Here is a 55,550-nt window from a genome sequence, read left to right on the forward strand (position 1 = left end):
AAACACCACACGGAGCTTCTGGCGCCCTTCGGGCTCGATGCCACCGACCCTGCGTTCTGGGACAAGGGGCTCTCGATGATCTCCGGCATGATCGACGAACTGGAGGCGATGGAGGCGTAAGTCCGCCTCCGTCAGATCCCGCAGGCAGCGCCCATTTCGCGGCGGAACGCTCCCGTTCCCCGCATCGGCGCGGAGAATACCTGTTCCCCGCCGGCGCTCTGGAGCGTCAGGGTGCTGCCTTGCGCGAAGTCGCGGAGCATCCGGTCGCTTGCGGTCAGCCGGCCGACGAAGGTTCCCTCCGCCTCCACGAAGAACCCGTCCACCGGGTACTCGCCGGCTGAGCTGCCCGAAACGGAAATGCGCATCGTAAGACTGTCGGCCACGCCGTCTTCGTTTTTCATACCAGCGTGCGGCCCACCGCTGAGCACGAAAGACAGTGCAGATCCGGTATCTTCGGCGCATCCGATCGCCAGGGTCTTCTCATCTACCGTAATCAGCCCGCCCGCCCGTTGACCGTTCTCGACCACGGCGGAACTCCATTGTTGGGCGAGGGCCGGTGCCGCGCCGAGCAGAAGGATGGAGAGGCCCAATCGAAGGGGGGAGAGGCGTCGCATGGTATGGTCCGGTCCGAGTTGAGAATTCAGGTGCTCTGCTGTCCGTAACGTGCCGTCGGCTCCGTGTCGCTCGAAAAACGCAGGTGTTTCTGACACCAGACGGTGTGGGTGACGGTCATGCCGTCCCTCGGGAAGTGCGGCTTCGGGTAATACGTCGCCTCAGTCCAACTCCGTCCATGGCCACGGTTTCACTTCGCTGGCGGCGGTCTGATAGCGCGCTGCCTTTGCAATCCACACGCCCAGATCCGTCCCGAAATCGGCGAGACGCTCGTTCGGCTGGCGTTTATTCAGCAGCATGATGACGAACTGGACCACAGTTGCGAAGCCGAGGATCGTCTGCGCGATCCCGATCATGAAGTAGATCAGCACCATGTAGACCAGCCGCAGGAGCATCGGTTCCTCCGGGCCGGGGTCCGGCTGTGGGCCGTGGAGGCGCCCGTCGATGTCGTCGTTTTCCATTTTAGGCTCCGTCCCCTCTTTGCCGCGAGCTTAACGCCTGCGGCGGAACCTTCAACAGCATGCGCATGGCTGGTCGGAGGGAGACGGGCTCAGGCGAGAACCAGATCGTCGGCAAGGAGCCACCGGTCGCCCACGTCCTTCACCACCAGCACGTCATCGCCGAAATCGAAGACCACGTCGCCGTCCGCCTGCACAGTCGCGAAGGCGCGCACGACGCCTCGTGCGCCGAGGTCGCGAGTCCACAGCGCAGTGTCGAGTTCGATCCGGTCGACGTCGTCGGTGAAATCCGTCACCCGGTCGCGGCCGCTGCCTGACTGGAACACGAAGGTATCGCGGCCCTTGCCGCCCCTCAGCAGATCCGCGTGCTTCCCGCCGTTCAGCGTATCGTCGCCGGAATTGCCGTAGAGCCTGTCCTTTCCCCAACGGCCGGAGAGGGAGTCGTCGTCCGCTCTTCCCCATAGGGTGTTGTCGGCGCCATTGCCCACCAGCCGGTCTTGACCGCCGCCGCTACGTGCGTTCTCGATCTCCGTCCCTGGTGCGATGGCGAGGTTATTGCGGCCGCCGTCGACGCTGGAGAAGCTTCCCGCGCCAAGACGGATCACTTGCCGCGCATCGCTCATGGACATGTCCAGCGTGTCTTCGCCTCCACTGTCCACGAGGGTGAGCGACCATGTGGCGTCAAATTTCTCGAGCTGCCACCGCCCGGCTTTCAGGTTCGTGCCGACCCCATAGGTCGTGTCACCCTGCCGCACGTCGGAGGGCGCGCCATAGATGCTTTGGACGGCGAGAATATCGGCCAGTTGCGGCGTCAGGACCGTTTCGAACTTCGCCGCGACGTTCGGGTTCTGCCACGGTTCGAAATAGGACATGATCGAAACCTGGACGCTGTCACAATCAAAGATCGCGTCCTTCGCGAAGGTGGCCCAGTTGTTGTAGTCGCCCGCGTGGCCCAGCCCGAGCGCATGCCCAATCTCGTGGATGTAGGTCTGGAAGCTGTAGTCGTCGTATCCCGTTCCGTAGCTGCGTAGCCATTGCTGCGATATATTGATGTCGACCCCGATTGTGGAGCCCGAGGAAATCAGGAAGCGGTAGCTCGTCCAGGCGCCAGTTTCCCGGTCGTCAAACAAGATCATGGGCGTGCCGGACCTGTTCTCGACGAAGCGGACATCGGCAACGTTCTCCCAAGCGTGCAGAGCGGCCACCGCCAGCTTTTGCCCGGCGCTGGTCAGGTCACTGATGTCGTAGGTGATCGTCCGCCGGCCAGAGGACGCATCGCCAAAATCGTGCGGAACGGAGCCGCTGTCGATCCAGAATCCGGTTACGAGATACTGGGACAGGTCGGAATAATACGGTTTCATGTCACTGATTGACGGGGCCGCCGACGCCGCCCCGACTCGCCTTTTATGGTGTCAACGCCTGCAGTATGTCGCACGCGTCTGGCATCAGTGTGGCGAAATGGCCTATGGCGCGGGATCCGCAGCGAAGACGATGTCCATCGCGGCCTGCGTGCCACGGCTGAATTCCAGCGGGCAGGGGTAGGGGGTGCCGTTGCGAAGGCTGTCGCCGAAGGCCTCCACCTGAAGGACGTACTGGTTCAGGCCCGGCCAGCGTTCGGTGGTGATGGTGTCCCCGCGGTGAAGTTCGAGCTGCGCCTCGCCGCGCACGTTCGCATTGTAGGGATAGCCCAGCCGCAGCACGCCCTTTTCGCCATGAAAGACGATCTCCTGATAGGGTTCCAGGCGGATAGAGACGAGCATCGACATGGTAAAGGAGGGGAAGGTCAGCAGGCTCCGGGACGTCGTGTCGAACCCGCTCTCCCAGGTTGTCTGCGCGATTGCGGAGGTCGGTTCCTCCCCGGTCACGAAGCGCGTGCTTCCCAAGGGATAGACGCCGATGTCCCGCAACGCGCCGCCCCCGGTGCCGGCCTGGTTGCGGATGTTGCCCGGGTCGGAGTTGTTGAAGGAAAAGGCGCTTCGCACGTCGCGGAGCCGTCCGACGGCGCCGTCCGCGATCAACTCGCGGGTGCGTTGAAATTGCGGATGGTGGACAACCATATAGCCCTCCGCCGCGAGCAGCCCCGCCGCGTCGCGGGCGGCAATCAGCCGGTCGAAATCGGCGTCTTCAAGGGCGATCGGCTTTTCGCAGAGCACGGGTTTGCCGGCCTGCAGCGCCTTGATCGTCCATTCCACGTGGAGGTGGTTCGGAAGGGGAACGTAGACGGCGTCGATCTCCGGATCGGCAAGCAGGGCGTCGTAGCTGTCGTGCACACGAATGCCGGGAAACCGCTCTGCGAACCCGGCGGCCTTCTCAGGCGAGGATGTGGCAAGCGCGGTCAGCGCGGCCCCGCGGGCGGCATGTATTGCGGGTCCCATATGCTGTTTTGCGAAATTGGCTGCGCCAAGAATGCCCCACCGTACCGTTTCCATCACCGGTCTCCCTTTATGACTGCACGCAATTGCGACCGAGGCAGAGCCAACGGCGCGCAACACCATCAGGCAGCCCGGAGGTGTTGTCAAAGTGTGCCGCAAAGATTTCCTTCGCCCGTTTTTCTAAGGCTTCATCTGGCCACCGTGGCGTCCTGCACTGCCGAGGATTCGCAAGAAAATTCGATGAACCGAATATGTGCAATTGAGATTCATCAAATAATTATCTTCTGGTACCATGTTAGACTGCGTCGAACCGTCTGCACCGCAGCGATGGACGTGTGCGGCCGGTGGAAGCAGGCGGGGTTTCCCTCCGCCGGTCGTCCCGTGTCGGGAGGAGAGCAGAATGACGAAACCGACCAGAGAGAGCGCGCCGCGGACGGCGCCGGTCGCGACCACGCTGAAGGTCGTCTCCGACCCCCCGCGCAAACCCCGAGGCAAGGCCGGAGCGCGCACGCACGCCGCGCCGCCGAAGGTCGGTCGGCGGCGCTACGAGAACCTGGACCGGTCGATCCGTGCGAAAAACGCGGAGATGACGAACGGCATGTCGTTCTTTGCCTCCCAGGCGGCCTGGACCGACTGGAGCAAGCACTTGGCGATGGCGCCGGGGCGGCAGCAGGAACTGGCCGAACACGCGGCGGACAACCTGCGAAAGATGTGGCTAGGGATGATGGGGCTCCGCGGCGGGTTCGACGCCAGGCCCGGCGACAGCCGATTTGCACACACCGGGTGGGACTCGCCACCGTTCTCGTTCTGGAAACAAAGTTATTTGGCAGTAGAGGATTGGTGGGAGGCCGCAACGACCGAGGTCCGTGGGATGCGGCACAAGTCGAGCGAACGCGTTGCATTTCAGTCGCGGCAGATGCTCGACGCCTTCTCGCCGTCAAATTACCCGCTCACCAACCCCGAAGTGATTGCGAAAACGCTGGAGACCGGAGGAAAGAACCTGCTCGCCGGGGCGCGGAGTTTCGCGGAGGACGTGGCACAGGAGGTGTCCGGGGAGAAGCCGCCTATGCCCGAGGGGTTCGAGGTGGGCGGGAATATTGCCTGCACCCCGGGCGAGGTCGTATTTCGCAACGACCTGATGGAGTTGATCCAGTACACGCCCACCACCAAGACGGTTCAGGCTGAGCCGATCCTGATCGTGCCGGCCTGGATCATGAAATACTACATTCTCGATCTGAGCCCGCACAATTCGATGATCCGTTTCCTGGTCTCGCAGGGCTTCACCGTTTTCACGATTTCCTGGGTCAACCCGGACGCGAGCTACGCCGAATACGGGCTCGACGACTATCGCAGGCTCGGTGTGATGGCGGCGCTCGATGCCGTCTCGACCATCGTTCCGGGCCGGCAGGTGCACGCGTGCGGTTATTGCCTCGGTGGCACGATGCTTGCCATTGCGGCGGCGACAATGGCCCGAAACGGTGACGACCGGCTCGCAACTGTGACGCTCCTTGCAGCGCAGACCGACTTCACCGAGGCCGGGGAAATGATGATGTTCCTGGACGAAAGCCAGATTGCCTATCTCGAAGACATGATGTGGGATCAGGGCTATCTCGATCAGGACCAGATGGCCGGCGCGTTCCGGGCGCTACGGGCGGAGGAGTTGATCTGGTCGAAAAACGTTCGCCGATACCTGCTGGGTGAGCAAGAAGATGTGTTCGACATCAAGGTCTGGAATGCAGACGCGACGCGGATGCCATACCGGATGCATTCGGAATACCTGCGGGGCCTGTTCCTCGAGAACCGCCTGACTGGTGGCCGTTTCGCGGTGGAGGGGCGGCCGGTGGCACTGTCCGACATCAAGGCGCCGTTCTTCGTGGTCGGAACGGAAAAGGATCACATCGCGCCGTGGAAGTCGGTGTACAAGATCCGGCTGTTCAACGATGCCGAGCAGACCTTTGTGCTGACGGTTGGCGGGCACAATTCCGGCGTCGTCAGCGAACCCGGCCATCGGGGGCGGAGTTTTCGGATCGGCACCCGGGAACCCGACGCGTTCTACCAGGACCCGGATACCTGGCTTGCCGGTGCCGACAGCCGGGACGGCTCGTGGTGGCTCGCCTGGGCGGATTTCCTCCGCGCGAAGGGCACCGGGCAGGCGATGTCTCCGCCCGCGATGGGGGCACCCGACGAAGGATTGAAACCTCTCTGCGCCGCGCCGGGATCCTACGTTTACCAACGGTGACTCGAAGTGTTCAGGCGTCAGCGCACTGCCGGCGCCGCTCTTCGAGCGTCAGCCGCCCGAGCGCCAACCCCGGTTTGGCCGCGTGGGGAGGGCCGCTTCGGAAGACCAGTGGTCTCGCTTGAAATAGGAATTACCGTCCACCACCCAACTTGCAGGCGGCCATGCGAGGATCGCGACGAGGGCGACCAGTGCTACCGCTGCGAGCGCAAGGAGCGCTTCCCTACGGTGCCCTGTCGGATGGATCGGCGTTCCGGCCAGAAGGGTCCGGTAAACCCGCAGATGAAGCAGGAAATGCCAGGCGACGACCGCGACGAAGACGACCGCTGTCGCGATGTGCACTGCCTCCCACCCGGGGCGGCCCAGGCCGAGCAACGTCCAACCCACCTCGTACGCCATCCGTCCATTCGGCGCGACGTAGAGCATGATGCCGCTTACCAGCATCAGGACGAAGGTCAGGCTGACGCCGAAAGCGGCGAAGGCCCGTCCGGACAGCGGCGCATGTCGGCTGTGATCCGACGATGCGGTGTGAGCTGCCGTCTGCGTGATCGTACCCATGGTTCTCCCTCCCGATGGCGGGGGCGGCCGAAGGGGCTGGCGACCCCGTCCGCTGGTAGAACGCGCGCACGCTCGCGTTCCGTCGCCGTGAGGGGAAAATAGTCACCCGCTGCACCCTGCGTGCCGTTGAAGGTGACGGCCATGGAAAAAGCCCCGCGCCGGGAGGGCGCGGGGCTCGAATCTCATGCATGCGACTGCATTCAGGCTGCGGGAAGGACGCCCTTTTCGCGAGCAAGGTCCTTCATCCGCTTCTGCAGCTTCTCGAAGGCGCGTACCTCGATCTGGCGGATTCGCTCGCGGCTGACGTCGTAGACACCGCTCAATTCCTCCAGTGTCACCGCCGGCTCCGCCAGACGGCGTTGGGTGAGGATATCCTTTTCGCGGTCATTCAGCGCGTCCATCGCCTCCAGCAGCAAGTCGCGGCGCACCGACATCTCGTTGCTTTCGGCATATTGCTCCGCCTGGTCGGCACTTTCGTCCTCCAGCCAGTCCTGCCACTGCGTGGTGGTGTCGCCGTCGCTACCGACGGTGGCGTTAAGGGAGGCGTCGCCCCCCGATAGCCGCCGGTTCATCGAGATCACCTCGTCCTCCGTCACACCGAGATCGGTGGCGATCTTCGTGACGTTCTCCGGCCGCATGTCGCCCTCTTCCAGCGCGCCAATGCGGGATTTCGCCTTCCGCAGGTTGAAGAACAGCTTCTTCTGCGCCGAGGTCGTGCCAAGTTTCACAAGGCTCCAGGACCGCAGGATATACTCCTGGATCGCGGCCCTGATCCACCACATGGCATAGGTCGCCAACCGGAACCCCTTCTCCGGATCGAAGCGCTTCACCGCCTGCATCAGGCCAACGTTGGCCTCCGAGATGACTTCGGCTTGCGGCAGTCCGTAGCCCCGGTAGCCCATGGCGATCTTCGCGGCGAGGCGCAGGTGGCTCGTCACCATCTTGTGCGCAGCTTCCGCATCGCCGTGGTCCACCCACCGCTTAGCCAGCATGTATTCTTCTTCCGGCTCCAGCATTGGAAACTTGCGAATCTCCTGCAGGTACCGATTCAGCCCCTGTTCAGGAGACGGTGCGGGAAGCGTGGTATAGTTGCGCATACGGTCCCTCCGTGCCTGTCAGTATCTGTTACGCCTTCGGGCGCACATGTTCGATATGACATATATAAACTGAACTGTTCGGTTCAAGTACTGACGTGTCCGTGAGCGGCGCCGCACTCAGTGTAGTCACATGCCGGACCGCGCAAAAGCTCTCAAATCCCGCGCAATTTAGCGATTAGGGCATCCATGTCTTCGGGCAGCGGGCTTTCGAATGCGAGGCGCTCTCCGCTGACCGGATGGTCAAATCCGAGCGTGGCAGCATGCAGGGCTTGCCTGGGAAAGGCGTCCGCTTCTGAGGCGGCGGCAATCCCCAGGCTGCGGGTGGAGAGTTTGCGCCGCCCGCCGTAGACCGGATCGCCTATCAGCCCGTGCCCGGTATACGCCATGTGCACCCGGATCTGATGCGTGCGCCCGGTCTGCAATCGGCACTCCACCAGTGCGGCGCCCGGCGGATGGCCGAAGGGTTCCGCAACGCGCACACGAGTTACCGCGTGCCGCCCACCGGACCAGACAACCGCCTGCCGCTGCCGGTCATGGCGGTGTCGGTCAAGCGCGGTTTCAATCTTCAGCACCTCGGCGCTTTCCCAACTGACGCCCCGGAGGCCACGCAAGCGCGGGTCCGCCGGGTCTGGGCAACCGTGAACGACCGCAAGGTACCGTCGGTCGGCGGTGTGTGCCTCGAACTGTGAGGCCAGCCCGTGATGCGCGGCGTCGGTCTTGGCCACCACCAGCAGGCCGGAGGTATCTTTGTCGATCCGGTGGACGATCCCCGGCCGACGCGCCCCGCCGATGCCGGAGAGCGAGTCTCCGCAATGGTGGAGGAGTGCGTTGACCAGTGTGCCGGACGGACTGCCGGGAGCAGGGTGAACCACCATCCCGGCGGGTTTGTCGATCACGATCAGCGCTTCGTCTTCGTAAACCACTGCGAGCGGAATGGCTTCCGCCTGCGTTTCCACCTCCACCGCTTCGGGGACGAGGATTTCCACCATGTCGCCTGGGCAAACCTTCTGCTTGGCATCCTGCGCCGGGACGCCGGCAACGCGGACGTGGCCGTCTGCGATCAGTCGGGCTAGCCGCGACCGGCTCAGCGCCTCCTGTTCGGGGACGTCCCGCGCAAGCGCCTTGTCGAGGCGTTCGGGCCCCGCGGCGGTTATCTCGATCCGGAGCGTCCGGAGCGGCTCGGTCATGGTGGTGTTCCGGTGGTGCGACGTGTCCCGCCGGATACGCCGTCCATACCCATGACGCAAGCGCGGCACGACGGGCGCGATTGTGCCCTTCCACCACACGGCCGCGTGCCATATCAGCAATGCCAGAAGCTGGAGGCCCCATGGAACAGCCAGACCCGAGCTCCGCCGACGTCCGCAGCCTTCGCCTTTTGCGAGTGCTGGTCCTGATCCTGACCGGCAGCATGATCGTCGGCATGATCACCCTGATCGTGCTCTTCATCACACGTTTTCCGAATCTGGACAGCGAAGTGCCGGCGCCATTCCAAACGCTGCGCCTCCCTGAAAGCATAGCCCTGCCCGAAGGGGCCTCGCCGCTGGCGATCACCCAGGGGCCGGGGTGGTGGGCTGTGGTGACGGACGGCAACGACATCCTGATCTTCGATGCAGCCGACGGGACCTTGCGCCAGACTGTCGAGGTGGAGTGAACTACTGGCGATGTGGCCATAATTCCTGAGGAAAAGCCCTCGGGGCGGCTGCTTGACATGTTTTGATCACCTGATACCGCCAGATTGGCCGTGTCAGGAGCGCCAAACATGGCGTCGGAAAGGATGGAGTCGCAGTATGAACGACAGCAGTCACGAGGACGAACGCGGGGGGGCGCACGCGCCACTGGACGAGATGCACGGCGACTGGCTGGAGGCCGAACTCGAAGAGACGCTCGACGAGACCTTCGAGATGGAATTCAGCGAGCCGATGCTCAGTCAGGAGATCCGCAAGATCTACCGGACCGCGCATCCGGATTCGCTCGACCGCCGGGTGTATTTCCGAAACCTTCTCCGGCTGCAGGCGGAACTCATCAAGGTGCAGGACTGGGTAGAGCATACCGGTGCCAAGATCTGCATTCTGTTCGAAGGGCGGGATTCGGCCGGCAAGGGCGGGGTGATCAAGCGCATCACGCAACGCCTGAACCCGCGGGTTTGCCGTGTGGTGGCGCTCCCGGCGCCGAACCGCCGCCAGCAGAGCCAGTGGTATTTCCAGCGCTATGTCGAACATCTGCCGGCCGGCGGCGAGATCGTGCTGTTCGATAGGTCCTGGTACAACCGGGCAGGCGTGGAGCGGGTGATGGGCTTCGCCAATGAGGATCAAGTGGAGCAGTTCTTCCGGGACGTGCCGGAGTTCGAGCGGATGCTTGTGCGGAACGGGATCATCCTTCTGAAATACTGGTTCTCGATCACCGATGCCGAACAGCAGCTTCGCTTCCAGGTGCGCATCCACGACCCCATGAAGCAGTGGAAGCTTTCGCCGATGGACCTGCAGAGCCGCGTGCGGTGGGAGCAATACACCAAGGCGAAGGAAGACATGTTCGCGCGCACCAACATTCCCGAGGCGCCGTGGTACATCGTCGAGGGCAACGACAAGAAGCGCGAACGGCTGAACTGTATGGAGCACATCCTGACCAAGATCCCCTACGAGCCGGTGGAGAGCGAGAAGGTGGAGTTGCCGGAGCGCGTCTACAATCCGAACTACGAGCGCAAGGTTCTGCCGGACGAGTTGTACGTGCCGAAGATCTACTGACGCCGTGAGCGATGGGAACGCGCCCGGTGGGCGCGTGCCTCCGGCGGGGATATTTTTCGACACAAGAAGCGGTTGTATGTCGCCATGGATCGGTGAGGTCTTTTCATCGGCACGAGGGCCTGCAAGTCTCGCGCCGTTTCGTCCACCGACTCAGAGAGGCAATGCATGAGTCCGTTCGACCCGGGGCTTCCACTCATCCGTGACTGCGAAGAGCGCGACATGCCGGCGATACAGGCGATTTATTCCGATGCGGTGCTTACCGGTCAGGCGTCCTTCGAGCTGGAACCGCCATCGGTGGACGAGATGCGCAGTCGCTGGCAGGCCCGTGCAACCGTTGGGTATCCGTTCCTGGTGGCGGAGGCCGACGGGCAGATTTCAGGGTATGCGTATGCCGGGGCGTATCACGGACGTCCGGCCTATGCCTGGACCGTGGAGAACTCCATCTACATTCATCGCGATCATCGTGGCCGGCGGGTTGGGAAATTGTTGATGGAAGAGGTTATTCGACGCTGCGAAGGGGCCGGATATCGTCAGATGGTGGCGGTCATCGGCGATTCCGGTAATGCGGGTTCGATCGCGCTGCACCGGAGCCTCGGGTTCGTCCATGCGGGGACGTTGCGGTCGGTCGGGTGGAAGCACGGGCGCTGGCTGGATTCAGTACTCATGCAGCGCCCGCTGGGACCGGGCGACGCGACCGCGCCAACGGGGTAGGGTAACGCCGCACCGGGCGTGTCGGAACAGGGCGCGCCGGGTGCGGGCGGTCCGTCCGCCCGCATAAGTTGCGCTGCTTCAGAACGGTATTTCGTCGTCCATGTCGCTGCCGCCACCGCTAGAGGCGCCACCGCCGTAGCCGCCCTGCTGGCCCCCGCCATAGCCGCCGCGGTCCTCATAGCCGCCGCCCCCGCCACCGCTGTAGCCGCCGCCCTCGCCGCCGCCGCGACCGTCGAGCAGGGTCAGTTCGCCGCGGTAGGGGCGAAGAACCACTTCCGTCGTGTAGCGGTCCTGTCCGGACTGGTCTTGCCATTTGCGGGTTTCGAGTTGGCCCTCGATGTAGACCTTGGAGCCCTTGCGCAGGTACTGTTCGGCGATCCGGGCCAACGGTTCGGAGAAGATGGCGACCGAATGCCATTCGGTCCGCTCGCGCCGCTCGCCGGTGTTGCGGTCCTTCCAGTTTTCCGACGTCGCGATGCGCAGGTTGCACACCTTGCCGCCGTTCTGGAAGGTGCGCACCTCGGGGTCACGGCCGAGATTGCCCACCAGGATCACCTTGTTCACCGATCCCGCCATGCGCTGCTCCTTGTGTCTGCACGTATTGCCTGTTGCCGAACCGCACCGATTCCGGTGCGAAGCCAGACGCTACACCACCTTCGGTTCGTGAAAAACTGCCTAATTCCGCCGCAGGCCCCATCCCGCTCTGGCAAAAGCGGACGAGCTTCCTATACTGCCCGCCGAAGGAACGAGGGACAAAAGGCACAGCCGAATGGCCAAGCTGTACGGTGCGATTGGAATCGCGGCCATCCTTGCGGTGGGCATGACGGCAGCCGCTGGTGCGCCTGCCTTTGCGGAATCGACGGTTTCGTCGAAGTCGAGGGCCCGGCTCTTTTCATCGCAGACCAAACTCCTCGATAGCCGCGCCGCCACCCAGTATTCCAATTCCATCCGGTACCAGCCGCCGAGTGCCAAGAAAGGTGCCAGTGCCGCGAATGTGCCGGGATACCGAGGCCGTTACGCGGGCGAATACCTTGCCGTCGCCAAGTCCGCCGCGCGCAAGCATGGTGTGCCGGAAGATCTGTTCCTGCGGCTGGTCCAGCAGGAGAGCAACTGGCGGGTCAGCGCCAAGTCCCACAAGGGGGCGATCGGGCTGGCGCAGTTGATGCCGGGGACCGCGGCGAAGCTGGGGGTCAATCCCCATGATCCGCGTCAGAACCTCGAGGGCGGCGCACGATACTTGCGGATGATGTACGATCGGTACGGAAACTGGCGCCTCGCGCTGGCGGCCTACAACGCGGGGCCGGGGGCAGTGGACAAGTATGGCGGCATTCCGCCCTACCAGGAAACTGCCCATTACGTCAGCAAGATCTGGGGCAGTTGATCCTGCGGCAGTGTGTCCGATAAAAAGACTCGGAAATTCACGGTACGCATTTCCTGACATGTTCGCGTGACATTGGGCGATCAGGATGCGCGCGACCGAAGGATGCCCGGAGACTCAGACCTTGCCGCTCGCGTACCTTACCCGCATTGCCGTCGGCAGTTTGGCCGGAATGGCGGCCGCCGCGATTGCCCATGCCGAGCCTCTCTATCCGACGCCCGAAGACCTCGGTGAGGCGCTCTTCTTCGACAGTAGCCTGTCGATGAACCGAACGCAGGCTTGCGCGACCTGCCACGATCCCGCCCACGCTTTTGTCGACCCGCGCGAAACGGAAGCGGGTCGTTCGGCATCGCTGGGCGATGATGGCGTATCCCTCGGGGACCGGAACACGCCCACGGCGGCCTATGCGATGTTCTCGCCGGAGTTTCACCACGATCCGGAGACGGGCTTGTGGAAGGGCGGGCAGTTTTTGGACGGGCGCGAGATTTCGCTGGAGGGCCAGGCCGGTGGGCCGCCGCTCAATCCGATCGAGATGGGGATGCCGGATGCTGACAGCGTGGTGCGGCGACTTCAGGAAAATCCAGACTACGTGGCCGCCATGAAGGCCTTCTACGGCGACGGTGTCTTCGATCAGCCGCTGGTGGCCTACGAGGCGATGGCCCGCGCCATTGCGGCCTTCGAACGGACGGACGTCTTCGCGCCCTTCGACAGCAAGTACGACCGGTACCTGCGGGGGGAGTACACGATGACCGAGGAGGAGGAGTTGGGGCGCGTGCTGTTCTTTTCGGAGCAGTTCACCAACTGCAACCGCTGCCACCAGCTTCGCCGCAGCCCCATTGATCCGAAGGAAACATTTTCAAATTATGCCTTCCACAATATCGGTGTGCCGCGGAATGCCCGGCTGCGCGGTGTGAACGGCGTGGGGGACGACGGCCAAGACACCGGCTTGCTCCTGAACCCCGGCGTGGATGACCCGGCTCAGGCCGGCAGGTTCAAGGTGCCGACGTTGCGCAATGTTGCCGTGACCGGTCCCTACATGCACAACGGCGTCTTCGAGGATCTGCGCACGGCGGTTCTGTTCTACGACAAGTACAACTCGCGGAACCCGGCGCGTCAGATCAACCCCGAAACCGGGCAGCCTTGGGGACCGCCGGAGGTGGACGGAACCTTGTCGATGGAAGAGCTCGAGGCCTCCCCGGCGCTGGACGATCAGCGCATAGATGCCATCGTCGCCTTTCTGAAGACGCTGACCGATGCACGGTATGAACATCTGCTGGACGAGTAGGCGCAGAGTGAAGTCCCGGACGCGGGCTTAGCCAGAGTCCATCGCGATTGAGTGCCACGCTTTCATGCGCGCCCGGAACCAGGTGCGCTGGCGTTTCGCGTATTGACGCGTGGCGATCTTCGCTGCCTCCCGAGCGTCCTCAAGGGTAAGTTCGCCGCGCAAGTGGGCCATCAGCTCTGGCGCGCCAATGGCGCGGGAGGAGGGCAGGGTGGGATCCCAGCCTTCGAGATTGGCCGCAGCTTCATCCAGGGCGCCAGCCGCCAGCATCCTGTCGAACCGCCGCGCGATCCGCGGCGACAGCCAGTCCTTCGGCGCATCCAGCACGAACGCCTGCGTCTCGTCGAGCGGCAACAGCGGCGGCGGTGTCCTGTCCTGCCAGTCGGCCAGCCCGCGACCCGTCGCCGCCAGAACCTCCCATGCGCGCTGAACGCGGGCGGGGTTGGCGGTGTCGATCCGGGCGCGGGTGGGGGCATCGAGCGCGGCGAGCCGCGTCGCATGGTCCTGCGCATCCGCATCCCGGCGAATCTCCGCCGGTATCGGCGGGATCTCAACCAGACCCTCCGTCAGCGCTGTGAAATAGAGCCCCGTCCCGCCGACGACGATTGGGCGCTCACTGCCCGACAGCAAGCCCGCGACGTCCCGCAGCCAGTGCCCGACGGAATAGCACACCTCCCGCCCGACATGCCCGTAGAGCATGTGGGGCGCCTGCATTTCTTCCTCGGGTGTCGGTCGCGCGGTGAGCACCCGCCAGTTGGAATAAACCTGTAGGGCATCGGCGTTGACGATCACACCGCCCTGCGCCGACGCGATCTCCAGCGCGAGTGCCGATTTGCCGCTGGCCGTGGGGCCGGCGATCAGGACTGGGCGGTCCCGGTCGATGTCGGGCAGGGCTGCCACCACCGCTCTCCGTCTTAGCTGTTGATGCCGGCGCCGTTTTCCGACAGGAAGGCGCCGAACGAGATCAGGGGGATTGTGATATGTTGCAAGCGACCGAGGATCAACCGACGCCGGCCTATCGCCGTGTCCTCCTGAAAATCTCCGGCGAGGCGTTGATGGGCGACCAAGGCTACGGCCTGCACCCGCCCACCGTCCAACGCATCGCCCAGGAGGTCAAATCCGTTCAGGACATGGGCGTCGAGATCTGCATGGTGATCGGCGGCGGCAACATCTTCCGGGGGCTGCAAGGCTCCGCACAAGGGATGGAACGGACGACCGCCGACTACATGGGCATGCTCGCCACGGTCATGAACGCCCTAGCGATGCAGTCCGCGCTCGAAGGCATCGGCGTCTATACCCGGGTGATATCGGCGATCCGGATGGACGAGGTCTGCGAGCCCTACATCCGCCGCCGCGCCGTCCGCCACCTGGAAAAGGGACGTGTCTGCATCTTCGCCGCCGGCACGGGAAATCCGTATTTCACGACGGATACGGCCGCGACACTGAGGGCCAATGAAATGGCCTGCGAGGCGATCTTCAAGGGAACGAAGGTGGATGGTGTTTACGACAAGGACCCGGTGAAATTTGCCGACGCCGTCCGCTACGACACCGTCACCTACGACGACTGCCTCGCCAAACACCTGAAGGTCATGGACGCATCGGCGATTGCCCTGGCGCGTGACAACAACCTTCCGATTATCGTTTTCTCTCTCGACGAGCCCGGCGGCTTCCGCGGCGTCCTCGCCGGCCAGGGCACCTATACCCGCGTTCACCACTGAGAGGCCGAGGGCCACGTGGCCGGCCATCATATTGCCCGACAATGTTCGCGCTTTCTGCACGATCGGCGGTTATCCAAGGTATTGTCCGCAAGCCTGCCGGAGGTTGCCGACGGGGTAGTCGCTGCCGGAATGGCCGCTATACATTCGACTGCCCCGAGGGTAGAACCGAGCAGAACGAACGAGATGCTTGCAAGGGAACAGGCACATGTCAGCAGACTACGAAGACCCGGACATTGACGATCTCAAGCACCGCATGGCCGGCGCCTTGAAGGCTTTGAAAAACGAATTTCTGTCGCTTCGCACGGGGCGCGCGTCCGCCTCCATGCTCGATCCGATCCAGGTCGACGCCTATGGCGCGATGACGCCCATCAACCAGATCGGCACCGTGAACGTTCCCGAGCCGCGCATGATCACCCTGAATATCTGGGACAAGTCGATGGTATCGAAGGCCGAGAAGGCGCTTCGCGAAAGCGGTCTGGGGATCAACCCGGTCGTAGACGGCACGATCATCCGCCTGCCCATTCCCGAACTGAACGAGGAACGGCGGCGCGAGTTGACCAAGGTCGCCGCGCATTATGCCGAAAACGCGCGTGTCGCTATCCGCAACGTCCGCCAGGACGGGATGCATCAGCTCAAGAAGGCCAAGGGCGATGGCATGCCGGAAGACGATCAGAAGATCTGGCAGGACGAAATCCAGGAGCTGACCGACAAGCACATCAAGATCGTCGATGCGGCTTTGGAGCACAAACAGGAAGAGATCATGCAGGTTTGACCTGCCCCGCCGCGCCCCTATGGACCCAACACACGGAACCCGCCACCCATGACCCCAGCCCAACGACGCCCGGCCCCGGACCACGTGGCGATCATCATGGATGGCAACGGCCGATGGGCGACCGCGCGAGGGCGGCCACGGCTTTTTGGTCACCAGGCCGGCGCGCGGCGGGTGAGCGAAATCGTGGAGGCGTGTCCCGACCTGGGCGTGCAATACCTGACGATCTTTGCCTTCTCGACCGAGAATTGGAGGCGCACGCAGGCCGAGGTATCCGGCCTGATGACGCTGTTCCGCCGTTACATCATCAAGGAGGCGCAGCGCCTTCTGGCGAAAGGCGTTCGGGTGCGGTTCATCGGTGACCGGGACATGCTCGACCCGAAACTCGTTCAATTGATGGATGACCTCGAGGCGCTGACCGTCGCCAACGACAACGTGCACCTGACCATCGCGCTGAACTACGGTGGGCGCGATGAGGTAACGCGCGCGACCCGGCGCCTCGCCAAGGAAGTCGCTGCAGGCCGGATCGATCCCGAACAGGTCGATGCCGAAACGCTCGGGCGGTTCCTCGACACCCACACGCTGCCCGATCCGGACCTCGTGATTCGGACCAGCGGCGAGGCGCGGATCTCCAACTTCCTGCTCTGGCAGTCGGCCTATGCCGAATACGAGTTCGTGGACACGCTCTGGCCCGACTTCGGCGCCGAAGACTTTGCGCGGATCCTGGCGAAGTTCGGACAGCGGGAGCGGCGGTTCGGAGCAGTCCTTGCCTGAAGACCCCGAAAGCCCGCAAACGCCTGTTACCCCTCGTTGGCAGGATCTGAGTACCCGGACGTGGACCGGCCTTGCCATGGTATCGGTCGGAATCGTGGCGATTGCTCTGGGCGGTGTTTGGTTCCAGATGCTGGCCGTTTTCGTGACGGCGGTGATGATCTGGGAACTTGCGCGCATGATCCAACCGGCGTGGGACGTGGGGGCAATGTTGCTCGCGGCCTTCTCGGCATCGGTCATTTCGGGACTTTTGGCTTTAAATCCAGACTGGCATCTGGCGCTGCTTCTGGCCCCCGCGGCCGTTGGGGCGGCGATGATGCAGCGGGAGCGGCTCACCTTTTTCCTCTTTGCACTCGCGATTGCGGTGGCGGGTTGGGGGCTGGTTGTGGCGCGGGAAAACTACGGAGTGACTTGGCTGTTCTGGCTGGTGATCGTCGTGGTCGTCACCGACGTTGCGGGATACTTCGCGGGACGCCGGCTTGGCGGGCCGAAATTCTGGCCGCGTGTCAGCCCCAAGAAAACGTGGTCCGGCACGGTGGCGGGCTGGCTTGGGGCAGGGGTGGTCGGCGCGCTCTTCCTGACTTTCACCGACTCGGGGTGGGACCTGATCTGGATTTCAATGATCCTGTCGATGGCCTCGCAGATGGGTGATATCGCCGAAAGTGCGCTGAAGCGTCGGATGGGGGTAAAGGACAGCTCCGCCCTGATCCCCGGCCATGGAGGGCTGTTCGACAGGTTCGACGGGCTGTTAGGCGCGTCGCTTTTTACCCTCCTCTTGGCGCTGATTGTCGATGTTCCGGAGATAGGGTTATGAAAAGGGTCTCAATCCTCGGGGCAACCGGATCGATTGGCGAGAATACCGTCGACCTGATCGCGCGGGCTCCGGAGGAGCACAAGGTGGTGGCCCTGACGGGAGGCCGCAATGTCGTCCGGCTCGCCGAGCAGGCGATCGCGCTGAACGCGGAACTCGCCGTGACATGTTATCCCGAGTTGAAACAGCAACTTGCGGACCGTCTTTCAGGCACTGGCATAGAGGTTGCCGCGGGCAGCGAGGCGCTGCTGGACGCTGCGGCGCGGCCGGCGGACTGGGTGATGTCTGCCATCGTGGGGGCCGCAGGTTTGCCGCCAGGGCTTGTGGCTTTGAAACAGGGCGCAACCCTTGCGTTGGCCAACAAGGAGTCGCTCGTCTGCGCCGGCGCCCTGCTGAAGGAAACGGCAGCGGCCCATGGCGCGACCCTCCTGCCGGTGGACAGCGAGCACAGCGCCGTCGCACAAGCGCTTGTCGGAGAAGACATTTCCGCCGTTGAGCGCGTCATCATCACGGCCTCGGGCGGGGCGTTTCGAGACTGGCCGCTTGAGCGGCTCGCGGAGGCGACGCCGGAGCAGGCTAGCAAGCACCCGAATTGGGACATGGGACAGCGGATCACGGTGGATTCCGCATCGATGTTCAACAAGGCGTTGGAAGTCATTGAAACACATGAATACTTCGGGTTCTCTCCGTCCCAGATCGAAGTGATCGTCCATCCCCAGTCTTTGATCCACGCCCTCGTTGGCTTCCATGACGGCGCGCTGATGGCGCACGTCGGTCCGCCAGATATGCGTCACGCCATTGGCTATGCGCTATACTACCCGGAGCGGCGCGCGCTGCCCGTTGAACGGCTTGACCTGGTGAAGATCGGGCAATTGGACTTTCGGGCCCCATGCGAGCGCCGCTGGCCGGCGTTGCGGCTTGCCCGCGAGGTGATGGCGATGGGCGGATTGGCTGGTGCGGCCTTCAATGCGGCCAAGGAACAGGCGTTGGACGCGTTTCTGGCACGACAGATCCGATTCACGGACATGGCCACCGTCGTCGAGGAGACTTTGGAGGCCCTAGAGCGCGATGGCGCCCTGAAATGTGACCGGATGCGCCTTGATGATGTCATGGAAACAGACCATCTGGCACGCAAGCGCGCGGTCGAAGCCGCGTCACTGATCGCAACGGACGCCTGAGGTTTCATGGATATTGCTACGCTGATGCCCCAGTTCGGGGGCGCCCTCTGGACCCTTGCCGCGTTCGTCATTGCCCTGAGCGTCATTGTTTTCGTTCACGAATACGGCCACTACATTGTCGGCCGCTGGACGGGCATTCGCTCCGAAGTCTTTTCCATCGGCTTCGGCCCCGTGCTGTTTTCCCGCACGGACCGGCATGGGACGAGGTGGCAGGTCGCCGCCCTCCCGTTCGGCGGATACGTGAAATTCCTGGGCGATGCCTCGGCGGCCAGCGACAAGGCGTCAGATACCTACGAGGCTCTCGACGAGGAAACCAAACGCCACACGATGCACGGCGCCCCCCTCTGGGCCCGTGCGGCCACGGTTGCGGCGGGGCCAGTGTTCAATTTCGTCCTGTCCATCCTCGTCTTTGCCATTGTTATGTCCTGGCAGGGCATTCCCAAGGAGCCGGTCGAGGTGGGAGTTCTCAAGCCCACGCCCGCAACTGCGGGCACGCTGGAGCCCGGAGACCGTATCCTTGCCGTCGACGGCTCGGAGACGCCAAATTACGAGAGTTTTTACACCGCGATCCGGGAGATGCCTCTGTCCGCAACGGTCAGCTATCGGATCGAACGGAGTGGCGAGCCACAGACAGTCGACGGCCCGTACCCGTTTCCGCCGCTCGTGGAGAGCCTTCAGCCCGGTTCGGCCGCGATGGACGTGGGGCTGGAGCGCGGAGATGTTATTACTGCGATTGACGGCACGCCCGTAACGGCGTTTCGCGAGTTGCAGGACGTCGTTGCCAAGTCAGATGGGCGCCCGCTCGCGGTGGACGTCTGGCGGGACGGCGAGACCCATGAGTTCGTCCTCGCGCCGCGCCGGGTGGATCTTCCGGTGGATGGTGGATTCGAGACGCGATGGTTGATCGGAATGACCGGTGGCCTGATCTTCGAACCTGCCACGCGTACGCCCGGGCCGTTCGAGGCAGTGAGCAGTGGCGTCCGGCAAGTGATCTTCATCATCGAAAGCTCGCTGTCGGGTCTTTGGCATATGATCACCGGCGCCATATCCTCCTGCAACCTCAGCGGTCCGATCGGCATCGCGGAGACCAGTGGCGCTGCCGCCAGTCAGGGCGTCGAAAGCTTCATCTGGTTCATCGCTGTGCTCAGCACCGCAGTGGGGATGCTCAACCTGTTTCCCATCCCTGTGCTGGACGGGGGGCATCTTGTGTTTCACGCCTTTGAGGCGCTGACCGGGCGCCCGCCGAGCGACCGCGCGTTGCGCGTTCTGATGGGCATGGGGTTGGCGGCGATGCTGGCCCTCATGGCCTTCGCTCTGACCAACGATCTGTTCTGTCCCTGAGGGTGGAGCCGGCCGACAAACGGCACGCTTCCGCCCCAATCTAGTCACAATCGGCGCCTAGGTTCAGTCTCAAAGGTCGCCCGCAGTGGGCGGCATCAGACAGGATAGATAGATGCACACCGTTAGCGATGGATATCAAAGTCTCAGCCTGCTCTTTCGCCTCAATTGGGATCGGCTGCTCTACACGGCTGCGATCCTTGGTGCGTTGACCGGCGCGGCGGCGCTCGCGTCCGCGTTGAGCTGAATTTTCCCCCGGATTTCCCTCGAGGGGCGGTGCGAAAGCGCCGCCCTTTGTCATTTTGACAAGTGACACTATCGGCGGTAGCAAAGGGACAATAATTTTCAACATACGCCGGGGGACGTCGGCATGAGCAAAAAAGAAACGGGCGGCGCGAGCAGGCACGCCCGGCAAGGCGGCAAAGACGGGCTCTCCATCGTCAGGAAATCGATCATCGTCGGCTTGTTGCCTGTAATGACAGGCATTTTCCCGATGTCGTCGGAGGCGCAGAGCTACCGCTTCAGCAACGTCAACATCCAGGGCAACGAGCGTGTCGACCCCGCCACAATCCTCACCTACGCGGGAATCGGCGCGGGTGAAGAGGTGAGCGCGGCCGAGTTGAACGATGCTTATCAGAATATCGCGGCGACGGGACTGTTCGAGACGATCGAACTGGTGCCTTCGGGCAACACTCTGGTGATCAGGGTCAACGAGTATCCGACGATCAATGTCATTGCCTTTGAGGGCAACCGCAGGCTCAACGACGAGGCCCTCGCAAGCCTCGTGAGTTCGCAATCACGGCGGGTCTATTCCCCGGCCACTGCCGAAGCCGACGCGGCCGAAATCGCGGAGGCGTACCGCCAGGGCGGACGGCTCGCCGCGAGTGTGACGCCCAAGGTCATTCGCCGGTCCGGGAACCGGGTGGACCTGGTGTTCGAAATCACCGAGGGGCGGGTGAGCGAGATCGAGCGGCTTTCGTTCGTCGGCAACCGCACCTATTCCGACGGGCGCCTCCGCCGCGTTTTGGCCACCAAGCAGGCCGGCCTGATACGCCAACTGATCCAGCGTGATACCTTGGTGGAGGACCGGCTGGAATTCGACAAGCAGCTCCTGACCGATTTCTACAACTCCCGCGGATTTATCGACTTCCGGATTCTCAGCGTCACGACAGAACTGGATCGGAACCGTCGCGGGTTCTTGCTGACGTTCAACGTCCAGGAGGGGCAGCGGTATCGGATCGGGCGGGTCAGCGTCAGTTCGCAAGTGGCCGGGATCGATATCGACAAGTACCTCCGGGCGACGCGGATGCGCAGCGGGGCGGTCTATTCTCCGGTACCTATCGACACCGACGTGGCGCGCCTTGAGCGCCTGGCTGTCGAGCAAAGCCTGAACTTCATCCGGATCGAGCCGCGTCTTGTCCGCAACGAGCGCAACCAGACGATCGACGTCGAATACGTCATCACCCGCGGGCCTCGCGTCTTCGTGGAACGCATCGATATCGAGGGCAACACGACCACGCTCGACCGCGTGGTGCGGCGCCAGTTCAAGACGGTCGAGGGTGACCCGTTCAATCCTCGCGAAATTCGCGCTGGTGCCGAACGCATCCGGGCGCTCGGCTTCTTTGCGGATGCCGACGTCTCCACGCGGGAGGGCTCGCGGCCCGATCAGGTGATTGTCGACGTGAATGTCGAGGAACAGCCGACCGGCTCCCTTGGATTCGGTGCCGCCTATTCGACCAACTCGGGCCTGGGGTTCAACTTCTCCTTCAACGAGACGAACTTCCTGGGTCGCGGGCAGTCCCTCGGGGCGAGCCTTGGCTTTACGGACTCCTCGCAGGTCTTCAGCTTCAACTTCGTCGAACCGGCGTTTCTCGGGCGCGATGTCGCTTTCGGGCTAAGCGCCTCCTACCGCGAAACCGAACAGGACAACTCGGACTACGACACCACCAAGGGCCTGTTCCGGCCGTCCTTCACGTTCCCGATCGGCGAACGCACGCGCCTCGGCCTGCGTGGGGCCTATGAATACGGATCCGTGACCGGTATCGACCAGGGCGAGTCCTCCAACATCCTTTATGAAGAACAGGAAATGGGCGGGTTGGCGGCCGTATCTGCGGGCTACACCCTGGCCTACAGCACCCTGTCGACCGGGCTGGACCCGACAAGTGGCTTGCTGTTTCAGTTCAGCCAGGATTTTGGCGTCCGCGACGACAACGCCAGCTTCGTCACAACGGAAGCATTACTCCGCGCCCGCAAGGCCATCTGGAACGAAGAGATCAACTTGCGCGCGGAAATCGAGGGCGGCAGCGTCGTGTTCTCCGGCGGGGATAGCCGGATCATGGAACGCTACTCCCTGTCCAACAAGATCCGCGGCTTCGAGCCGAACGGGGTCGGTCCGCGCGATTTGGCTGTCGAGAACGAAGACGTGCTCGGCGGAAACTATTTCGCCGTCGCCCGGATGGAGGCGGACTTCCCGCTGGGCCTGCCCGAGGAATACGGCATCCTCGGCGGCGTTTTCCTTGACGTCGGTACGGTCTGGGGGCTCGACAACACCGCTGGTGGGCCGGCGGGCGATGACGAAGTGGACGATGATCTCTACTGGCGGTCGGCGGCCGGCGTTTCGCTGTTCTGGGACACGCCACTGGGGCCGTTGCGGTTCAATTTCTCGCGTCCGATCATGAAGAAGGTCTACGACGAGGAACAGAACTTCGAGTTCACTGTCTCCACGCGGTTCTGAGCATGGCGGTGAGGGCCGTTCGCGGCGTGCTGACCGGCCTTGTGTTGACGGCGGCAGGGGTGGTGGCGCCGCCCCTCCCGGCGCAGGACGCCGACGGGATGGCGGCTGCGCAAATCCTCATTCTGGACCAGGAGAGGCTGTTTTCGGACAGCAAGTACGGCCTTCGGGTGCAGGCGGAGTTGGAAAAGATCTCCAACGACCTGGCCGAACGCAACCAGTTGATCTCTGCGGAGCTCCGGGCGGAGGAGCAGGAGTTGACGGAACGGCGCAGCTCTCTCTCGCCAGAGGAGTTCCGGCCGTTGGCTGATGCGTTTGATACGAAAGTCGTGCGCCTGCGCGAGGAGCAGGATGCACGTATTCGCGAACTCCAGCGCCGGCGGGATCAGGAAAGGCGGGTGTTCACCCAGCGTGTGCTTCCGGTTCTGTCGAACCTCGCGGGGGAGGCCGGGGCAGTGGCAATTCTGGACGAACGAGCAGTGATCCTCTCCGCCGATCGGATCGACGTCACCGACCAGGCGATTCAACGGGTGGATGAACTGCTGGGCGATGGCGGCGAGCTTGCGGCGCCTGAGCCCGGAGAGGACCTTCCTCCGGCGGACAACGCGCCCGATCCGGAGGCCGTCGACCAACTGCCGGGATCACCGTCGCCCGGTGTCGTGGTTCCGCTGGACGCGCGGGACCAGTAGCTCTCCCGCCCCTTCGAAGCGGCCGTTCGGCCGCCCCGAAGCGTTGGGCCGGGCGCCCTTCGGGCGCGGGAGCGCAGGGATGGCCGACGGGGCGCCGAGGGGCCCCGGGCGCTCGCTTGCCGTGGCCGGAGTTGACGTGTAGGAGCGGTGGAACGGCGGGCACGGCCGCCGTGCGAAAGGACAATGGCAAGGCGCGAAGTACATGAGCGAAGATACGAGCCCGCTGCTTGAGGCAGACCACGATACGATCCGGAAGATCCTTCCCCATCGCTACCCGTTCCTGATGATTGACAAGGTGCGGGACATCGTTCCGGGGCAAAGTGCCGTCGGCATCAAGAATGTCACCGTGAACGAACCTCATTTTCAGGGGCATTTCCCCGGTCATCCGGTCATGCCGGGCGTGCTGATGATCGAGGCGATGGCCCAGACGGGGGCGGTTCTGATCGGGGCATCCCGGGGGATCGAGACGGAGCTGATGATCTATTTCACCACCGTCGATAAGGCCAAGTTCCGCCGCCCGGTTGTACCCGGCGACGTTCTGGAATTGCACGTGACGGTCAAGCGGGCCGGCTCGCGCATCGGGAAGTTCGAGGGACGGGCCATGGTGAACGGGGAAGTTGCGGCGGAAGCGGAGTTCTCCGCGATGGTGCAGTTGCCGAAAGAGCCGCAGGCGGAGGGCTGAGCCCATGACGATCGACGCAATGGCCCGGATTCACCCGACCGCCGTGATCGAGGACGGCGCGGAGATTGCTGCCGGCGTATCCATCGGCCCGTTCTCGGTGATCGGTGCGAAGGTGTCGCTGGCCGAGGGCGTGGAAATCAAGTCCCACGTCGTGGTGACGGGCAACACCTCCATCGGGCCGGACACAGTCATCTTCTCGTTTTCGGTGGTTGGCGAAATTCCCCAGGATCTCAAGTATCACGGCGAGGACACGCGTCTGGAAATCGGCGCCCGCAACCGGATCCGCGAGCATGTGACGATCAACCCGGGCACCGAGGGCGGCGGTGGCATCACCAGTATCGGAGACGACTGCCTGTTGATGGCTGGCGTTCATGTGGCGCACGATTGCCGTGTCGGCAATCGGGTGATCCTCGTCAACAACGTCGGGCTGGCCGGGCACGTGCAGGTTGACGACGACGTCATCATCGGCGGTATCTCCGGCGTGCACCAGTGGGTCCGGATCGGCAAAGGGGCGATCATCGGCGGTCTGTCGAAAGTCGAAAAAGACGTGATCCCCTATGGCATGGTGCAGGGCAAGGCCGGGTCGTTGGTTGGGCTGAACCTGATCGGGCTGAAGCGGCGCGGTCTTGACCGTACCGACATTAACGCGCTTCGCGAGGCCTACGTCCGGCTCGCGAACGAGGGCGGGACGTTCCGGGAGCGGGCGGAGGCATTGTCTCAGGAGGCGGCAAACGAGTACGTCTCGGCGATCGCGGCCTTTATCCTGAGTGACAGCGACCGCAGCTTCCTGACTCCGGAGTGAGCGGGGTGGCGGTCCCACCGCCTGTTGCGCTGATCGCGGGGCAGGGGCGCTTGCCCGAGGTTCTGGCCCGCGGGCTCAAAGCCGAGGGGCGGACGGTCATTTATTGCGCCTATCACGACACGCCCCCGGGAACCGTGGTTCCCGATCTGACATTCCGCCTCGAGACCCTGGGCACGCTCCTGAAGACGTTGCGAAAGCGCGGCGCGGGCGAGGTCTGTTTCGCAGGCGGGGTGCGGCGCCCGAAGTTCGATCCGAAGAAGCTCGATCTGGCGACTGCGTCACTCGTGCCCCGATTCATGGCCGCTTTGGGTCATGGGGACGATGCCGCTCTGCGGGTCGTTCTGGACCTGTTCGAAAGCCGGGGAATGGCGGTACGCGGGGCGCACGAGATCCTGCCGGAGTTGTTGCCCGAGGTGGGGGTGTTGGGGGCGATCCAACCCAATGACGAAGACCGCCGCGACGCCGAACGCGGGGCAGAGGTCGTCTCGGCCCTCGGCGCGGCGGACGTAGGCCAGGCCTGTGTGATCGCCCGGCGCCAGGCGCTGGCGGTGGAGGCGATGCCGGGGACGGACTGGATGCTTGCCTCTCTGGCCGGCCGTCGCGACGGGTTGCCCGAGGGAGGGGTGCTCTACAAGGGGCCGAAGCCGCAACAGGACCGTCGGGTGGACTTGCCCACGATCGGTCCGGAAACACTGCGGGCCGCTGCATCCGCAGGGCTGAACGGGGTCGTGATCGAGGCCGGGGGCGTGATGGTTCTGGACCGCGAACAAACGGTCGCAGCGGCCGACGCGGCGGAGCTCTTCCTATGGGTCCGCCCGAAGGAGCAGGGGTGATGCGGGTTTTCCTGGTGGCTGGCGAGCCGTCCGGCGACAAGCTGGGCGCAGCGCTCATGGCGGGGCTGAAGGCACTCGTGCCAGATGTCGCGTTTGCCGGCGTCGGCGGGCCGCTGATGGAGGCGGAGGGGATGGAGAGCCAGTTCCCGATGTCAGAACTGTCACTGGCCGGGCCGTCGGAGATTCTTCCGAAGTACTTCGACCTGAAGAAACGGCTGGAGCAGACCGCCGACGAGGTGGTGCGGATGCGTCCGGATGCGCTCGTCACGATCGACGTGCCGGAATTTAGCCTGCGGCTGGCGCATCGGGTGCGCAAGGCCGCGCCTGAACAGCATACAGTGCATTACGTGGCACCGACGGTATGGGCCTGGCGGCCGAAGCGGGCGCAACGGATGGCGCCGGACATTGATCAAGTGCTGGCGCTCCTGCCGTTCGAGCCGCCCTACATGGAAGCCGCCGGGATGCGCTGCGATTTCGTGGGGCATCCGGTCGTGGCGGAGCCTCAGGCTAGCCGCGAGGAGGCAAGCGCCTTTCGCGCCGCGCACGGGATCGCGCCCGAGGCTCCCCTGATCCTGGCGTTACCGGGGTCGCGCAGGGGCGAGATCACCCGTCTCGCACCGGTTTTCGGCCAGACGCTCCGGCGGGTGCTGTCGGTGCATCCAGAGGCGCGGATCGTCGTGCCGACGGTCGGCGCGCGCGCGGAACTGATGGCGGAACAACTTGCCGAGTGGCCCGGCGATCCAATCTTGCTGGACCCGCGCGGGCGGGTGGAGGCGGAAGCACGGGCGGAGAAGCGGGCGGCGTTCCGCGCGGCGGATGCGGCGTTGGCTGCCTCGGGAACGGTATCGCTTGAACTGGCCGCTGCGGATACGCCCATGGTGATCGGCTATGACGGGTCATGGCTGACGCGCGCCTACGTAAGTCGACTGCTCCTGGTCGATACGGTGACGCTGGTGAACCTCGTGTCGGAGACACGGGCGGTGCCTGAGTTTATCGGAAAGCAGTGCCGGGCAGAGGCGATGGCACCCGCGCTTCTGGAGGTGCTCGCCGATGGCGGCGCGCAGCACAAGGCGATGGACCTGACCATGGAGAGTCTGGGGCGCAGTGACGAGGCGCCAGGCCTCCGCGCCGCCCGCGCGGTGCTGAACGGACTGCCGGCCACGCGGGGCTGACTCTGATGCACTTCGGAGCAGGCTCCCGTCTCCTGCGCCGATTGTCCATCACGCGAGCCCGAACTGCCGACGATATTTCGGGATGAGCAGGGTGCGGCCCTTGAGCAGTCGCGTGGTCGTGGGGCCTCGCACGCCGGCGGGCGGGACGGATGACGCCCCCATTTGCGGCCCGAGCGGCAAGATGATCGGTGGTTTGCGCCAGGGAGCATAGGGAAGGATGCGCTCCAGACGTCCACCGCGAAGCAGGGTGCGAACCGCGTTTTCCAACCAGGGCAGTTGCCGCAGCGTCCCAACGATGGACATGGCGTCGCCGGTGTCCACCGCATCGCCTGCGGCCAGGACGTTGGGATAGTCCGACGGGCGCAGGTATCGGTCGACGAGGACCCGGCCGTTCGCCCCGATGCGGGCGCCGGGCAGGTCGCGAAGCAGTGCGTTTTGGGGCCGTGCGCCGAGTGCGGGAAAGACGAGATCCACCTGCAGGGTTTCGCCGTTCTCCAGCTTGAGCGGACCGCGGAAGGGCGCGCTCGGGTCCGCAACGACCTCGGCACGTTCGGCGAAACGGACCTCAACACCAAGGACGCCAAGTTGGCGCGTGAGTTCCGCCCCGAGCCGCGGCGGGTGTTCTGGCAGCAGCGTGGGCGTCTCCGACACCAGCGTAACGCTCCGGTCGGGCATCGCGGCCCGGATCTCGCCCGCCAGTTCGATTCCCACGGCGCCCGCTCCCACGATGGCGATGGAGCCGGCGGCCCTGAGCGCGTCATGCGCGTCGGCGTTTGCCTGCCGGAACGCAGGAATACTGTCACCTGCGGGTTTGAAGGGGGCGGCGTAGGCGGAGCCTGTGGCGACAACGATGACGTCCGCCTCAAGGGTGGTGCCGTCCTCCAGGGTGACGCTGTCGGCACCGACGTCCGAAACTCGTGCTTGAACGACCCGGCCGTTTCGAAGGAGGGAGTGATAGGGCAGCAGGGCGCGGTCGAGCAGGTCCGGTTTCAGAACGGCGCGGATCATCGCCGCAGAATGGACAAACGCGTCGCGCGGCTCGACGAGCGTCACGTCGGCAGATCTGTCGAGCCGAGATGCCAGGTCCGCCCCGACATAGCCGCCGCCAACAATGATAACCCGTTTTTCCATGCCACTCCCTCGCGTTTGCGCTGGCGTGGACTCTGGCGCGCCCGGCCGTGAGGTCAAGCGTGCGAGGGATCTTACGCGGTCTCGGATGCCGGGGGCGGCGGGCGATTACCCGCGCCAGATCCATCCGCCGCCGAAAATGCGCGTGCCGTCCAGTTCGTAGAACACGCAGGCCTGTCCTGGAGACACACCTTCCTCCGGCGTCAGCAATTCAACTTCCGCGGTATCGGGGCCGGTCGGGCGCAAGATTGCCTCGCGCGGCGGCCGCGTCGAGCGGACCTTCACCGAAAGCTGCCATTCGGGCCGAGACATCAGAGGCGCATCGCCCAGCCAGTTGATCTCGCGCACTGGCACGATCCGGGTAGAAAGTGCTTCTTTCGGGCCAACGATCACGCGGCGGGTGTTCGGGTCCAGCCTCACCACGTAGAGCGGTTCGTCAAGTCCGCCGATGCCGAGGCCCCGCCGTTGACCGATGGTATAATGGATCACGCCGTCATGGCGGCCCAAGACGCGGCCCTCAAGGTCGACGATCTCCCCTGGCTCTCCCGCGCCCGGACGCAGTTTCTCGATCACCGAGGCGTAATTCCCCGCTGGAACGAAGCAAATGTCCTGGCTGTCCGGCTTGTCGGCCACCGGCAGCCCATGTTTGGCCGCGAGCGCTCGGGTCTCTGCTTTGCTCGTAAGATGCCCGAGCGGAAATCTCAGGAAGTCAAGCTGTTCGGGTGTGGTCGAAAACAGGAAATAGGACTGATCGCGCCGCGGATCACCCGCGGTGTGCAATTCGGCGCCATTTGCGCCCATTTTGCGCTGAATATAGTGTCCAGTTGCCATACAATCCGCGTCCAGATCACGGGCTGTTTCCAAAAGGTCCTTGAATTTGACACGTTCGTTGCAACGAATGCAGGGAACGGGAGTCGCTCCGGCAAGATAGCTGTCGGCGAATTCGTCGATGACGGCATCGCGAAAAATGTTCTCGTAATCGAGGACGTAATGCGGAAAGCCCATCTCCTCGGCCACCCGCCGAGCGTCGTGGATGTCGATGCCGGCGCAACATGCACCCTTCTTGGCCAGCGCGGCGCCATGGTCGTAGAGCTGCAGAGTGACGCCGACGACGTCGTAGCCCTCGGAGGCGAGTTCTGCGGCCACGACCGACGAATCGACCCCGCCCGACATCGCCACAACGACTCGGGTTTCGCTCGGTGCTTTCGCAAAGCCGAGGGAATTCAAAGGCCTGTCTTGATCGAGCGGCATGTCTGGCTCCAGTGCGCAAGGTGCGCGGGACTATAGGAAAATTCGAAATACTCTCAAGGCCGCGTTTCACCAGTCCTTAAACCGGACGGCGCAAGGGTGCGGCCAGGTGGTGAGATGGGAGTGCACTCGATGTTTATCAAGAAGATAGACGGCCCGCGGACGATAACCCTGCCCGATGGAACGGTCATGACGCGCGCCGACCTGCCGCCGAAGACCACGCAACGGTGGGTCGCGAGCCGAAAGGCTGCAGTGGTCCGGGCGGTAGCGGGAGGGTTGATCTCTTTGAACGAGGCAAAGGAGCGCTACGGCCTTTCCGACGAGGAATTCGAAGCCTGGCACCGTGCTATCGATCTGTTCGGCGAAGGCGCGTTGAAGGCGACCCGAGTTCAGCAGTTTCGGGCTCCCCAGAATTAGCGAGGTTAACCTTTGGTAGAATCGTGCAACTGTAAGTTTAGATCGATTGGACCTGGTATCGGTAATTACGGATTAACCAATTCGGACGATGCTGGCTTCAAGAGGGGATCGAAGCGGAGAAAGAGTTATGCGAATCCTGCTCGTCGAAGACGACGCGGCGACTGCCAAGAGCATCGAAATGATGCTCACCCACGCCAACCTGAACGTGTACTGCACGGATCTTGGCGAGGAGGCGATCGACCTGGCAAAATTGTACGATTACGACCTGATCCTCCTGGATCTCGGCCTGCCCGACATGACAGGTCACGAGGTGCTGCGGCAACTGCGACTGGCACGGGTTGAAACCCCGACGCTCATCCTGTCCGGCGCCGACGATACGGACAACAAGATCAAGGGGTTCGGCTTCGGCGCCGACGACTATCTGACAAAACCATTCCATCGTGAGGAACTGGTCGCTCGTATCCACGCGATCATCCGCCGATCCAAGGGCCATGCGCAATCGGTCATCCGAACCGGCAAGGTCACGGTCAACCTGGACGCGAAGACGGTCGACGTGGACGGCAAGGGCGTGCATCTGACCGGCAAGGAATACCAGATGCTGGAGCTCTTGAGCCTTCGCAAAGGCACGACGCTGACGAAGGAGATGTTCCTCAACCATCTCTACGGCGGCATGGACGAACCGGAACTGAAAATCATCGACGTGTTCATCTGCAAGTTGCGCAAGAAGCTCAGCGTTGCGACCGGCGGCGAGAACTACATCGAGACTGTGTGGGGCCGCGGCTACGTCTTGCGGGACCCGGAACCGGCACAAATGAAGTCGCGCTACGCAATGGGCGCATGACGGTACAGGAATAAACCACCACCACCACCACCCACGACAACAAACCACCACCACCCACGGTAACAAACCACCACCTCCACCCACGGTTTTCGGTCGGTCGACGGGGCTGGCGCTCAGCCGAAACACAATTTCCCTCCACGGCGGTGTACCTCGGGCGCGTCCATGGCAACATGGCGCGCCCAACTTTCTTGTGTGGAAGCGTTAGCTAAAGCGCGATGCCGGCGTCGGGAATACCGTCGCCCGTTGGGAGCGGTCTCGCGAGGAATGCGTCTGTCTGTCGGGGCGGCCGAAGACCGACGTGCTTCTTGAAGCGCCGCAGCCGCCGACCGAGGGCGCGATACGTCCCTTACTCGATCAGGATTTGCCGCATTGCGCGCCGGGAAATTTGCGCCGGTCTGCTCAGATCATTTTGCTGCAAGACACTGTCGCTAGGACCTGGGCTGTGGTCTGCCGTCCCGACGGTCTTTGACCGTTGTGACAATTCAGCGATGCGGGTGCAAACGGACGGTACGAATAGTCGGGGCCGTGCGTTGCGTCCGGCCATGTGGCCGCGGCGCTTGCGTCTGGGCACGCGGCAGAAACCGGCGAATAAGAGATCCGCGCGGCAGACTTGTCGACGCTGGATCAACTGGACCAGATGCGGCGGCGCGCATATCTCTGGGAGCGCGAAGCAGGCGGAGTGAACATGATTGAGGCAACGGACGTGTCGGCGCTGAGCCGGGAGCAGGCGCTGGTAGAGCTGGAACGGCTCGCCACGCTGTTGAGCGAAGCGAACCGCGCTTACCACACCGAGGACGCGCCCGTGATGTCCGATGCGGAGTTCGATGCTCTCAGGCGTCGAAACGCCGAGATCGAGGCGCGGTTTCCCGACCTGATTCGCGAGGACAGCCCGTCGGCCCAGGTCGGTGCCGAGCCGGCGGAGGGCTTTGCCAAGGTCACACATGCTGTCCGCATGTACTCGCTGGGCAATGCGTTCGAGGAAGCGGACCTGCGGGAATTCGACCGGTCGGTCCGCAGCTACCTCGGCCTGCCGACCGATGCGCCGCTTGCCTACACCGCAGAACCCAAGATCGACGGCCTTTCGCTGTCCTTGCGCTACGAGGGCGGGCGCCTGGTGCAGGCCGCGACGCGGGGCGACGGCACCACCGGCGAAAACGTCACCGCAAATGCGCGTACAGTGGACGATATCCCGCAGGAGATCACGGGCGCGCCTGATGTGCTGGAGGTTCGCGGCGAAGTCTACATGAGCCACGCCGACTTTGCCGCGCTGAATGCCCGCCAGGCGGAGAAAGGCGGCAAGGTCTTCGCCAACCCGCGAAACGCCGCGGCTGGCTCGCTGCGCCAGCTCGATGCCGAAATCACCCGTACCCGGCCGCTGCGCTATTTTGCCTATGCCTGGGGTGAGACATCAGAACCGCTGGCCGAGACCCAGATGGGATCCATCGAGCGGTTGGCCCACCTCGGATTTCAGACCAATCCGCTGACCCGTGTGTGCGAGACCCCCGAAGAGATGCTGGCGCATTATCGCGCGGTCGAGGCGCAGCGGGCGAGCTTGGGGTATGACATTGACGGGGTGGTCTACAAGGTCGACGACCTGGGGTATCAACGCCGGCTCGGCTTCCGCTCCACCACGCCCCGGTGGGCGATTGCGCACAAGTTTCCTGCCGAAATGGCGTGGACGTGGCTTGAGGCGATCGACATTCAGGTTGGCCGAACGGGCGCCCTTAGCCCCGTGGCGCGCCTCACCCCCGTTACAGTCGGCGGCGTGGTGGTGTCGAACGCGACGCTGCACAACGAGGACTACATCGCTGGCCGGGACAGTTCCGGCGCGCCGATCCGGGAGGGGCGCGACATTCGTATTGGGGACCGGGTGCAGGTGTACCGCGCTGGCGACGTCATTCCCAAGGTCTCGGACGTGGATCTATCCGCCCGACCGGCCGACGCGGAACCCTACCAGTTCCCGACGCACTGCCCGGTATGCGGGTCCGAGGCAATCCGGGAGGAGGGGGACTCCGTGCGCCGCTGTTCGGGCGGGATGATCTGTGCCGCGCAAGTGGTTGAAAAGCTCAAGCACCTTGTCTCCCGGTCCGCGTTCGACATCGAAGGCCTCGGGTCCAAACAGGTCGAACAGTTCCATGACGACGGGTGGATCAAGGAGCCCGCCGACATCTTCACCTTGGAGAAGCGGTATGGCGAGGCGCTGACGGCGCGCGATGGCTGGGGCGAGAAATCTGCGGCCAACCTCTTCCGCGCCATCGACGAACGGCGGCGAATCCCGCTCGACCGGTTCCTGTTCGGCCTCGGTATACGGCATCTGGGAGAGGTCGCTGGCAAGACTCTGGCACGCCACTTCCAGAGCTGGGCGGCGCTGCGGGACACGGTCGACAGCGCGGGCGCGGAGCCGGCCGCGGACGCGGAGGACGCCCGGGCCCGTCGCGCGGTGCTGGCCGATAGCCCCGCCTGGAGTGAACTGATCTCGGTTGACGGAATTGGGGACGCATTGGTGCAGGCCCTCGTCACGGCGATGCGGCAGCCGGCGGAGCGCGAGGTGATCGACCGCCTGGCGGCGCAGCTCGACATCGAGGATGTTGCCGCCCCCAGCACCGAGGGGTCGCCGGTGGCTGGCAAGACCGTCGTCTTTACCGGGACGCTGGAGCGCATGACCCGGGCAGAGGCAAAGGCGCGGGCCGAGGCGCTTGGGGCAAAGGTCTCCGGCTCGGTCTCCAGCAAAACCGACCTCCTGGTGGCCGGGCCCGGAGCGGGGTCCAAGGCGAAGAAGGCGGCGGAACTGGGCATCGAGACGCTGGACGAGGACGGCTGGCTGGAACTGATCGGGCAGGCATGAGCGGCCGGCCGACCATCCTGTTTCCGCTTTTCGCGGATCTCGAGTCGCTCGATGGTGTCGGCCCGAAGACGGCGAAGCATTTGGGGCAGATCGACGTCGCGCGACCGCGAGACCTGCTGTTTACCCTGCCGCATTCCCGGGTGGACCGGCGCAAGGTGGCATCGGTGCGGTCGCTGGACCTGCCCGCCACGGGAACGGTGGAGGTGACGATCGGTCTGCATCGGAAACCCTCGTCCCGCGGCCGACCCTACCGGGTGGAGGTCGAGGATGCGGAGACCTCGTTCCAACTCGTCTTCTTTCACGCCAACGGCGACTACCTGCAGCGGCAGTTGCCAACCGGTCAGCGGCGGGTGGTGTCCGGTCGGATCGAACTCTTCGATGGGGTCGCGCAGATGGTTCACCCGGACCACATCCTGCGCCCCGAGGAGGCGGACGGGATTCCGGCCTATGAGCCAGTCTATCCCCTTACGTCCGGCGTGACGCTCAAGACCATGACCAAGGCCGTGCGCTCGGCCTTGGCGCGCGCCCCGGACCTCGCGGAATGGTGCGACCCGACCCTCATGGAGCGGGAGGGGTGGCCGGACTGGCACGCCGCTCTGGTCGAGGCCCATTCGCCCGAGACCTCACGCGACCTGTCGCCGGACGCCCCGGCGCGCCGGAGGCTGGCTTACGACGAATTGCTTGCCCATCAGGTGACGCTCGCCTTGGCACGCAGCGTGGAACGGCGCGGCAAGGGGCGCGCGTCGGTCGCAACGGGGCGGCTACAGGGCAAGGTGCTGGCCGCGCTGCCCTACCGGCCGACCGGTGCACAGGAGCGCGCCATCCGCGAGATCTCGGATGACATGGCCGGCCCGAGACGCATGGCGCGGCTGCTGCAGGGGGACGTTGGGTCCGGCAAGACACTCGTCGCCGTAATGGCGCTGCTTGTGGCGGTGGAGGCTGGCGGGCAGGGGGTCATGATGGCGCCCACCGAGATCCTTGCCCGTCAGCATCTGGACTCGATCCGACCGCTGGCCGAGAGCGCTGGCGTCGTTCTGGAGATCCTCACCGGTCGCGACAAGGGAGCGGAGCGCCAGGCCAAGCTCTCCGCGCTCGCCCGGGGCGACATTCAGGTGCTGGTGGGCACTCATGCGGTGTTCCAGAAGGACGTGGAATTCCACGACCTCCGGCTTGCCGTAATCGACGAGCAGCACCGTTTCGGCGTGTCGCAACGGATGGAACTGGGCGCGAAGGGCCGCGCGGTCGACGTGCTGATTATGACCGCCACGCCAATCCCGCGCAGTCTGGCGTTGGCGCAGTATGGCGACATGGACCTTTCGGTGCTGGACGAGAAACCACCCGGGCGGACACCGGTGCAGACCGCGCTGGTCTCCGCCGCGCGCATGTCCGAGGTGGTGGAGCACCTACGCCGGGCGGTGGCCGAGGGGAAACAGGCCTATTGGGTGTGCCCGCTGGTGGAGGAAAGCGAAAGCGTCGAGATGGCGGCCGCTGAGGAGCGCTTCCGCCACCTCCGCGCGGCGCTTCGCGAAGGGCGGGTCGGGCTTGTCCACGGTCAGATGCCACCGGCCGAGAAAGACGCGGCGATGGCGCGTTTCGTGGCGGGCGAGACGGCTGTGCTGGTGGCGACCACTGTAATCGAGGTTGGGGTGAACGTGCCCAATGCCTCGATCATGGTGATCGAGCAGGCCGAAAGCTTCGGACTCGCCCAGTTACACCAGTTGCGTGGGCGGGTTGGTCGCGGGGCGGCGGCCTCAACCTGCCTGCTGATGTACCAGGGGCCGCTGGGGGAAACCGCGCGGCGTCGGCTGGAGATTCTGCGGGAGACGGAGGACGGGTTTCGCATTGCCGAGGAAGACCTGGCCATGCGCGGGGCGGGGGATCTGATCGGCACGGCCCAATCCGGCTTGCCGCGGTTCCGGATCGCCGACATCGAACGACAGGCCGGGCTGATGCAGGTGGCACAGCAGGACGCGCGCCGGATTCTGGGCGACGATCCCACGCTTACGTCCGAGCGCGGAGAGGCGGTGCGGGTGCTTTTGTGGCTCATGGAGCAGGACAAGGCGATCCGCCTGATTTCCGTGGGATAGGGCACTTTCCGTCGTCAATGTTCCACGACGTTCGCAAATGTTCTTAAAAAGTTCTTTACTTCTCTCCTGGGGTGTGAGAACAAAGGTGAAACAAACGTTAACGCCCGAGAATGAGAGGACACCGCCCATGTTCGCAGAATTCAAAGCGCTGATCGTCCGGTCCGAGCCCACGCTGCTGGAAGACGCGATCGGCGTCGCCTCTCTGGGCGTCCTTCTGGTGGCCGCATTGCACCTGCCCACACTGATCTGAGGAATTTGCCTGCCTGCGACCTGCTGCCCGGCGGCGCGCATCACCGTCCCCAAATCGATGCGTTGCCTGATTTCTGCCTGTCCCAATGGCTCCGGACCCGCCTCTGCGCCCGAGCCGACCGGTTCAGCACTGTCGCCACTTCGCCGCCGCCGTCCCAACCGGGATGCGCGGCGGCTTTTTCATGGGGCAGGGGACTCAGTCGTCCGTCTCGACGAACTCGGCCAACTCGCCGCCACAGGCTCGGCGCAGCCGGTCCGGTGCGACGCCGAAAACATGGCGCGGCGTGCCAGCGGCAGCCCAGACGGTCTCGAAATCGGTGAGCCGTGGGTCGAAGAAGGCGCGAACAGGGGTCAAGTGGCCCACCGGGGCGACACCGCCGATGGCGAATCCGGTGACGTCGCGAATCCGGGCCCCCCGCGCCGGATGGGCCGCTTCGCCCAGCAGTGCGGCGACCGCTTCGGTCGACACCCGGTTGCCTCCGGCGGTCACGAAAAGCACCAGCGCTTCGCTCTCCTCCGTCTCCAGGATGATCGACTTCGCGATCTGGTCGATCTCGCAGCCCACAGCCTCCGCCGCATCCTTGGCGGTGCGGGTGCTCTCGGACATCTCGCGCAAGGTGTAGGTCACGCCGGCGGATTCCAGTGCGTCCGTCACACGGGTCAGGCTGTTGCTCATGTCACTGCTCCCTTTTTGCCGGCTCCTCTATCTGGGCCCATACGCCCGAATGCAAGATGCACCCGGCGTCCACCGACCTGTGGATTGACCGTCGCGGGTTCGCGGGCCATCAGTTGTCCATGACGTTTTCCGCCGCGATAACCCGTTCGCCCATTCCCTACGACACCGATGCCGCGCGGGATGCTACCGCGCGATTCGAGGACCTTTCGCCAGACGTTCGCGACGTCTTGGCAGGTGCGGCGGGGTGCAGTTCGTACTTGCGCGGGTTGATGGAGCGGGAGGCGGACTGGCTGCGGGAGGCCTTGGCGGCGGATCCCGCAACCGTTCTGCCGGCAGAATACGAGGCACTGCGTCCCATGGGCGTCGCGGAGCTGAAGACGGGCCTGCGCCGCGCCAAGGGCCGGGTGGCACTTTTTGCGGGGCTGGCCGATCTCGCGGGCGTCTGGCGGTTGGAGGAGGTGACAGGCGCGCTGACCGACTTCGCCGACCTATCGGTCGACCTGGCGATGAAGGGCGTTCTTACGCGCGATTTCGAGCGCGGCAAGTTCCCGGGCCAGACCGAGACCGACCTGCCATCCGCCGGTGGCATGGTGGCGCTCGCCATGGGCAAGATGGGGGCGGGGGAGTTGAATTATTCCTCCGACATCGACCTGATCATGCTGTTCGACGAAAGCCGCTATCCCGAGGCTGACTTCCATGAGGCGCGGTCGAATTTCGTGAAGGCCACGCGGCGGATGACGGCGCTTCTAAGCGACATGACCGGCGACGGTTACGTCTGGCGGACGGACCTGCGCTTGCGGCCCGACCCCTCCGTCACGCCGGTCTGCCTGTCGATGGAGGCGGCGGAGCGCTATTACGAATCCGTCGGCCGGACCTGGGAAAGGGCAGCGCACATCAAGGCGCGGCCCTGCGCGGGCGACGTGGCGGCGGGCGAACGGTATCTGGAACGTCTGCGGCCCTTCATCTGGCGCCGCCATCTGGACTTCGCAGCGATCCAGGACGCCCACGACATGCGCCTGAAAATCAAGGAGCACAAAGGGCACCATGGCACCCGCTCTCTGGAAGGGCGGGACCTGAAACTCGGGCCCGGCGGAATTCGCGAGATCGAGTTCTTCACCCAGACCCGCCAGATCATTGCCGGCGGCAGGGATCCGAGCCTCCGCCTCCGCGGTACCGTTCCTGCACTGGCTCAATTGGCGAAAACGGGTTGGATTCCCATGGAGTTGGCCGAAGAACTTACAACGCACTACCGGGACCTGCGGGAACTGGAGCACCGGGTGCAGATGGTGGCCGATGCTCGAACCCACGCGCTACCCACCACGCCGGAGGGGTTCGACCGGATTGCACGGATGTGCGGCGAGGGGGATACCGCAGCCTTCCGGCAGTCCATCGCCGACCGGCTCGATGCGGTCCGGGCTGCTGCCGAACGGTTCTTCGTCCCGCGCGTCGCCGGGGCGGAGACTCCGGCGGCCGACGTGGAGGAGCCGGAGATCGTCCGGCGCTGGCGGCTCTATCCGGCGCTGCGCTCTGCGCGGGCGCAGGAAATCTTCGAGCGGCTAAAGCCGGACCTGCTGGCACGCCTGAATGCGGCCCCGCGCCCGGAGGAGGCGCTGCAGGCGTTCGACGGCTTCCTCTCCGGCCTGCCGGCGGGGGTTCAACTCTTTTCTCTGTTCCAGGCGAACCCGAACCTCCGGGCGCTGATCGTCGACATCGCGTCCACGGCGCCTGCGCTCGCCAGCTACCTGTCCCGCAATTCACAGGTGCTGGACGCGGTGATCGGGGGCAGTTTCTTTTCCCAATGGCCCGGCAAGGTGGAGCTGGCGCGGGACCTGTCGCAGCGGCTCGAAGCGACGGGCGATTACGAAGGCCAGCTCGACGTAGCGCGGCGGTGGCAGAAGGAGTGGCATTTCCGGGTGGGGGTACATCACCTGCGCGGGTTGGTGGACGCCGCTGAGGCCGGGAGACAGTTCGCGGATGTGGCCGAGGCGGTGCTTGTGGCCTTGCTGCCGGCGATCCAGGAGACGTTTGCCGAGCGGCACGGGCCGATGCCGGGGCGCGGTGGCGTGGCCGTCGGTATGGGCTCCCTCGGCGCCGGCTGGATCAACGCCAGCTCGGACCTCGACCTGATCATGATCTACGACGCCGAGAAGACGGACATGTCGAACGGCCCACGCCCGCTGCCGGCGCCGACCTATTATGCCCGGCTCACCAAGGCGATCCTGACCGCGTTGTCCGCGCCCACGGCCGAGGGGCGTCTATACGAAGTGGACATGCGGTTGCGTCCGTCGGGAAAACAGGGACCTGTCGCGACGTCGCTGTCCTCCTTCGACACCTATCAGCACGAGGAAGCATGGACGTGGGAGCATCTGGCTCTGACCCGTTCACGCGCGATCGCTGGCAATTCCAAGGTGGCGGAGGGTGTGGAGCGTGTGCGCCTGTCCGTGCTTTCCGCCCCTCGGGACGCGGAAAAGGTGCTCGCGGACGTGCGCGATATGCGCCGAAGGCTGGCGGAGGCAAAGGCACAAGAGGGACCGCTGGACGTCAAGCGCGGTTCGGGCGGAATGCAGGACATCGAGCTGGTGGCCCAGACGGGCGCGCTGCTGGCCTCGGCACAGGCGCGGCGGACCGCTCCGCAGCTTCACGCGGCGGCTCGCTTTGGCTGGCTGACACACTCCGAAGCCGAACAGCTTACCTCCACGTACCGGCTGGCGCGGTCGGTGCAGAGCGTCGGGCGTCTCATCGTGGACGGCCCGCTTGAAGTCGACGCATTGGGGCAGGGCGCGCGCGAGGTTCTGGCTAGGGAAACCGGGCAAACGGACATCCAGGTGCTGATCGAGGAACTGGCCGCGCGCCGTGCCGAGTCCGCCGCGATCATTGACGCTGTTCTGGAGCGAATGCCCCCGCGTGCAAAGGCGGGGGCGGCATGAGTCGCGATTGGGCCGACCCCAAGGCCTTGATTGCGGAAGCGTATAGGATCGAGGGACTGGCCGAGCCGGAATGCCGTTCAATTTTTCTGGACTGGGCGCTCTCGCTTGGCGATGAAACCGACCAGAAAGCGGCGCTCAGCGCCCTGGTGGATCGCCATGCCGCCGAGTTCCCCGCGCACCCGATGAGCCTCGTCCTGCGCGAGGGACTAGCAGACGGCGCAACGCCCGCGCGGCGCGGCGGCTGGCGTGGCCGTCGGCGCGGGTCGCCACAAGCGTGAGCCAGCGGCCTGCGTTCTTCAGGCCGTGAGCGATGCGGCCTCCCGGGCCAGTGCCTCGATCGCCGTCCAGTCACCCGCCGCCACGCGATCCTTCGGCGCGACCCAGCTCCCGCCCACGCAGACGACATTGGGGAGGGATAGGTACGACGGGGCATTCTGAACGGAGACCCCGCCGGTCGGACAGAAGCTGATCTGCGGGATCGGCGCCCCGATCCCCTTGAGCGCAGGTGCGCCCCCGGCGGCTTCGGCAGGGAAGAATTTCAGCATCGAATAGCCCCGCTCGTAGAGCCGCATCGCTTCGCTGGCGGTCGCCGCGCCGGGCAGCAGCGGCAGATCGGCATCTTCGCAGGCCTGCAGCAGCGTATCGGTCGCGCCGGGAGAGACACCGAAGCGCGCTCCTGCGGCCTTCGCAGCGGCAACATCCTCGGGGGTCAGCAGCGTGCCGGCACCCACGACGCCGCCGTCCACCTGCGCCATGGCGCGGATCGCGTCGAGCGCGGCGGGGGTTCGCAGGGTGACTTCGAGCACCGGCAAGCCGCCTGCGACCAATGCCTGGGCAAGCGGTCGGGCGGTGGAGGCATCTTCGATCACCAGCACCGGCACCACGGGGGCCATGCGGCAGATCTCGGCGGTTTTCTTGCTCGCATCCTGTGGGGTCATTGTCGTGTCCTCTGATGGGCCGGTTCTCCGGCGCGAAAGCCCGGTGGCCGGCCGTCAGAGCCAGACTACGGGCGCAAAGTCCGGCGGGCGTCGCGATGATGCGTAGCCCCCCGGCAGGTCAGGCTCGGCCTCAATTGAGGTACGGTGTCGGATCGACGGCTTCGACCCCCTCGCGCACCTCGAAGTGCAGGTAGGGCGAGCTGGACGACCGCACTGTCGCCACGGCTTGCCCCCGGTCCACCCGATCGCCCTTGCGGACCTTGAGGTTGTCCACGTTGGCATAGACGGTCAATAGCCCGCCATCATGGCGCAGCACGAGGATCGGGACGTTGTCGGTGTCCTCAGTAATCGCCGCGACAACGCCCCCGGCGGCGGCCCGGACGGTTTCGCCGGACGAGGCCGCGATGTCGATCCCGTCGTTCTTGCCCTTGTTGAAGTCGCGGATGATGCTGCCGCCGACCGGCGCGCCCATCCGGGATTTCGATACCGAGGTCGCCTGTTTTCCAAGGTCCGGCGATTTCGGCGTTTCCGGCGTCTCTTTCGCGGCGGCGGGGGGCGTGTTTTTTGGCAGCGGCGTTGCGGCGCTCGGCGGCGTAGGAGTGGGGCTGCCCTGGCCGGGAGCCGTTGTGGCAGTTTCGATCTGCGGTCGCGCCGCGGGGCTGTCTGACAGGACAGGGATCAGCAGGTACTGTCCGGACCGAACGTTCAAGCCTGCGTCCAACCCGTTCCATTCGGCCAGCGCCGCAGGCGTCACGCCATAGCGGCGGGCGATGGAGTAGGCCGTTTCGCCGGGTTGCACCTGGTGGCGTACCGGCTCCCTGCCGGTCTGTATGGCGGAAGCCCCCGATGTTCCGGCGCCGGCGCGGTCGATCGCTCCGCCCGCGAGCGTCTCAACATCCACCGATCCCGCCGGCCGGATCGGACCCGTGCCGATGGCGCCTGTTGCGGGCGACGGTTCGGAGACGCGGCGCGGCAGGGCCAGCACTTCGCCCTGGTTGAGCCGCGCGTTCACCGGGACGCCGTTGTAGCGCGCAAGCTCCTCTGCCGGCACCGTGCCCAGCCGGGCCGCGACATCGGCCACCGTGTCATTGCGGCGTGCTATTGCCACCTGGTAGTTCGGATAGGAGATCACACCACGATTGTCCGGTTGCGGCCGGCTCGTCGTGGCCCCCGCGACGGCATCGGTGGTATCGAACCCACTGCCGATGCCCCGGAAGTCGAGGTCGAAATTGCTGAGGCTTCCTGTCGAACAGGCGCTCAGGACAAGCATGCTGGCACACAGGCTCAGGGTCGGGCGCATCGGCTCTCACTCCTCAATCGCGGCGCCCTCTTTGCGAGGCGTCCGGGTCGCTTCTCGGCGGCCCGGGCATCTCGGCCCCCGGAGCCGCCACTCACAGCTATCAGTCTCACGTATCTCATTCCCGCCCAAGACCTTCCAGCAACGGCACGAACCGGACCGGGCAAAGCTCGTCGTAGTCGTACCCTTCCGCCGTCCGCCGCACGCGGATCAGCGTCTGTACCGCATCGGACTGGCCCACGGGCAGCACCATGATACCGCCGATGCGCAACTGCGCCAAGAGCGGCCCCGGCGGGTCTTCCGCCGCTGCCGTGACGATGATGCGGTCGAACGGCGCGTGATCGGGCAGGCCGTGACTGCCATCGGCGAGGAAGGTGGTGATATTGGTCAGGCCGAGGGCGTCGAACACCGCCTGCGACTGGTCCACCAGCCGCTTGAACCGCTCGACCGTATAGACGCGCCGAACCAGTTGCGACAGCACCGCGGCCTGGTAGCCCGAGCCCGTGCCGAGTTCCAGCACCTTGTCCCGAGGGGTCACCTGGAGCGCCTGCGTCATCAGCCCGACGATGGAGGGCTGGCTGATCGTCTGCCCGCAGGCAATGGGCAAGGGGGTGTCATCATAGGCCCGGTCCGAAAAGAGCCCCTGCTGCACGAAGAGGCCCCGGTCGATCTGTTCCATTGCCGTCAGGACGCGCTTGTCCGTCACCCCCTTGGACCTCAGCGCGAAGACAAGGCGCATCTTCTGTTCGGGCGTCCAACTCATTCGAGCGCGGTCCGGAGTGGTGCGATGTGGTCATGCGCGGTCAGATCGGCCCGCATCGGCGTGATTGAGATGTAGCCGTCGAGGTTCGCCTGAACGTCGGTCCCGTCGCCGGTCGGTACATCCTGCCGACCACCCTTGATCCAGACGAACCGCCGACCGGATGGGGCATGGATGGGTTCGACCGTGAAATGCACGTCGGGCCGAACGCCCTGAACCGTCACGCGGCGCCCCTTGACGCTGTCGGCCGGGCAGGCGGGAAAATTCACGTTATAGAACGTGCGATAGCCGCCGTTGCTGTCCCACCGGCCCCGATCCAGCAAATCGCGGATCAACGCTGCGGCATGGCCCGCGGCAGCCTCGAACGGGTCGTCAAGTTGCGCATTTTCGGGGCCGAAGAACTGCGACAGGGCGATGGCGGGCAAGCCCTGGATTGCCGCTTCGAGCGCGCCGCCGACGGTGCCGGAGTAGAGCGTGTTCTCGCCTGCGTTGTTGCCGCGATTGACGCCGGAGAGCACCAGGTCCGGGCGAGCGTCCTTCATCACGTCGTGCACGCCCGCGAGCACGCAATCGGCAGGGCTGCCCTCCGCTGCGAAGCGCCGCTCGCCCATCTTTGCGATCATCGTCGGGTGCGTGTAACTGATGCAATGGGCGACGCCGGACTGCTCGAAGGCGGGGGCCACGGTCCACACTTCGCCGGAGGGGCCGGCGACGGTTTCCGCGACACGTTGGAGAACCTCGAGGCCAGGTGCGTTTATCCCGTCGTCATTGGTGATGAGAATGCGCATACCCGGCCCTTTTCTTCCACGCCCTGCTTAGACTCAGCCCGCAGGGGGAGCAAGCACCGCGCGCCATCGCTTGGCCCGATGGTGTAGTTTGGCGAGGAGACCGACGTGCATGTGGCGGCCCGCGGCGTGGGCGGCTCCCGCCCCTCGGACACCCCATCGAAGATGGGGCGCCGCCGGTTGGGCCAGGCCGCGCGCTCCGCGCGCGGGCGATCTTTCGGCCGAAGGATCGTGCTCGCTTGTGGCTGGGCGGGCGTGAATCTGTCCGGCGGACCGCCATATGACCCACCGGGCGCCAGCGCCCGGTTCAGCCGAGCGCCGCTACAAGGCGGGCCCCCTCGGCGCGAACGTCGGCCAGCGCGTCATGATCCTCTCCCGGGAAGAAACGGGCGCGCAGGGCGGTTGGCACCGGTTCGGGCATTAGAATGCGAACCGACGGGCCGACCCGCTGCGTCTCGGCGGCCCAGGACCGCACGAGCGCCATCTGGGCAGCCTTCGTGGCGCCGTAGGACCCGAAGAACGGCTGTCCGGCGCGGTCGTCGTCCAGAAACACCGCCCGAGCGCCCTCGCGGGCGCGGAGTAGCGGTGCGACGAAGGTGATAAGCCGGCGGGTCGCCTCCACGTTGGTGGCGAGGGATCGGTCCCAGTCCTTGCCTTCCACCTGGTCGGTCGGGGTCAGCGGCGCGGCGTGGATGGCTGTGTGAACCCACAGGTCCACCCCGCCCCAGCGGTCGTGAATGGATCGGCAGAGATGCTGCATCGCACCGTCGTCGGTGATGTCGAGCAGTGCAAGCGTCGCCTGGCCACCGCGGGCCTGGATGCGATCGTCGAGGTCCTCCAGCCCGCCAACCGTGCGCGCGACCGCAAGCACGGTATAGGTCGGAGCGAGTTCTTCGGCCATGGCGGCGCCAAGGCCGCGGGAGGCGCCGGTAACAAGGGCGAGTCGGGTCATGCCGGGTCAGTGCACCGGCGCGGCGACCGAGGTCAAGCCGCAGTCGCTCAACCGGCCGGCATTTCCAGCCGGCGCGTGCCTCGCCCGGAGCGCAACAGCAGCGCGTTTCCGTCGATCGCGATCACCTGTCGGCCATTCAACCGCTCGCCGGGCCGGACCCTTTCGATTCGTCCCGAGGCGTGGCGGACGAGCGCGCGGCGGTCGTTGGACGTGCCGAAGACACCGATCAGGGCGAGATCACGGAGCGGCAACTTGTTCTTTTCCGTGGCGACGGCGGCAGCTTGGGTCGTGTTGGGCATGGTGTCTTCCGAAGTCATACACTGAAACCGGCCTGCAACCGCCGAAGAGGCGGTGCCGGTGGTGTCGTGAGCGAGGTGAAACGTTCCGATCGGTCCGACAGGTCATCCACCCATCCCGATCAAGCGAGGCGGCCGGATATCACCGGCTCTGGTGGAGGAAAAGGGGGATCGAAAAGTTGTGATGACGGTCGGTCGCTTCCCGCTGATCGGCGGGTCGCGTCAGGTCAAGGACAGCCCTTGCCGCCCGGCGAGGTCGAGAAAGAACTGCCAGGCCACGCGCCCGGACCGCGCGCCCCGCGTTGCTTGCCATTCGATTGCCTCGGCCCTGAGCGTGTCAGGGGCGATGGAGAGGCCGTATGCCTCGCAATACCCGTCAATCATGGCGAGATATTCGTCCTGGCTGCAGGGATGAAAGCCCAGCCAGAGGCCGAAGCGGTCGCTGAGCGAGACCTTTTCCTCGACCGCCTCCGAAGGGTTGATCGCTGACGAGCGTTCGTTCTCGATCATGTCCCGGGGCATCAGGTGCCGCCGGTTGGACGTCGCGTAGAACAGCACATTGTCCGGCCGACCCTCCACGCCGCCATCCAGCACTGCCTTCAAAGACTTGTAGTGCTGGTCATCGTGGCCGAAGCTCAAGTCGTCGCAGAACAGCAGAAAGCGATGGGTCGCCGCGCCCCTGAGGAGTGTGAGAAGCCGAGGGAGCGACGGCAGGTCCTCCCGCTGCAGTTCCACAATTTTCAGATCTTCTCCCTTTTTGCGAACGTCGGCGTGTACAGCCTTCACGAGGCTGGATTTTCCCATCCCGCGTGCGCCCCAGAGCAGGGCATTGTTCGCGGGCAAACCGCGCGCGAACTGGAGCGTGTTGGCCAGAAGGATCTCCCGCGCTCGGTCGATGCCGACGAGCAGCGACAGCGCGACGCGATTGACCTTTTTCACCGGGACGAGCCGATCCGGTTCCGTGTGCCAGACAAAGGCTTCTGCCGCATCGAAGGCAGGGGCCTCCGCCGGCGCAGGGGCTATGCGCTCCAACGCCGCGGCGATCCGGTCCAGCTCCTCGACGGTGAAGTCCATCAGCTGCCCTTTGCCGCTTCGCGTGCGTCGTCGTCCACCTCGTCCTCGTCGTCAAGAATGCCCATGGCGCGCAATTCTTCGTTCCGTTTCCGCTCGACGCGGCCCACCAGGAGGATGGAGATTTCGTAGAGCGAATAGACGACCGTGAACAAAATCACCTGGGTGATGACGTCCGGCGGCGTCACCAGAGCGGCAAGCGTGAGGATGCCGACGATGGCGTATTTACGCACGTGCTTGAGCCCGTCGACGGAAACCAGCCCGGCCTTCCCCATTAACGTAAGAAGAACGGGGAGTTGGAAGCAGATGCCGAACGCGAGAATGAACTTCAACGTCAGGTCAAGGCTCTCGCGGACCGAGCCGAGGAAGATCGTCCGCAGTTCCTGGTCCTGGACGTCCATCGGAACCTCCGCGCCGGTCAATATCGCGGCAAGCGTCGGGATCGCATCGGAGAAGCCGATGAAGAAGTTCATCGCCAGCGGCGTGACCACGAAATGCGCAAACGACGCACCGGCGAGGAACAGGAGCGGAGAAGCGACCAGGAAGGGCAGAAAGGCGTTCTTTTCCGAGCGATAGAGCCCCGGGGCGACGAAGCGCCAAAGCTGGTAGCCGATATACGGGAAGGAGAGCGCAAGCCCGAAGATCAGGGAGATCCGGATCAGGACAAAGAATTTCTCTTGTGGGGCGGTAAAGATCAACTGCGGGTTCTCGCCGCGCGCCCGCAGGATGTCCGCGATCGGCTGGACCATGAAGTTCAGGATCGGTTCGGCTACGAAGAAACACAGGACCATGGCGATGAAAAAGGCCAGGACCGAGCGGATCAGCCGGGTGCGCAGTTCCGCCAGGTGTTCGATCAACGGGGCGGAGCTGTCTTCGATCTCGTCGTCAGTGGGGTCGCTCATTCGGGTCAGCTCGTGCCTTCCTGTGGGCCTTGCGCCGTTCTCGTGGCAGCATCGGGCGCCGCAGAGTCCCCCGGGGCGGTCTGCACCTCCGCCTCGGAATCCAGCCGGGCCTGGGCTTTGGCGGCTGCGCTTTCGCGGATCTTGCGCGCCGCGTCCGCACGCTCTTCGGTCATCGGAGCAGTTTTGGGGCCCTTTTTGGCGGGGCGGGCCGAGGCCTCGTCGGCCATCTCGTCATCTTCGCCGAAGGGGTCGAAATCGTCGAACGTCGTCGCTTTTCTCAAGGCGTCCGCGCCCATGGCTCTTGGGCTTGTCATGGTCCGAAAGTCCTTGGCGACGTCGCGTACGCCGGATTCGTCCGCGGCGTCTTCCATGGCGCGCGTGAACTCGCGGGCCATCCCGCGCATCCGAGCGGTGAATTTGCCGAGGGTGCGGAACATCACGGGCAGGTCCTTGGGGCCCACCACGATCAGCGCCACAATGCCGATCAGCATCAATTCGGTCCATCCGAGGTCAAACATGTCGCGTCAGCCTTCCATCGGCCCCCGACGGGGGCGGGGCGTCAGACCTTGTCCTTCTCGGTGGTGTTCTCGGGGGTTACGTCGCGGGCGGAGGAGGCAGACTTGTCCTCCAGCTCATCCTTGTTGCCTTCGGCCACGCCCTTTTTGAAGGCGGTGATCCCTTTGCCGACCTCGCCCATCAGCGACGAGACCTTGCCGCGCCCGAACAGTACGAGAACGACGACCGCGATCAGGATAAGGCCGGGAACGCCGATATTTCCGATACCCATCTGTCTCTCCCTTGTGGGACGGGCCCTTTCCGGCCCGTACCCGTGGTTTCTGAAGGTCGTCACTACTTATGAGTTTCGTGCAGCACTTCAAAGCCCCAAATGGTCACGGCGCGGGAATTTGACCATCGGTCCAAAGGTCCAGGAAGAACGCCATGGTGGTTTGCGAGAGGTCCACTGGTGCGCTCTGTCTGATCCGGGCGCGATTTTTCGGAGGAAAAATCGCAGCCGCGCGTCGTGCGCGCGGCTCGGCCCAACGGGAGGAGTGGCATCTACAGATGCCATGACGACGGGCGGGAGAGCGCCGGTCCCGCCGGCATCAGCTTGGGAAGACGAAGCAGCGGTCCCGCCGAAGCGTCAGCCAAAGCGGCGTGCCGGGTCGCGGCAGGAAGACCGCCGGTACTGTCGCCTTGAGAATGGTAGAATCGTAGTCCATCCGAAACTCCACGAGGCTTTCGCGCCCCATGAAGCGGGCACGCTCGACGACGGCTCGGGCCGCCACCCCGTCCGTCGGTGTCGGGTTGGGTCCGCGGCCTTCCCGGTCGAAGTCGATCCGCAGGTGCTGCGGGCGAATCACGATCTCCACCGGTGTGCCGTCTGCGTGTCCTGGGGTCAGGAACTGACCGAAGGGCGTCTCCGTCAGCGCACCATGAGAAACGCCCCGCACAATATTGATATCGCTGAAGAACGCGGCGGCAGCGCGGTCGACGGGATTGTTGTATATATGGTAGGGCGCGCCCCTCTGGACGATCTTCCCCGCCCGCATCAGCGCGATCTCGTCGGCCATGCGCATGGCCTCATCCGGCTCGTGCGTGACCAGGAGAACGGCGGTGTTCTCCTCCTTTAGCACTGCAAGTGTGCGATCCCGGATGTCGTCGCGCAGCCGATTGTCGAGGCCGGAGAATGGCTCGTCCATCAGCATGATCGCAGGTTTTGGGGCCAGCGCCCGCACCAACGCCACGCGCTGCTGCTCGCCGCCGGAGAGTTGGTGTGGGTAGGCGTCGATGAACGAACCCAGGTCGACCCGTTCCAGCAGGTCGCCCACCCGCTCACGGTTCCGGCGTAGCCCGCCGTCAAGGGCGAAGGCCACGTTCTCACCGACGCTCAGATGCGGAAACAGCGCGAAATCCTGGAACATCAGCCCGATGCCGCGCCGTTCCGGCGGCAGGTGGCGCTCGTCGTCGGAGACGCAGTCGCCGTCCACGATGATCCGCCCGGAATCCTGCCGGTCGACGCCGGCCACGATGCGCAGTGTCGTCGACTTGCCGCAGCCCGACGGACCCAGCAGGCACGTCACCTGGCCGGGCGCGACGCTCAACGAAACGCCAGTGACCACATCGCGCCCGTCGAACCGGCGGGTAATGGCGTCAACCTTTAGGCGGGGCGGCGTTTGCGGCACTGTTTTGGTCGATTGTTTCGGTCAGGTTTTCGGAAGGGGTAGCAGCGCCCGCCTCTGTGAGCAAGGGCGGGAGGCGTCTGCGTACGTTTGGCTGGGCGGCTGGCGTTTCCCCTTTGCGGGTCATAGGCTGCGCGACAGCGGCAGCGAAAGGCGACCAATGGCAGACGCGACAGAGCACGTGGAACGGCAGCGCGGGTTGAGAGTACTGCGCGACGTTGCCCCGTACCTCTGGCCGGAGGGCGAGCCGGGCGTCAAATTGCGCGTGGTCGGCGCAATGGCGGTGCTCGTCCTCGCCAAGCTGATCGCGGTGACGACGCCGATGCTCTACAAGGGCGCCGTTGACGCGCTTGCCGGCGACACCCCGGACGGCACGACGATGCTTGCGCTTGGCGCAGTGGGGCTGACCGTGGCCTATGGGACCGTCCGACTTACCAACATCGGCTTCCAACAACTTCGTGACGTGATCTTTGCCCGTGTGGCGCAGGGTGCGTTGCGCAAGCTGGCGCTCCGGACCTTCCGCCATATTCACGCACTTTCCCTGCGTTACCATATCAGCCGCAAGACCGGAGCCTTGAGCCGCATCATGGAACGGGGCGTGAAGGGCGTGTCGTTCCTGCTGCGATTCCTGCTGTTTTCCATCGGCCCTTTGGTGCTGGAGCTGGTGATGGTCTGCGGTATCCTCGTGGCGGTCTTCGACTGGCGGTTCCTCGTGGTGCTGGTCGTCACTATCGTGCTCTATGTCTGGTTCACCTTCGCCATTACCGAGTGGCGTGTGCGTATCCGGCGCCAGATGAACGATCAGGATAACGAGGCGAACCAGCGGGCTATCGACTCGTTGCTGAACTACGAGACGGTGAAGTATTTCGGCGCCGACCGGCGGGAGGCGGCGCGTTATGATGAGGCGATGGCGGGCTACGAGACTTCCGCGTTGAAGACTGCCTATTCACTCGCGCTCATCAACTTCGGACAGGGGCTGGTGATCAATGTCGGGCTCGTCGCAGTGATGGTCATGGCGGCGCGGGGCGTGTCCTCCGGTGACTTTACGGTTGGCGATTTCGTGATGGTCAACGCCTATATGATCCAGATTATCATGCCTCTGAACTTTCTCGGCACGGTCTATCGGGAGATCCGCCAGAGCCTTGTCGACATGGGACAGATGTTCGACCTGTTGGAGCAGCCGGCGGAGGTCGTGGACAAGCCTGACGCGCCGGCCTTGACAGTCACCGGCGGCGAGGTGGTCTTCGACGACGTGCACTTTTCCTACGAGTCCGACCGGCCGATCCTGAAGGGCGTTTCCCTCACGGTCCCGGCCGGCCGGTCGCTCGCTATCGTGGGGCCGACGGGGTCCGGCAAGTCGACCATCGGCCGGCTGCTCTTCCGTTTCTACGACGTGGACGGCGGGAGCCTGCTGATCGACGGTCAGGACGTGCGGGACGTGACCCAACATTCCCTGCACGAGGCCATCGGCGTGGTGCCGCAGGATACGGTGCTGTTCAACGACACGATCTGGTACAACATCGCCTATGGCCGGCCCGAGGCAAGCCGCGAGGAGGTGGAGGATGCCGCCCGCGCGGCTGAGATCCATGACTTCATCCAGACACTGCCGCGTGGCTACGACACGATGGTGGGGGAGCGGGGATTGAAGCTGTCGGGAGGCGAGAAACAGCGGGTCGGGATCGCGCGAACGATCCTGAAGAACCCGCCGATCCTGCTGCTGGACGAGGCGACCTCAGCGCTCGACACCCGGACGGAGCAGGGCATTCAGGCCTCGCTGCGGCGCATGGGGCGGGGCCGGACGGTTATCACTATCGCGCATAGGCTCTCGACCATCGTGGACGCTGACGAGATCGTCGTGCTGGAAGAGGGTCGGGTGGTAGAACGCGGAAGCCACGCCGCACTGCTGGCGCAGCATGGCCGCTACGCGAGCATGTGGGCCACGCAACGGGCCGAGGATGAGGGCGCGGACGCAGCGTAGGCCGGAATGACTCCGTCTCTTTCCTCCGTGGGCCGCTCAGGGGCGCACATTGCGCTGGCTGGGCCAATCGACAGGAGCGCCTCATTTCGGGCCGCTTGGGGTCAAAGTTTCGCTTCAATCCGAACCAAATGATTAAAATTGCATCAACACTCGGGAGGTGTCCCATGGTGAGTGATTTGAGTGCAATGTCGGGCCATCGGTACGCGCCCCAGTTCGAGCCCAACTGGTTGGACAAGCTCGATACCCTGCTCTCTACCAGAGTCGGTGATCTATTCGGTTCGGTGGCGGACGCACAGACGCAAGTCCTGGCGATCGGCCTCGCGATTGGCTGCATCTCTGTCATCTTTGCCATGGGTTTTGCGCGTCGGCGGGCGGCGGCCCGGTCACGCGCGGCGCGCAACAATCCCGCTCCGAGGTTCCTGCGTCGGGCGGACGCGCAGGCGCGGCTTGCCGCGTTGCGGGACACGTCGACCCAACTGGAGGTGACCGGCGCGGCCGGCCATTATTCAACCCATCGCGCCATGCAAGGCCCGAACGCCTGAGGACGCCACGCCGGGTGGGCCGTGTCTCATAGCATAATGTCGCTGCCCGCAGTCGGAACCAGCGAACCCTCTGCCGCCGCCGTCACTCAGCCGCCTGTATGGACCCGTCGCCGCCGTCTTTGCCGCCGTCCTTGTCGGAGGTATCGGGCACCGGGCTTTCCGGGCTGGGGTCTTTCGCCGAGTCGTCTCGGGTGGTCTCACTAGACGGTTCGGGCGGGCCGAGGCGGCGTGGTGGCTCCTCGGCTGGAATGGAGGGTACGGGAATCCAGACCAGTTCGGGCACCTTGAGCCGACTGGCCGTCCGGGTAAGGCCGAGATCCTGCGCCGCCTGGCTCTTGCGGCCGCCCGCGACCGCCTGCGCACGGTGAAGCCCTCCATACGCCCCTTTCCAGAACCACACCCGCGCCGCCAGCATCGCCGGGGTGAAGACGAGCGTGAGCACGGTCGCAATTCCGAGCCCGAAAACGACCGCAGTTGCGAGTTGCTTCCACCAGAGCGCGGTCGGACTGTCGATGGTGTAACCGCCGTTGATGAAGTCGAGCGACAGGCCGAACATCATCGGCATCAGGCCCGCCATGGTGGTCGACGTGGTCAGCAGGACGGGCCGCAACCGCTGCTCCGCTGTCCGCGCGATGGCCTCCAGCCGCGGCATGTACTGGCTGAACTCCTGATAGGTGTCGATCAGCACGATATTGTTGTTCACCACGATTCCGGCGAGCGCAACGATGCCCGTGCCGGTCATGATGATCGAAAACGGCTGGCCCATCACGATCATGCCGATGAGGACACCGGTGGTGGAAAGCACCACGGCCAGCAGCACCAGAACGGCATTGTAGAGGCTGTTAAACTGCGTCAGCAGGATCACGAACATCAGACCAAGGGCACCTGCGAAGGCGCTCATGAGAAACGCCTGGCTTTCCTCCTGCTCCTCCTGATCGCCCGTCCATTGCCAGCCGATCCCCTCGGGCAGCGGTTCCTCGGAGGTCAACCACCCCGTCAGCAGGCCGATTCTCTCCGTTGCATTGATCGGCACAACGGACAGGTTATCGCGCTCGATCATCTCGGCGACGGAGGGGCGGGTGTCAGGGTCCGAGGCGTGGACGACTTCCACGGTCTCGCCAGCACCGTTAACGAGTTTCACAAGGTTTGGCGCGACGTCGGCCTTCAGGTCGTAGGTGCGCCGCCCGTCCACCCGGTCGATCCGGGCCAGCTTGGGCACCGGCTGGCGGGTGATGAAGTTCGCAAGCGGCACCAGGCCGTCTGCAGTGCGCACCTTGAGCGTGTCCAAAGTAGAGAGCAGCCGGTCCTCCTCGGGCAGGCGGACCCGGATGTCAATTTCTTCGTCGGATGTGTCCACCCGCATCGTGTCGAGAAGGATGCCGCGGGTGACGAGCTGCACCATCGCGCCGACGGTGGCGACGTCCGCGCCGTAGCGGCCCGCCTTCTCGACATCCACGTCGATCTGCCAGTCGATACCGGGAAGCGGCAGGGTGTCCTCGACATCTATCAGTCCCGGCACGGACTCGAACTTCGCGCGGGTTATTGCCACCGCCTCGCGCAGGCTATCCCAGTCGTCGCCCGACAGTTGCAAATGGATCGGTTTGCCCGAGCCCGGACCCATGGAAAGGTTGAGCGTCTCCGTGTAAATTCCCGGGATCTCAGATAATTTCTCCTGAATGCGTGCGAGAACCAGATCGCCGTCCAGATCCGGGCGATCCTTTCGATCGTCCCAACGAACCAGCTCGATTTGAACTTGCCCAATGGTGTCGCGCGGGCTGGAGGCCCCCCCGGTGTTGGCGTTCAGCCCGCCATCGCCGGCAAAAGCGAAAACGCTGTCCACGCCCGGTTCTTGGAGAACGATTTGTTCCACCTGGTGAACCAGTTCGTCCTTCTCGTCGATCCCCAGATTTCCGCGGGCGCGTACGTAGACAATTGCCTGCTCCGGCTCGGATTCGACGAAGAACTCTGTGCCCCGATTGTTCTGGCCGTAGTATTGAAACGTCGCCATGACGACGAAGGCCACGCCGGCAATCACGACGACGGGCATGATCGGGTTGCCGGTCAGGAACCGGATCAGCCAGCCGAAAGCAGTCCGCTGGTACCCGGCCTGAACGCGTTGCTTGCGCCACTGCACCTTGGCGGCGTCCATGGTGATGGAGGAGGCGAAGGCACCCAGGACCAGCACGACCGCCCCGAAAAGCCGTCCGGCCGTTGCGCGTGTGGCGTCGGGCAGAAGGTAGTGCGGGTTGAGCACCTGCATGGCGCCCAGGAAGATGAGGTAGAGCGCGACTGGCACCAGCGCAGCACGCACAGCCCATGGCCAGCGACGCAGGCGCTCTGCGAGATGGTGGAACGTGCGCGCCAGCCGGCCGGAGACGCCACCCACCACCGGCAGAAAGATGAGCGCCACAATCAGCGAGGCCGACAGCACGAAGATAAGCGTGATCGGGAGCATCTTCATGAATTCGCCGGAGACGCCCGGCCAGAACAGCATAGGCAGGAAGGCGCAAAGTGTGGTCGCGGTGGAGCTTACGATGGGCCAGAACATCCGCTTCGACGCCTCGACATAGGCGTGCATCGGCCCCGTGCCGCTCTTGATGCGGGTGTCTGCGTATTCGACCACCACGATGGCTCCGTCCACCAGCATCCCCACGGCGAGGATCAGGCCGAACATCACCATGTTGGAAATCGCCACGTCCATGATTGCGAGGAAGCCGAAGCAGAGGAGAAATGATGTCGGGATCGCAAAGCCCACCAACAGCGACGGGCGCGGGCCGAGGGCGGCCAGGATCACAATCATGACCAGGCCGATGGCGGTCAGCACGGACCCCTCTAGCTGGCGCACCATGGATTCCACCTGTACCGACTGATCGTTGGAGGTGCTGACGACGATGGCGTCCTGCAGCTCCGGCGGCCACGTGGCCTTTTCCGCGGCGACGGTCTCACGCACGAGCGCGGCCATGTCGATCACGTTGTAGCCCTTGCGCTTGACCACCTGCAGCGCGACGGATTTCTCGCCGTCGAAGCGCGCGGTGCCCTGACGGTCTTCGAAGGTAAGCGAGATTGTGGCCAGATCGCCGAGCGTGATGACGGAGTCGCCGTTCACCTTGACCGGAAGATCGTAGATGTCCGCGGTGGTCTCGAAGGATGAGGGGATCTTGACCGAGAAGGCGCCACCCTCCGTCTCAACCTCGCCGGCGGCGATGAGCTGGTTGTTGTTGACCACTGCATTGATCAGCTCACCGGCGGTGACGTTGTAGGATTCCAGCTTCAGCGGGTCGATCGTGACCTCGACCATCTCGTCCCGGTGCCCGGCCAGTGCGGCCTCCAGAACCGGCTCCAACCCTTCAAGACGGTCCTGCAAGCCGTTGGCAAGTTTCAGCAATGTTCGCTCGGGCAGGGGACCCGACAGGGTGACGATGATAATCGGGAATTCGGAGAAGTTGAACTCGTCGACGGTGTAGTTCTCGGCACCTTCGGGAAAGTTCGCTTCGGCCTTGTTCATCGCCGCCCGGACGTCGGCCAGCGTGGCCGACTTGTCCCAGCCGAATTCGAATTCCAGCACCAGGTTGGCATAGCCCTCCACGGCGGTGCCGGTCATCGTCTCCAGCCCGTCGAGATCCGACATTTCGGTCTCCATGGGCTTGATCGGCAGCTTCTCGGCATCCTCGGCGGAGATGCCGGGGAAGGGGACGGAGATGAACACCGCCGGGATCTCGATGTCCGGCTCGCCTTCCTTTGGCAGGTTGATGTAGGTGATCGCCCCGGCAACGACCGAGAGCAGGATGATGCCGATGATCATCCGCGTATGGTGCGAGGCCCAGTCGACGATGCCTGTCATGGCGGCGCAGTCCCTTTCGGTGCGGCTACTGGCTTACGGTTTCCCTGTAAGTTACGTCCAGCGGAACGCCTTCGGTCACATATTCTTGCCCGACGATGATGATCTCTGCCCGCTCCGGCAGGCCAGCGATCCAGATGCCCTCCGGTGTGTCGCGGAGGAAGTCGACCGGCGCGAAGGCGGCCACCGGCCCGGTGCCGTCCTGTGCCTCCTCGACAATGCGCAGGCCCAGCTTACCCGAATCATCCAGGGTCAGCGCGGAGCCGGGCACCAGATGCGCCTTGGCCCCATCGGCCTCGATGGCGATGTCGGCGGTCTGACCGTCGCGAATGCGCAGGTCCGGGTTGGGCACCTGAACCTCGACGCGGAACGTCCGCGTCTGCTCGTCGGCTGACCGCGACAGGAAGGTCACCGTGCCGGCGACCGTATCTCCCGAGATCAGCCGCGCCGTCGCGGGTGCGCCCACCTCGACGTGGCCGACCTGGGTTTCGGAAACGAATCCGACCAGCTTCATCGGATCGAGCTGGATCACGGTGGCGCAGGCCGAGCCGGGCTGCATCAGCGCGCCGAGTTCGGCGGTGTCGGTCTCAAGCAGGCCGTCGAAAGGGGCCTCGATGGTCAACCGGTCGATTTCCTTCTCGGCCAGCGCGACGG

The 55,550-nt window shown here is 64.7% G+C and carries 54 protein-coding genes (2 of these 54 only partly in view); 29 read left to right on the forward strand and 25 right to left on the reverse strand.

The window, feature by feature from the left end:
• A protein-coding gene (locus tag BM075_RS11705) for a M3 family oligoendopeptidase (RefSeq protein ID WP_093360871.1) crosses the window boundary here: on the forward strand, window positions 1-120 show its 3' end. Its footprint begins 1,704 nt before the window's first position; 120 of the gene's 1,824 nt are visible here — the last part of the coding sequence; its start codon lies beyond the left edge, outside the window; the stop codon is at window positions 118-120.
• 11 nt (window positions 121-131) lie between these two features.
• On the opposite strand, the gene BM075_RS11710 is transcribed toward BM075_RS11705, so the two are convergent.
• From BM075_RS11710 to BM075_RS11725, 4 genes are all read right to left on the reverse strand, one after another.
• On the reverse strand, window positions 132-614 hold the full coding sequence (locus BM075_RS11710; RefSeq protein ID WP_143089865.1) for a hypothetical protein: 483 nt from the start codon (window positions 612-614) through the stop codon (window positions 132-134).
• Between the two features lie 159 nt (window positions 615-773).
• On the reverse strand, window positions 774-1,073 hold the full coding sequence (locus BM075_RS11715; protein WP_093360873.1) for a DUF4389 domain-containing protein: 300 nt from the start codon (window positions 1,071-1,073) through the stop codon (window positions 774-776).
• Window positions 1,074-1,162: 89 nt separating this feature from the next.
• Entirely contained in the window at window positions 1,163-2,431 is a 1,269-nt protein-coding gene (locus BM075_RS11720) for a M10 family metallopeptidase (RefSeq protein WP_093360874.1), read from the reverse strand.
• A gap of 102 nt (window positions 2,432-2,533) precedes the next feature.
• The gene (locus BM075_RS11725) at window positions 2,534-3,499 is read right to left on the reverse strand and encodes a Gfo/Idh/MocA family protein (RefSeq protein ID WP_177208321.1); all 966 of its coding nucleotides are present in this window, start codon (window positions 3,497-3,499) and stop codon (window positions 2,534-2,536) included.
• Between the two features lie 343 nt (window positions 3,500-3,842).
• On the opposite strand from BM075_RS11725, the gene BM075_RS11730 reads away from it, so the two are divergent.
• Window positions 3,843-5,681: a PHA/PHB synthase family protein gene (locus BM075_RS11730; RefSeq protein WP_177208322.1), complete on the forward strand. Its 1,839-nt coding sequence runs from the start codon at window positions 3,843-3,845 to the stop codon at window positions 5,679-5,681.
• 48 nt (window positions 5,682-5,729) lie between these two features.
• On the opposite strand, the gene BM075_RS11735 is transcribed toward BM075_RS11730, so the two are convergent.
• The 3 genes from BM075_RS11735 to BM075_RS11745 form a co-directional block, all read right to left on the reverse strand.
• On the reverse strand, window positions 5,730-6,236 hold the full coding sequence (locus BM075_RS11735) for a DUF4405 domain-containing protein (protein WP_093360877.1): 507 nt from the start codon (window positions 6,234-6,236) through the stop codon (window positions 5,730-5,732).
• Between the two features lie 200 nt (window positions 6,237-6,436).
• Complete coding sequence (gene rpoH, locus BM075_RS11740) at window positions 6,437-7,333, reverse strand: RNA polymerase sigma factor RpoH (RefSeq protein WP_093360878.1); 897 nt, start codon at window positions 7,331-7,333, stop codon at window positions 6,437-6,439.
• A 152-nt stretch (window positions 7,334-7,485) separates the two neighbouring features.
• The gene (locus BM075_RS11745) at window positions 7,486-8,520 is read right to left on the reverse strand and encodes an RluA family pseudouridine synthase (protein ID WP_093360879.1); all 1,035 of its coding nucleotides are present in this window, start codon (window positions 8,518-8,520) and stop codon (window positions 7,486-7,488) included.
• Window positions 8,521-8,660: 140 nt separating this feature from the next.
• Here BM075_RS11745 and BM075_RS11750 point away from each other — a divergent pair, with 140 nt between their 5' ends.
• The 3 genes from BM075_RS11750 to BM075_RS11760 all read left to right on the forward strand — a co-directional run bounded on the left by BM075_RS11750 (window position 8,661) and on the right by BM075_RS11760 (window position 10,785).
• The gene (locus tag BM075_RS11750; protein ID WP_093360880.1) at window positions 8,661-8,984 is read left to right on the forward strand and encodes a DUF6476 family protein; all 324 of its coding nucleotides are present in this window, start codon (window positions 8,661-8,663) and stop codon (window positions 8,982-8,984) included.
• 193 nt (window positions 8,985-9,177) lie between these two features.
• Entirely contained in the window at window positions 9,178-10,074 is an 897-nt protein-coding gene (gene ppk2 / locus BM075_RS11755) for a polyphosphate kinase 2 (protein ID WP_093361003.1), read from the forward strand.
• A gap of 165 nt (window positions 10,075-10,239) precedes the next feature.
• Window positions 10,240-10,785: a GNAT family N-acetyltransferase gene (locus BM075_RS11760; protein ID WP_093360881.1), complete on the forward strand. Its 546-nt coding sequence runs from the start codon at window positions 10,240-10,242 to the stop codon at window positions 10,783-10,785.
• A 78-nt stretch (window positions 10,786-10,863) separates the two neighbouring features.
• Here the strand turns inward: BM075_RS11760 and ssb are convergent, their stop codons facing one another.
• A complete protein-coding gene (ssb, locus tag BM075_RS11765) occupies window positions 10,864-11,361 on the reverse strand; it encodes a single-stranded DNA-binding protein (protein ID WP_093360882.1) in 498 nt (165 codons plus the stop codon).
• Between the two features lie 193 nt (window positions 11,362-11,554).
• Here ssb and BM075_RS11770 point away from each other — a divergent pair, with 193 nt between their 5' ends.
• Window positions 11,555-12,166, forward strand: a complete 612-nt coding sequence (locus tag BM075_RS11770) for a lytic transglycosylase domain-containing protein (protein ID WP_093360883.1) — start codon at window positions 11,555-11,557, stop codon at window positions 12,164-12,166.
• A gap of 85 nt (window positions 12,167-12,251) precedes the next feature.
• Window positions 12,252-13,448: a cytochrome-c peroxidase gene (locus tag BM075_RS11775; RefSeq protein WP_245758827.1), complete on the forward strand. Its 1,197-nt coding sequence runs from the start codon at window positions 12,252-12,254 to the stop codon at window positions 13,446-13,448.
• A 27-nt stretch (window positions 13,449-13,475) separates the two neighbouring features.
• Here the strand turns inward: BM075_RS11775 and miaA are convergent, their stop codons facing one another.
• Window positions 13,476-14,345 (reverse strand): tRNA (adenosine(37)-N6)-dimethylallyltransferase MiaA, encoded by an 870-nt coding sequence (gene miaA / locus BM075_RS11780; protein WP_093360884.1) that lies wholly within the window; start codon window positions 14,343-14,345, stop codon window positions 13,476-13,478.
• Window positions 14,346-14,425: 80 nt separating this feature from the next.
• On the opposite strand from miaA, the gene pyrH reads away from it, so the two are divergent.
• The 13 genes from pyrH to lpxB all read left to right on the forward strand — a co-directional run bounded on the left by pyrH (window position 14,426) and on the right by lpxB (window position 26,939).
• Window positions 14,426-15,163, forward strand: a complete 738-nt coding sequence (pyrH, locus tag BM075_RS11785; protein ID WP_093360885.1) for a UMP kinase — start codon at window positions 14,426-14,428, stop codon at window positions 15,161-15,163.
• Window positions 15,164-15,368: 205 nt separating this feature from the next.
• Window positions 15,369-15,935, forward strand: coding sequence for a ribosome recycling factor (frr, locus tag BM075_RS11790; protein ID WP_093360886.1), 567 nt, complete (start codon window positions 15,369-15,371; stop codon window positions 15,933-15,935).
• A gap of 48 nt (window positions 15,936-15,983) precedes the next feature.
• Window positions 15,984-16,706: a polyprenyl diphosphate synthase gene (uppS, locus tag BM075_RS11795; protein ID WP_093360887.1), complete on the forward strand. Its 723-nt coding sequence runs from the start codon at window positions 15,984-15,986 to the stop codon at window positions 16,704-16,706.
• Window positions 16,699-17,517: a phosphatidate cytidylyltransferase gene (locus BM075_RS11800; RefSeq protein ID WP_425445192.1), complete on the forward strand. Its 819-nt coding sequence runs from the start codon at window positions 16,699-16,701 to the stop codon at window positions 17,515-17,517. Before uppS ends, BM075_RS11800 begins: the two co-directional genes overlap by 8 nt.
• Complete coding sequence (dxr, locus tag BM075_RS11805) at window positions 17,514-18,692, forward strand: 1-deoxy-D-xylulose-5-phosphate reductoisomerase (protein ID WP_093360889.1); 1,179 nt, start codon at window positions 17,514-17,516, stop codon at window positions 18,690-18,692. The genes BM075_RS11800 and dxr overlap by 4 nt, the downstream gene beginning before the upstream one ends.
• A gap of 6 nt (window positions 18,693-18,698) precedes the next feature.
• The gene (rseP, locus tag BM075_RS11810) at window positions 18,699-20,033 is read left to right on the forward strand and encodes an RIP metalloprotease RseP (RefSeq protein WP_093360890.1); all 1,335 of its coding nucleotides are present in this window, start codon (window positions 18,699-18,701) and stop codon (window positions 20,031-20,033) included.
• A gap of 112 nt (window positions 20,034-20,145) precedes the next feature.
• The gene (locus BM075_RS25005) at window positions 20,146-20,277 is read left to right on the forward strand and encodes a hypothetical protein (RefSeq protein WP_281244940.1); all 132 of its coding nucleotides are present in this window, start codon (window positions 20,146-20,148) and stop codon (window positions 20,275-20,277) included.
• Between the two features lie 123 nt (window positions 20,278-20,400).
• On the forward strand, window positions 20,401-22,764 hold the full coding sequence (bamA, locus tag BM075_RS11815; protein ID WP_093360891.1) for an outer membrane protein assembly factor BamA: 2,364 nt from the start codon (window positions 20,401-20,403) through the stop codon (window positions 22,762-22,764).
• Window positions 22,765-22,766: 2 nt separating this feature from the next.
• Window positions 22,767-23,450 (forward strand): OmpH/Skp family outer membrane protein, encoded by a 684-nt coding sequence (locus tag BM075_RS11820; protein WP_093360892.1) that lies wholly within the window; start codon window positions 22,767-22,769, stop codon window positions 23,448-23,450.
• 202 nt (window positions 23,451-23,652) lie between these two features.
• On the forward strand, window positions 23,653-24,132 hold the full coding sequence (gene fabZ, locus BM075_RS11825; protein WP_093360893.1) for a 3-hydroxyacyl-ACP dehydratase FabZ: 480 nt from the start codon (window positions 23,653-23,655) through the stop codon (window positions 24,130-24,132).
• 19 nt (window positions 24,133-24,151) lie between these two features.
• Entirely contained in the window at window positions 24,152-24,934 is a 783-nt protein-coding gene (gene lpxA / locus BM075_RS11830; protein WP_093361005.1) for an acyl-ACP--UDP-N-acetylglucosamine O-acyltransferase, read from the forward strand.
• A 5-nt stretch (window positions 24,935-24,939) separates the two neighbouring features.
• Window positions 24,940-25,767: an LpxI family protein gene (locus BM075_RS11835; RefSeq protein ID WP_093360894.1), complete on the forward strand. Its 828-nt coding sequence runs from the start codon at window positions 24,940-24,942 to the stop codon at window positions 25,765-25,767.
• On the forward strand, window positions 25,767-26,939 hold the full coding sequence (lpxB, locus tag BM075_RS11840; protein WP_093360895.1) for a lipid-A-disaccharide synthase: 1,173 nt from the start codon (window positions 25,767-25,769) through the stop codon (window positions 26,937-26,939). The genes BM075_RS11835 and lpxB overlap by 1 nt, the downstream gene beginning before the upstream one ends.
• Window positions 26,940-26,987: 48 nt before the next feature.
• Here the strand turns inward: lpxB and BM075_RS11845 are convergent, their stop codons facing one another.
• Both BM075_RS11845 and mnmA read right to left on the reverse strand, forming a co-directional pair.
• The gene (locus BM075_RS11845) at window positions 26,988-28,070 is read right to left on the reverse strand and encodes an NAD(P)/FAD-dependent oxidoreductase (protein ID WP_093360896.1); all 1,083 of its coding nucleotides are present in this window, start codon (window positions 28,068-28,070) and stop codon (window positions 26,988-26,990) included.
• Between the two features lie 105 nt (window positions 28,071-28,175).
• On the reverse strand, window positions 28,176-29,318 hold the full coding sequence (gene mnmA / locus BM075_RS11850) for a tRNA 2-thiouridine(34) synthase MnmA (protein ID WP_093360897.1): 1,143 nt from the start codon (window positions 29,316-29,318) through the stop codon (window positions 28,176-28,178).
• Between the two features lie 129 nt (window positions 29,319-29,447).
• Here mnmA and sciP point away from each other — a divergent pair, with 129 nt between their 5' ends.
• The 5 genes from sciP to BM075_RS25010 all read left to right on the forward strand — a co-directional run bounded on the left by sciP (window position 29,448) and on the right by BM075_RS25010 (window position 35,755).
• Window positions 29,448-29,732: a CtrA inhibitor SciP gene (gene sciP / locus BM075_RS11855; RefSeq protein WP_093360898.1), complete on the forward strand. Its 285-nt coding sequence runs from the start codon at window positions 29,448-29,450 to the stop codon at window positions 29,730-29,732.
• 127 nt (window positions 29,733-29,859) lie between these two features.
• On the forward strand, window positions 29,860-30,573 hold the full coding sequence (gene ctrA / locus BM075_RS11860; RefSeq protein ID WP_093360899.1) for a response regulator transcription factor CtrA: 714 nt from the start codon (window positions 29,860-29,862) through the stop codon (window positions 30,571-30,573).
• A 685-nt stretch (window positions 30,574-31,258) separates the two neighbouring features.
• Window positions 31,259-33,418: an NAD-dependent DNA ligase LigA gene (gene ligA / locus BM075_RS11865; protein WP_093361006.1), complete on the forward strand. Its 2,160-nt coding sequence runs from the start codon at window positions 31,259-31,261 to the stop codon at window positions 33,416-33,418.
• Window positions 33,415-35,505, forward strand: coding sequence for an ATP-dependent DNA helicase RecG (recG, locus tag BM075_RS11870; protein WP_093360900.1), 2,091 nt, complete (start codon window positions 33,415-33,417; stop codon window positions 35,503-35,505). The genes ligA and recG overlap by 4 nt, the downstream gene beginning before the upstream one ends.
• Before the next feature lie 127 nt (window positions 35,506-35,632).
• On the forward strand, window positions 35,633-35,755 hold the full coding sequence (locus BM075_RS25010; RefSeq protein WP_093360901.1) for a hypothetical protein: 123 nt from the start codon (window positions 35,633-35,635) through the stop codon (window positions 35,753-35,755).
• A gap of 195 nt (window positions 35,756-35,950) precedes the next feature.
• Here BM075_RS25010 and BM075_RS11880 read toward each other — a convergent pair whose 3' ends face one another.
• Window positions 35,951-36,430, reverse strand: a complete 480-nt coding sequence (locus tag BM075_RS11880) for a YbaK/EbsC family protein (protein ID WP_093360902.1) — start codon at window positions 36,428-36,430, stop codon at window positions 35,951-35,953.
• Window positions 36,431-36,549: 119 nt separating this feature from the next.
• Here BM075_RS11880 and BM075_RS11885 point away from each other — a divergent pair, with 119 nt between their 5' ends.
• Both BM075_RS11885 and BM075_RS11890 read left to right on the forward strand, forming a co-directional pair.
• Window positions 36,550-39,357, forward strand: coding sequence for a bifunctional [glutamate--ammonia ligase]-adenylyl-L-tyrosine phosphorylase/[glutamate--ammonia-ligase] adenylyltransferase (locus tag BM075_RS11885; protein ID WP_093361007.1), 2,808 nt, complete (start codon window positions 36,550-36,552; stop codon window positions 39,355-39,357).
• Window positions 39,354-39,635 carry a hypothetical protein gene (locus BM075_RS11890; RefSeq protein ID WP_093360903.1) on the forward strand — a complete coding sequence of 94 codons (282 nt, stop codon included), beginning with the start codon at window positions 39,354-39,356 and terminating at the stop codon, window positions 39,633-39,635. Before BM075_RS11885 ends, BM075_RS11890 begins: the two co-directional genes overlap by 4 nt.
• Before the next feature lie 18 nt (window positions 39,636-39,653).
• Here BM075_RS11890 and eda read toward each other — a convergent pair whose 3' ends face one another.
• The 11 genes from eda to BM075_RS11945 all read right to left on the reverse strand — a co-directional run bounded on the left by eda (window position 39,654) and on the right by BM075_RS11945 (window position 48,541).
• Window positions 39,654-40,295, reverse strand: a complete 642-nt coding sequence (gene eda, locus BM075_RS11895; protein ID WP_093360904.1) for a bifunctional 4-hydroxy-2-oxoglutarate aldolase/2-dehydro-3-deoxy-phosphogluconate aldolase — start codon at window positions 40,293-40,295, stop codon at window positions 39,654-39,656.
• Window positions 40,296-40,425: 130 nt separating this feature from the next.
• Window positions 40,426-41,595: a peptidoglycan DD-metalloendopeptidase family protein gene (locus BM075_RS11900; protein WP_093360905.1), complete on the reverse strand. Its 1,170-nt coding sequence runs from the start codon at window positions 41,593-41,595 to the stop codon at window positions 40,426-40,428.
• Window positions 41,596-41,710: 115 nt separating this feature from the next.
• Complete coding sequence (locus tag BM075_RS11905; protein ID WP_093360906.1) at window positions 41,711-42,355, reverse strand: protein-L-isoaspartate(D-aspartate) O-methyltransferase; 645 nt, start codon at window positions 42,353-42,355, stop codon at window positions 41,711-41,713.
• The gene (surE, locus tag BM075_RS11910) at window positions 42,352-43,140 is read right to left on the reverse strand and encodes a 5'/3'-nucleotidase SurE (RefSeq protein ID WP_093360907.1); all 789 of its coding nucleotides are present in this window, start codon (window positions 43,138-43,140) and stop codon (window positions 42,352-42,354) included. Before surE ends, BM075_RS11905 begins: the two co-directional genes overlap by 4 nt.
• A gap of 304 nt (window positions 43,141-43,444) precedes the next feature.
• Window positions 43,445-44,089, reverse strand: coding sequence for an SDR family NAD(P)-dependent oxidoreductase (locus BM075_RS11915; RefSeq protein ID WP_093360908.1), 645 nt, complete (start codon window positions 44,087-44,089; stop codon window positions 43,445-43,447).
• Between the two features lie 47 nt (window positions 44,090-44,136).
• Window positions 44,137-44,388, reverse strand: coding sequence for a hypothetical protein (locus tag BM075_RS11920; RefSeq protein WP_093360909.1), 252 nt, complete (start codon window positions 44,386-44,388; stop codon window positions 44,137-44,139).
• Between the two features lie 219 nt (window positions 44,389-44,607).
• On the reverse strand, window positions 44,608-45,459 hold the full coding sequence (locus BM075_RS11925) for an ATP-binding protein (protein ID WP_093360910.1): 852 nt from the start codon (window positions 45,457-45,459) through the stop codon (window positions 44,608-44,610).
• Window positions 45,459-46,358: a twin-arginine translocase subunit TatC gene (tatC, locus tag BM075_RS11930; RefSeq protein ID WP_093360911.1), complete on the reverse strand. Its 900-nt coding sequence runs from the start codon at window positions 46,356-46,358 to the stop codon at window positions 45,459-45,461. The genes BM075_RS11925 and tatC overlap by 1 nt, the downstream gene beginning before the upstream one ends.
• A gap of 5 nt (window positions 46,359-46,363) precedes the next feature.
• A complete protein-coding gene (gene tatB / locus BM075_RS11935; RefSeq protein ID WP_093360912.1) occupies window positions 46,364-46,876 on the reverse strand; it encodes a Sec-independent protein translocase protein TatB in 513 nt (170 codons plus the stop codon).
• Between the two features lie 41 nt (window positions 46,877-46,917).
• Complete coding sequence (locus tag BM075_RS11940) at window positions 46,918-47,145, reverse strand: twin-arginine translocase TatA/TatE family subunit (RefSeq protein ID WP_093360913.1); 228 nt, start codon at window positions 47,143-47,145, stop codon at window positions 46,918-46,920.
• Between the two features lie 316 nt (window positions 47,146-47,461).
• Window positions 47,462-48,541: an ABC transporter ATP-binding protein gene (locus BM075_RS11945; protein WP_093360914.1), complete on the reverse strand. Its 1,080-nt coding sequence runs from the start codon at window positions 48,539-48,541 to the stop codon at window positions 47,462-47,464.
• Between the two features lie 157 nt (window positions 48,542-48,698).
• Between BM075_RS11945 and BM075_RS11950 the strand changes: the two genes are divergently transcribed.
• The gene (locus BM075_RS11950) at window positions 48,699-50,516 is read left to right on the forward strand and encodes an ABCB family ABC transporter ATP-binding protein/permease (protein WP_093360915.1); all 1,818 of its coding nucleotides are present in this window, start codon (window positions 48,699-48,701) and stop codon (window positions 50,514-50,516) included.
• Window positions 50,517-50,680: 164 nt separating this feature from the next.
• Window positions 50,681-51,058 (forward strand): hypothetical protein, encoded by a 378-nt coding sequence (locus BM075_RS11955; RefSeq protein WP_093360916.1) that lies wholly within the window; start codon window positions 50,681-50,683, stop codon window positions 51,056-51,058.
• Window positions 51,059-51,140: 82 nt separating this feature from the next.
• Here BM075_RS11955 and BM075_RS11960 read toward each other — a convergent pair whose 3' ends face one another.
• Together BM075_RS11960 and BM075_RS11965 are read right to left on the reverse strand one after the other, a co-directional pair.
• On the reverse strand, window positions 51,141-54,899 hold the full coding sequence (locus tag BM075_RS11960) for an efflux RND transporter permease subunit (protein ID WP_093360917.1): 3,759 nt from the start codon (window positions 54,897-54,899) through the stop codon (window positions 51,141-51,143).
• Window positions 54,900-54,924: 25 nt separating this feature from the next.
• On the reverse strand, window positions 54,925-55,550 hold the final stretch of the coding sequence (locus BM075_RS11965; protein WP_093360918.1) for an efflux RND transporter periplasmic adaptor subunit. It continues 637 nt past the right edge of the window; 626 of the gene's 1,263 nt are visible here — the last part of the coding sequence; its start codon lies beyond the right edge, outside the window; its stop codon occupies window positions 54,925-54,927.

It is taken from the genome of Tropicimonas isoalkanivorans (genome assembly GCF_900112335.1).
Lineage (GTDB): Bacteria > Pseudomonadota > Alphaproteobacteria > Rhodobacterales > Rhodobacteraceae > Tropicimonas > Tropicimonas isoalkanivorans.

What these genes read in the sequence shown, in the direction of transcription:
- BM075_RS11710 (WP_143089865.1), bottom strand. Translation starts at nt 614, where the DNA reads ATGCGACGCCTCTCCCCCCTTCGATTGGGCCTCTCCATCCTTCTGCTC.
- BM075_RS11715 (WP_093360873.1), bottom strand. Translation starts at nt 1,073, where the DNA reads ATGGAAAACGACGACATCGACGGGCGCCTCCACGGCCCACAGCCGGAC.
- BM075_RS11720 (WP_093360874.1), bottom strand. Translation starts at nt 2,431, where the DNA reads ATGAAACCGTATTATTCCGACCTGTCCCAGTATCTCGTAACCGGATTC.
- BM075_RS11725 (WP_177208321.1), bottom strand. Translation starts at nt 3,499, where the DNA reads ATGGAAACGGTACGGTGGGGCATTCTTGGCGCAGCCAATTTCGCAAAA.
- BM075_RS11730 (WP_177208322.1), top strand. Translation starts at nt 3,843, where the DNA reads ATGACGAAACCGACCAGAGAGAGCGCGCCGCGGACGGCGCCGGTCGCG.
- BM075_RS11735 (WP_093360877.1), bottom strand. Translation starts at nt 6,236, where the DNA reads ATGGGTACGATCACGCAGACGGCAGCTCACACCGCATCGTCGGATCAC.
- rpoH (WP_093360878.1), bottom strand. Translation starts at nt 7,333, where the DNA reads ATGCGCAACTATACCACGCTTCCCGCACCGTCTCCTGAACAGGGGCTG.
- BM075_RS11745 (WP_093360879.1), bottom strand. Translation starts at nt 8,520, where the DNA reads ATGACCGAGCCGCTCCGGACGCTCCGGATCGAGATAACCGCCGCGGGG.
- BM075_RS11750 (WP_093360880.1), top strand. Translation starts at nt 8,661, where the DNA reads ATGGAACAGCCAGACCCGAGCTCCGCCGACGTCCGCAGCCTTCGCCTT.
- ppk2 (WP_093361003.1), top strand. Translation starts at nt 9,178, where the DNA reads ATGCACGGCGACTGGCTGGAGGCCGAACTCGAAGAGACGCTCGACGAG.
- BM075_RS11760 (WP_093360881.1), top strand. Translation starts at nt 10,240, where the DNA reads ATGAGTCCGTTCGACCCGGGGCTTCCACTCATCCGTGACTGCGAAGAG.
- ssb (WP_093360882.1), bottom strand. Translation starts at nt 11,361, where the DNA reads ATGGCGGGATCGGTGAACAAGGTGATCCTGGTGGGCAATCTCGGCCGT.
- BM075_RS11770 (WP_093360883.1), top strand. Translation starts at nt 11,555, where the DNA reads ATGGCCAAGCTGTACGGTGCGATTGGAATCGCGGCCATCCTTGCGGTG.
- BM075_RS11775 (WP_245758827.1), top strand. Translation starts at nt 12,252, where the DNA reads ATGCGCGCGACCGAAGGATGCCCGGAGACTCAGACCTTGCCGCTCGCG.
- pyrH (WP_093360885.1), top strand. Translation starts at nt 14,426, where the DNA reads ATGTTGCAAGCGACCGAGGATCAACCGACGCCGGCCTATCGCCGTGTC.
- frr (WP_093360886.1), top strand. Translation starts at nt 15,369, where the DNA reads ATGTCAGCAGACTACGAAGACCCGGACATTGACGATCTCAAGCACCGC.
- uppS (WP_093360887.1), top strand. Translation starts at nt 15,984, where the DNA reads ATGACCCCAGCCCAACGACGCCCGGCCCCGGACCACGTGGCGATCATC.
- dxr (WP_093360889.1), top strand. Translation starts at nt 17,514, where the DNA reads ATGAAAAGGGTCTCAATCCTCGGGGCAACCGGATCGATTGGCGAGAAT.
- rseP (WP_093360890.1), top strand. Translation starts at nt 18,699, where the DNA reads ATGGATATTGCTACGCTGATGCCCCAGTTCGGGGGCGCCCTCTGGACC.
- BM075_RS25005 (WP_281244940.1), top strand. Translation starts at nt 20,146, where the DNA reads ATGCACACCGTTAGCGATGGATATCAAAGTCTCAGCCTGCTCTTTCGC.
- bamA (WP_093360891.1), top strand. Translation starts at nt 20,401, where the DNA reads ATGAGCAAAAAAGAAACGGGCGGCGCGAGCAGGCACGCCCGGCAAGGC.
- BM075_RS11820 (WP_093360892.1), top strand. Translation starts at nt 22,767, where the DNA reads ATGGCGGTGAGGGCCGTTCGCGGCGTGCTGACCGGCCTTGTGTTGACG.
- fabZ (WP_093360893.1), top strand. Translation starts at nt 23,653, where the DNA reads ATGAGCGAAGATACGAGCCCGCTGCTTGAGGCAGACCACGATACGATC.
- lpxA (WP_093361005.1), top strand. Translation starts at nt 24,152, where the DNA reads ATGGCCCGGATTCACCCGACCGCCGTGATCGAGGACGGCGCGGAGATT.
- lpxB (WP_093360895.1), top strand. Translation starts at nt 25,767, where the DNA reads ATGCGGGTTTTCCTGGTGGCTGGCGAGCCGTCCGGCGACAAGCTGGGC.
- BM075_RS11845 (WP_093360896.1), bottom strand. Translation starts at nt 28,070, where the DNA reads ATGGAAAAACGGGTTATCATTGTTGGCGGCGGCTATGTCGGGGCGGAC.
- mnmA (WP_093360897.1), bottom strand. Translation starts at nt 29,318, where the DNA reads ATGCCGCTCGATCAAGACAGGCCTTTGAATTCCCTCGGCTTTGCGAAA.
- sciP (WP_093360898.1), top strand. Translation starts at nt 29,448, where the DNA reads ATGTTTATCAAGAAGATAGACGGCCCGCGGACGATAACCCTGCCCGAT.
- ctrA (WP_093360899.1), top strand. Translation starts at nt 29,860, where the DNA reads ATGCGAATCCTGCTCGTCGAAGACGACGCGGCGACTGCCAAGAGCATC.
- ligA (WP_093361006.1), top strand. Translation starts at nt 31,259, where the DNA reads ATGATTGAGGCAACGGACGTGTCGGCGCTGAGCCGGGAGCAGGCGCTG.
- recG (WP_093360900.1), top strand. Translation starts at nt 33,415, where the DNA reads ATGAGCGGCCGGCCGACCATCCTGTTTCCGCTTTTCGCGGATCTCGAG.
- BM075_RS25010 (WP_093360901.1), top strand. Translation starts at nt 35,633, where the DNA reads ATGTTCGCAGAATTCAAAGCGCTGATCGTCCGGTCCGAGCCCACGCTG.
- BM075_RS11880 (WP_093360902.1), bottom strand. Translation starts at nt 36,430, where the DNA reads ATGAGCAACAGCCTGACCCGTGTGACGGACGCACTGGAATCCGCCGGC.
- BM075_RS11885 (WP_093361007.1), top strand. Translation starts at nt 36,550, where the DNA reads ATGACGTTTTCCGCCGCGATAACCCGTTCGCCCATTCCCTACGACACC.
- BM075_RS11890 (WP_093360903.1), top strand. Translation starts at nt 39,354, where the DNA reads ATGAGTCGCGATTGGGCCGACCCCAAGGCCTTGATTGCGGAAGCGTAT.
- eda (WP_093360904.1), bottom strand. Translation starts at nt 40,295, where the DNA reads ATGACCCCACAGGATGCGAGCAAGAAAACCGCCGAGATCTGCCGCATG.
- BM075_RS11900 (WP_093360905.1), bottom strand. Translation starts at nt 41,595, where the DNA reads ATGCGCCCGACCCTGAGCCTGTGTGCCAGCATGCTTGTCCTGAGCGCC.
- BM075_RS11905 (WP_093360906.1), bottom strand. Translation starts at nt 42,355, where the DNA reads ATGAGTTGGACGCCCGAACAGAAGATGCGCCTTGTCTTCGCGCTGAGG.
- surE (WP_093360907.1), bottom strand. Translation starts at nt 43,140, where the DNA reads ATGCGCATTCTCATCACCAATGACGACGGGATAAACGCACCTGGCCTC.
- BM075_RS11915 (WP_093360908.1), bottom strand. Translation starts at nt 44,089, where the DNA reads ATGACCCGACTCGCCCTTGTTACCGGCGCCTCCCGCGGCCTTGGCGCC.
- BM075_RS11920 (WP_093360909.1), bottom strand. Translation starts at nt 44,388, where the DNA reads ATGCCCAACACGACCCAAGCTGCCGCCGTCGCCACGGAAAAGAACAAG.
- BM075_RS11925 (WP_093360910.1), bottom strand. Translation starts at nt 45,459, where the DNA reads ATGGACTTCACCGTCGAGGAGCTGGACCGGATCGCCGCGGCGTTGGAG.
- tatC (WP_093360911.1), bottom strand. Translation starts at nt 46,358, where the DNA reads ATGAGCGACCCCACTGACGACGAGATCGAAGACAGCTCCGCCCCGTTG.
- tatB (WP_093360912.1), bottom strand. Translation starts at nt 46,876, where the DNA reads ATGTTTGACCTCGGATGGACCGAATTGATGCTGATCGGCATTGTGGCG.
- BM075_RS11940 (WP_093360913.1), bottom strand. Translation starts at nt 47,145, where the DNA reads ATGGGTATCGGAAATATCGGCGTTCCCGGCCTTATCCTGATCGCGGTC.
- BM075_RS11950 (WP_093360915.1), top strand. Translation starts at nt 48,699, where the DNA reads ATGGCAGACGCGACAGAGCACGTGGAACGGCAGCGCGGGTTGAGAGTA.
- BM075_RS11955 (WP_093360916.1), top strand. Translation starts at nt 50,681, where the DNA reads ATGGTGAGTGATTTGAGTGCAATGTCGGGCCATCGGTACGCGCCCCAG.
- BM075_RS11960 (WP_093360917.1), bottom strand. Translation starts at nt 54,899, where the DNA reads ATGACAGGCATCGTCGACTGGGCCTCGCACCATACGCGGATGATCATC.